Source organism: Sphingopyxis sp. LC81 (assembly GCF_000756375.1).
Taxonomy (GTDB): Bacteria; Pseudomonadota; Alphaproteobacteria; order Sphingomonadales; family Sphingomonadaceae; genus Sphingopyxis.
On sequence record NZ_JNFD01000014.1, the window covers coordinates 54416 to 109220 of the forward strand.

General features: G+C 64.9%; 62 protein-coding genes (2 of these 62 cut by a window edge). 22 read left to right on the forward strand and 40 right to left on the reverse strand.

What is annotated here, in order from left to right; genetic code table 11:
* From FG91_RS07745 to FG91_RS07755, 3 genes are all read right to left on the reverse strand, one after another.
* Nucleotides 1-386 carry the 5' portion of a hypothetical protein gene (locus FG91_RS07745; RefSeq protein ID WP_152568040.1) on the reverse strand. It extends 184 nt beyond the left edge of the window, so only the first 386 of its 570 coding nucleotides appear in the window; it begins with the start codon at nucleotides 384-386; its stop codon lies beyond the left edge, outside the window.
* Nucleotides 387-466: 80 nt separating this feature from the next.
* Nucleotides 467-1174: a response regulator transcription factor CtrA gene (gene ctrA, locus FG91_RS07750; RefSeq protein WP_037513859.1), complete on the reverse strand. Its 708-nt coding sequence runs from the start codon at nucleotides 1172-1174 to the stop codon at nucleotides 467-469.
* A 180-nt stretch (nucleotides 1175-1354) separates the two neighbouring features.
* Entirely contained in the window at nucleotides 1355-2302 is a 948-nt protein-coding gene (locus FG91_RS07755) for a LysR family transcriptional regulator (protein ID WP_037513860.1), read from the reverse strand.
* A 140-nt stretch (nucleotides 2303-2442) separates the two neighbouring features.
* On the opposite strand from FG91_RS07755, the gene FG91_RS07760 reads away from it, so the two are divergent.
* The 7 genes from FG91_RS07760 to FG91_RS07790 all read left to right on the forward strand — a co-directional run bounded on the left by FG91_RS07760 (nucleotide 2443) and on the right by FG91_RS07790 (nucleotide 6766).
* Complete coding sequence (locus FG91_RS07760) at nucleotides 2443-3138, forward strand: pirin family protein (RefSeq protein WP_037514066.1); 696 nt, start codon at nucleotides 2443-2445, stop codon at nucleotides 3136-3138.
* Between the two features lie 110 nt (nucleotides 3139-3248).
* Nucleotides 3249-3845, forward strand: a complete 597-nt coding sequence (locus FG91_RS07765) for an FMN-dependent NADH-azoreductase (protein WP_037513862.1) — start codon at nucleotides 3249-3251, stop codon at nucleotides 3843-3845.
* A 4-nt stretch (nucleotides 3846-3849) separates the two neighbouring features.
* Nucleotides 3850-4650, forward strand: coding sequence for a DODA-type extradiol aromatic ring-opening family dioxygenase (locus FG91_RS07770; RefSeq protein WP_037513863.1), 801 nt, complete (start codon nucleotides 3850-3852; stop codon nucleotides 4648-4650).
* A gap of 24 nt (nucleotides 4651-4674) precedes the next feature.
* The gene (locus tag FG91_RS07775; RefSeq protein ID WP_037513865.1) at nucleotides 4675-5358 is read left to right on the forward strand and encodes an RluA family pseudouridine synthase; all 684 of its coding nucleotides are present in this window, start codon (nucleotides 4675-4677) and stop codon (nucleotides 5356-5358) included.
* Nucleotides 5351-5752, forward strand: a complete 402-nt coding sequence (gene arfB, locus FG91_RS07780; RefSeq protein WP_037513866.1) for an alternative ribosome rescue aminoacyl-tRNA hydrolase ArfB — start codon at nucleotides 5351-5353, stop codon at nucleotides 5750-5752. The genes FG91_RS07775 and arfB overlap by 8 nt, the downstream gene beginning before the upstream one ends.
* Nucleotides 5753-5759: 7 nt before the next feature.
* On the forward strand, nucleotides 5760-6347 hold the full coding sequence (locus FG91_RS07785; RefSeq protein ID WP_037513868.1) for an SOS response-associated peptidase: 588 nt from the start codon (nucleotides 5760-5762) through the stop codon (nucleotides 6345-6347).
* An 89-nt stretch (nucleotides 6348-6436) separates the two neighbouring features.
* Nucleotides 6437-6766: a PilZ domain-containing protein gene (locus FG91_RS07790; protein WP_037513869.1), complete on the forward strand. Its 330-nt coding sequence runs from the start codon at nucleotides 6437-6439 to the stop codon at nucleotides 6764-6766.
* Between the two features lie 6 nt (nucleotides 6767-6772).
* On the opposite strand, the gene FG91_RS07795 is transcribed toward FG91_RS07790, so the two are convergent.
* Complete coding sequence (locus FG91_RS07795) at nucleotides 6773-7198, reverse strand: EVE domain-containing protein (RefSeq protein WP_037513870.1); 426 nt, start codon at nucleotides 7196-7198, stop codon at nucleotides 6773-6775.
* 133 nt (nucleotides 7199-7331) lie between these two features.
* Here FG91_RS07795 and FG91_RS07800 point away from each other — a divergent pair, with 133 nt between their 5' ends.
* Nucleotides 7332-8261, forward strand: coding sequence for an isopenicillin N synthase family dioxygenase (locus FG91_RS07800; RefSeq protein WP_037513871.1), 930 nt, complete (start codon nucleotides 7332-7334; stop codon nucleotides 8259-8261).
* 157 nt (nucleotides 8262-8418) lie between these two features.
* Here FG91_RS07800 and FG91_RS07805 read toward each other — a convergent pair whose 3' ends face one another.
* Genes FG91_RS07805 through FG91_RS07815 form a run of 3 tightly spaced genes read right to left on the reverse strand, consistent with a single transcriptional unit; the run spans nucleotide 8419 to nucleotide 10246 of the window.
* Complete coding sequence (locus tag FG91_RS07805; RefSeq protein WP_235211976.1) at nucleotides 8419-8832, reverse strand: ribose-phosphate pyrophosphokinase; 414 nt, start codon at nucleotides 8830-8832, stop codon at nucleotides 8419-8421.
* Nucleotides 8811-9626, reverse strand: coding sequence for a DUF1295 domain-containing protein (locus FG91_RS07810; RefSeq protein WP_037513872.1), 816 nt, complete (start codon nucleotides 9624-9626; stop codon nucleotides 8811-8813). The genes FG91_RS07805 and FG91_RS07810 overlap by 22 nt, the downstream gene beginning before the upstream one ends.
* Complete coding sequence (locus tag FG91_RS07815) at nucleotides 9623-10246, reverse strand: lysophospholipid acyltransferase family protein (RefSeq protein ID WP_037513873.1); 624 nt, start codon at nucleotides 10244-10246, stop codon at nucleotides 9623-9625. The genes FG91_RS07810 and FG91_RS07815 overlap by 4 nt, the downstream gene beginning before the upstream one ends.
* A 133-nt stretch (nucleotides 10247-10379) precedes the next feature.
* Between FG91_RS07815 and FG91_RS07820 the strand changes: the two genes are divergently transcribed.
* The gene (locus tag FG91_RS07820) at nucleotides 10380-11792 is read left to right on the forward strand and encodes a M20/M25/M40 family metallo-hydrolase (RefSeq protein WP_037513875.1); all 1413 of its coding nucleotides are present in this window, start codon (nucleotides 10380-10382) and stop codon (nucleotides 11790-11792) included.
* Here the strand turns inward: FG91_RS07820 and FG91_RS07825 are convergent.
* Together FG91_RS07825 and FG91_RS21710 are read right to left on the reverse strand one after the other, a co-directional pair.
* On the reverse strand, nucleotides 11789-12604 hold the full coding sequence (locus tag FG91_RS07825) for a ferredoxin--NADP reductase (protein WP_037513876.1): 816 nt from the start codon (nucleotides 12602-12604) through the stop codon (nucleotides 11789-11791). The two genes, FG91_RS07820 and FG91_RS07825, sit on opposite strands and share 4 nt — an antisense overlap.
* Nucleotides 12604-12885: a hypothetical protein gene (locus tag FG91_RS21710; protein WP_152568042.1), complete on the reverse strand. Its 282-nt coding sequence runs from the start codon at nucleotides 12883-12885 to the stop codon at nucleotides 12604-12606. The genes FG91_RS07825 and FG91_RS21710 overlap by 1 nt, the downstream gene beginning before the upstream one ends.
* 6 nt (nucleotides 12886-12891) lie before the next feature.
* On the opposite strand from FG91_RS21710, the gene FG91_RS21715 reads away from it, so the two are divergent.
* Nucleotides 12892-13614, forward strand: coding sequence for an SCO4402 family protein (locus FG91_RS21715; protein ID WP_152568043.1), 723 nt, complete (start codon nucleotides 12892-12894; stop codon nucleotides 13612-13614).
* Nucleotides 13615-13646: 32 nt separating this feature from the next.
* Here the strand turns inward: FG91_RS21715 and FG91_RS07840 are convergent, their stop codons facing one another.
* From FG91_RS07840 to FG91_RS07950, 23 genes are all read right to left on the reverse strand, one after another.
* Nucleotides 13647-14081 carry a PilZ domain-containing protein gene (locus FG91_RS07840; RefSeq protein WP_037513880.1) on the reverse strand — a complete coding sequence of 145 codons (435 nt, stop codon included), beginning with the start codon at nucleotides 14079-14081 and terminating at the stop codon, nucleotides 13647-13649.
* A 413-nt stretch (nucleotides 14082-14494) separates the two neighbouring features.
* Nucleotides 14495-15043 (reverse strand): hypothetical protein, encoded by a 549-nt coding sequence (locus FG91_RS07845; protein ID WP_037513881.1) that lies wholly within the window; start codon nucleotides 15041-15043, stop codon nucleotides 14495-14497.
* Nucleotides 15044-15313: 270 nt separating this feature from the next.
* Nucleotides 15314-15853: a hypothetical protein gene (locus tag FG91_RS20935; RefSeq protein ID WP_052187402.1), complete on the reverse strand. Its 540-nt coding sequence runs from the start codon at nucleotides 15851-15853 to the stop codon at nucleotides 15314-15316.
* A gap of 193 nt (nucleotides 15854-16046) precedes the next feature.
* On the reverse strand, nucleotides 16047-16889 hold the full coding sequence (locus FG91_RS07855) for a glycine zipper 2TM domain-containing protein (RefSeq protein WP_037513883.1): 843 nt from the start codon (nucleotides 16887-16889) through the stop codon (nucleotides 16047-16049).
* A gap of 116 nt (nucleotides 16890-17005) precedes the next feature.
* Nucleotides 17006-17494 (reverse strand): GAF domain-containing protein, encoded by a 489-nt coding sequence (locus tag FG91_RS07860; protein ID WP_037513884.1) that lies wholly within the window; start codon nucleotides 17492-17494, stop codon nucleotides 17006-17008.
* Entirely contained in the window at nucleotides 17494-19653 is a 2160-nt protein-coding gene (locus FG91_RS07865) for a prolyl oligopeptidase family serine peptidase (RefSeq protein WP_037513886.1), read from the reverse strand. The genes FG91_RS07860 and FG91_RS07865 overlap by 1 nt, the downstream gene beginning before the upstream one ends.
* 213 nt (nucleotides 19654-19866) lie before the next feature.
* The gene (gene rplQ / locus FG91_RS07870) at nucleotides 19867-20289 is read right to left on the reverse strand and encodes a 50S ribosomal protein L17 (RefSeq protein ID WP_037513887.1); all 423 of its coding nucleotides are present in this window, start codon (nucleotides 20287-20289) and stop codon (nucleotides 19867-19869) included.
* A 113-nt stretch (nucleotides 20290-20402) separates the two neighbouring features.
* Nucleotides 20403-21461, reverse strand: coding sequence for a DNA-directed RNA polymerase subunit alpha (locus FG91_RS07875; RefSeq protein WP_037513888.1), 1059 nt, complete (start codon nucleotides 21459-21461; stop codon nucleotides 20403-20405).
* Nucleotides 21462-21561: 100 nt separating this feature from the next.
* Nucleotides 21562-21951 carry a 30S ribosomal protein S11 gene (gene rpsK, locus FG91_RS07880; protein WP_003040416.1) on the reverse strand — a complete coding sequence of 130 codons (390 nt, stop codon included), beginning with the start codon at nucleotides 21949-21951 and terminating at the stop codon, nucleotides 21562-21564.
* A gap of 101 nt (nucleotides 21952-22052) precedes the next feature.
* On the reverse strand, nucleotides 22053-22421 hold the full coding sequence (gene rpsM, locus FG91_RS07885) for a 30S ribosomal protein S13 (RefSeq protein WP_037513891.1): 369 nt from the start codon (nucleotides 22419-22421) through the stop codon (nucleotides 22053-22055).
* 199 nt (nucleotides 22422-22620) lie between these two features.
* Nucleotides 22621-23412, reverse strand: coding sequence for an inositol monophosphatase family protein (locus tag FG91_RS07890; protein WP_037513892.1), 792 nt, complete (start codon nucleotides 23410-23412; stop codon nucleotides 22621-22623).
* A gap of 11 nt (nucleotides 23413-23423) precedes the next feature.
* Nucleotides 23424-24767, reverse strand: coding sequence for a TldD/PmbA family protein (locus tag FG91_RS07895; protein WP_037513895.1), 1344 nt, complete (start codon nucleotides 24765-24767; stop codon nucleotides 23424-23426).
* A gap of 51 nt (nucleotides 24768-24818) precedes the next feature.
* Nucleotides 24819-25139, reverse strand: a complete 321-nt coding sequence (locus FG91_RS07900) for a hypothetical protein (protein WP_235211977.1) — start codon at nucleotides 25137-25139, stop codon at nucleotides 24819-24821.
* A 254-nt stretch (nucleotides 25140-25393) separates the two neighbouring features.
* Nucleotides 25394-27148, reverse strand: a complete 1755-nt coding sequence (locus FG91_RS07905; protein ID WP_037513900.1) for a hypothetical protein — start codon at nucleotides 27146-27148, stop codon at nucleotides 25394-25396.
* Between the two features lie 91 nt (nucleotides 27149-27239).
* A complete protein-coding gene (locus FG91_RS07910; protein ID WP_037513902.1) occupies nucleotides 27240-27845 on the reverse strand; it encodes a hypothetical protein in 606 nt (201 codons plus the stop codon).
* Nucleotides 27846-27923: 78 nt separating this feature from the next.
* Nucleotides 27924-28439: a demethoxyubiquinone hydroxylase family protein gene (locus FG91_RS07915; RefSeq protein ID WP_052187403.1), complete on the reverse strand. Its 516-nt coding sequence runs from the start codon at nucleotides 28437-28439 to the stop codon at nucleotides 27924-27926.
* Entirely contained in the window at nucleotides 28436-28918 is a 483-nt protein-coding gene (locus FG91_RS07920; protein WP_037513904.1) for a disulfide bond formation protein B, read from the reverse strand. Before FG91_RS07920 ends, FG91_RS07915 begins: the two co-directional genes overlap by 4 nt.
* 12 nt (nucleotides 28919-28930) lie before the next feature.
* The gene (locus tag FG91_RS07925) at nucleotides 28931-30328 is read right to left on the reverse strand and encodes a S41 family peptidase (protein WP_052187404.1); all 1398 of its coding nucleotides are present in this window, start codon (nucleotides 30326-30328) and stop codon (nucleotides 28931-28933) included.
* 134 nt (nucleotides 30329-30462) lie between these two features.
* The gene (locus FG91_RS07930) at nucleotides 30463-31677 is read right to left on the reverse strand and encodes a murein hydrolase activator EnvC family protein (RefSeq protein WP_037513906.1); all 1215 of its coding nucleotides are present in this window, start codon (nucleotides 31675-31677) and stop codon (nucleotides 30463-30465) included.
* Nucleotides 31674-32102 carry a 23S rRNA (pseudouridine(1915)-N(3))-methyltransferase RlmH gene (locus FG91_RS07935; protein WP_037513908.1) on the reverse strand — a complete coding sequence of 143 codons (429 nt, stop codon included), beginning with the start codon at nucleotides 32100-32102 and terminating at the stop codon, nucleotides 31674-31676. Before FG91_RS07935 ends, FG91_RS07930 begins: the two co-directional genes overlap by 4 nt.
* Nucleotides 32103-32135: 33 nt before the next feature.
* Nucleotides 32136-32546, reverse strand: a complete 411-nt coding sequence (gene rsfS / locus FG91_RS07940; protein WP_081940474.1) for a ribosome silencing factor — start codon at nucleotides 32544-32546, stop codon at nucleotides 32136-32138.
* Nucleotides 32543-33238, reverse strand: a complete 696-nt coding sequence (locus FG91_RS07945; protein ID WP_052187405.1) for a nicotinate-nucleotide adenylyltransferase — start codon at nucleotides 33236-33238, stop codon at nucleotides 32543-32545. The genes rsfS and FG91_RS07945 overlap by 4 nt, the downstream gene beginning before the upstream one ends.
* On the reverse strand, nucleotides 33202-34488 hold the full coding sequence (locus tag FG91_RS07950; RefSeq protein WP_052187406.1) for a glutamate-5-semialdehyde dehydrogenase: 1287 nt from the start codon (nucleotides 34486-34488) through the stop codon (nucleotides 33202-33204). Before FG91_RS07950 ends, FG91_RS07945 begins: the two co-directional genes overlap by 37 nt.
* Before the next feature lie 78 nt (nucleotides 34489-34566).
* On the opposite strand from FG91_RS07950, the gene FG91_RS07955 reads away from it, so the two are divergent.
* Together FG91_RS07955 and FG91_RS07960 are read left to right on the forward strand one after the other, a co-directional pair.
* The gene (locus tag FG91_RS07955) at nucleotides 34567-35691 is read left to right on the forward strand and encodes a DUF3667 domain-containing protein (protein ID WP_037513910.1); all 1125 of its coding nucleotides are present in this window, start codon (nucleotides 34567-34569) and stop codon (nucleotides 35689-35691) included.
* Between the two features lie 57 nt (nucleotides 35692-35748).
* Nucleotides 35749-37380 carry an alkaline phosphatase D family protein gene (locus tag FG91_RS07960; RefSeq protein WP_037513912.1) on the forward strand — a complete coding sequence of 544 codons (1632 nt, stop codon included), beginning with the start codon at nucleotides 35749-35751 and terminating at the stop codon, nucleotides 37378-37380.
* Here FG91_RS07960 and FG91_RS07965 read toward each other — a convergent pair.
* Nucleotides 37365-38267, reverse strand: a complete 903-nt coding sequence (locus FG91_RS07965) for a PD40 domain-containing protein (protein WP_052187407.1) — start codon at nucleotides 38265-38267, stop codon at nucleotides 37365-37367. The genes FG91_RS07960 and FG91_RS07965 overlap by 16 nt on opposite strands.
* A gap of 116 nt (nucleotides 38268-38383) precedes the next feature.
* Between FG91_RS07965 and FG91_RS07970 the strand changes: the two genes are divergently transcribed.
* A complete protein-coding gene (locus FG91_RS07970; protein WP_037513913.1) occupies nucleotides 38384-38800 on the forward strand; it encodes an Lrp/AsnC family transcriptional regulator in 417 nt (138 codons plus the stop codon).
* On the opposite strand, the gene FG91_RS07975 is transcribed toward FG91_RS07970, so the two are convergent.
* The gene (locus FG91_RS07975) at nucleotides 38797-39165 is read right to left on the reverse strand and encodes a RidA family protein (protein ID WP_037513914.1); all 369 of its coding nucleotides are present in this window, start codon (nucleotides 39163-39165) and stop codon (nucleotides 38797-38799) included. The two genes, FG91_RS07970 and FG91_RS07975, sit on opposite strands and share 4 nt — an antisense overlap.
* 234 nt (nucleotides 39166-39399) lie before the next feature.
* Between FG91_RS07975 and FG91_RS07980 the strand changes: the two genes are divergently transcribed.
* From FG91_RS07980 to FG91_RS07990, 3 genes are read left to right on the forward strand one after another with little or no spacing between them, the layout of a single operon-like run.
* Nucleotides 39400-39726 carry an ArsR/SmtB family transcription factor gene (locus FG91_RS07980; RefSeq protein ID WP_037513915.1) on the forward strand — a complete coding sequence of 109 codons (327 nt, stop codon included), beginning with the start codon at nucleotides 39400-39402 and terminating at the stop codon, nucleotides 39724-39726.
* Nucleotides 39723-40145: an SRPBCC family protein gene (locus tag FG91_RS07985; RefSeq protein ID WP_037513916.1), complete on the forward strand. Its 423-nt coding sequence runs from the start codon at nucleotides 39723-39725 to the stop codon at nucleotides 40143-40145. Before FG91_RS07980 ends, FG91_RS07985 begins: the two co-directional genes overlap by 4 nt.
* A gap of 21 nt (nucleotides 40146-40166) precedes the next feature.
* On the forward strand, nucleotides 40167-40382 hold the full coding sequence (locus tag FG91_RS07990) for a membrane protein (protein ID WP_037513917.1): 216 nt from the start codon (nucleotides 40167-40169) through the stop codon (nucleotides 40380-40382).
* Nucleotides 40383-40385: 3 nt separating this feature from the next.
* Here FG91_RS07990 and FG91_RS07995 read toward each other — a convergent pair whose 3' ends face one another.
* A complete protein-coding gene (locus FG91_RS07995; protein WP_037513918.1) occupies nucleotides 40386-41309 on the reverse strand; it encodes a crotonase/enoyl-CoA hydratase family protein in 924 nt (307 codons plus the stop codon).
* Nucleotides 41310-41520: 211 nt separating this feature from the next.
* Here FG91_RS07995 and purC point away from each other — a divergent pair, with 211 nt between their 5' ends.
* On the forward strand, nucleotides 41521-42300 hold the full coding sequence (gene purC, locus FG91_RS08000; protein ID WP_037513919.1) for a phosphoribosylaminoimidazolesuccinocarboxamide synthase: 780 nt from the start codon (nucleotides 41521-41523) through the stop codon (nucleotides 42298-42300).
* 70 nt (nucleotides 42301-42370) lie between these two features.
* Here purC and FG91_RS08005 read toward each other — a convergent pair whose 3' ends face one another.
* The gene (locus FG91_RS08005) at nucleotides 42371-44359 is read right to left on the reverse strand and encodes a lipoxygenase family protein (protein WP_052187408.1); all 1989 of its coding nucleotides are present in this window, start codon (nucleotides 44357-44359) and stop codon (nucleotides 42371-42373) included.
* A gap of 234 nt (nucleotides 44360-44593) precedes the next feature.
* On the opposite strand from FG91_RS08005, the gene FG91_RS08010 reads away from it, so the two are divergent.
* Nucleotides 44594-45664: a GGDEF domain-containing protein gene (locus FG91_RS08010; protein ID WP_235211978.1), complete on the forward strand. Its 1071-nt coding sequence runs from the start codon at nucleotides 44594-44596 to the stop codon at nucleotides 45662-45664.
* Between the two features lie 42 nt (nucleotides 45665-45706).
* The gene (locus FG91_RS08015; RefSeq protein ID WP_037513922.1) at nucleotides 45707-48601 is read left to right on the forward strand and encodes a M16 family metallopeptidase; all 2895 of its coding nucleotides are present in this window, start codon (nucleotides 45707-45709) and stop codon (nucleotides 48599-48601) included.
* 113 nt (nucleotides 48602-48714) lie between these two features.
* Here the strand turns inward: FG91_RS08015 and FG91_RS08020 are convergent, their stop codons facing one another.
* A complete protein-coding gene (locus FG91_RS08020) occupies nucleotides 48715-49134 on the reverse strand; it encodes a hypothetical protein (protein WP_037513924.1) in 420 nt (139 codons plus the stop codon).
* A 553-nt stretch (nucleotides 49135-49687) separates the two neighbouring features.
* A complete protein-coding gene (locus FG91_RS22585; protein ID WP_081940476.1) occupies nucleotides 49688-49963 on the reverse strand; it encodes a GDCCVxC domain-containing (seleno)protein in 276 nt (91 codons plus the stop codon).
* Nucleotides 49964-50447: 484 nt separating this feature from the next.
* Between FG91_RS22585 and FG91_RS08025 the strand changes: the two genes are divergently transcribed.
* Nucleotides 50448-50861, forward strand: coding sequence for a MerR family transcriptional regulator (locus FG91_RS08025; protein ID WP_052187409.1), 414 nt, complete (start codon nucleotides 50448-50450; stop codon nucleotides 50859-50861).
* Nucleotides 50862-51334: 473 nt separating this feature from the next.
* Here FG91_RS08025 and FG91_RS21990 read toward each other — a convergent pair whose 3' ends face one another.
* Complete coding sequence (locus FG91_RS21990; RefSeq protein ID WP_161785636.1) at nucleotides 51335-51523, reverse strand: hypothetical protein; 189 nt, start codon at nucleotides 51521-51523, stop codon at nucleotides 51335-51337.
* A gap of 24 nt (nucleotides 51524-51547) precedes the next feature.
* On the opposite strand from FG91_RS21990, the gene FG91_RS08035 reads away from it, so the two are divergent.
* Together FG91_RS08035 and FG91_RS08040 are read left to right on the forward strand one after the other, a co-directional pair.
* The gene (locus FG91_RS08035; RefSeq protein ID WP_268746372.1) at nucleotides 51548-53443 is read left to right on the forward strand and encodes a TonB-dependent siderophore receptor; all 1896 of its coding nucleotides are present in this window, start codon (nucleotides 51548-51550) and stop codon (nucleotides 53441-53443) included.
* A gap of 30 nt (nucleotides 53444-53473) precedes the next feature.
* Nucleotides 53474-54541 (forward strand): PepSY-associated TM helix domain-containing protein, encoded by a 1068-nt coding sequence (locus FG91_RS08040; protein ID WP_037513931.1) that lies wholly within the window; start codon nucleotides 53474-53476, stop codon nucleotides 54539-54541.
* A 64-nt stretch (nucleotides 54542-54605) separates the two neighbouring features.
* Here FG91_RS08040 and FG91_RS08045 read toward each other — a convergent pair whose 3' ends face one another.
* Nucleotides 54606-54805 carry the 3' portion of a PepSY-associated TM helix domain-containing protein gene (locus FG91_RS08045; RefSeq protein ID WP_037513933.1) on the reverse strand. It continues 1069 nt past the right edge of the window, so the window shows 200 of its 1269 coding nt (coding positions 1070-1269); the start codon falls outside the window, past its right edge — the gene reads right to left on this strand; it ends in the stop codon at nucleotides 54606-54608.

A 54805-nucleotide genomic window follows, 5' to 3' on the forward strand; every position in this document is an offset into this window, starting at 1 on the left:
AAGGGTATCTGGACGCCCCATGACGTCGAGAAGAGCGTAACGATTGGCATACCCAAGAAAACAGCTGCGATGGCGACACCACCAGCTACCTTGAGGCGAAGTTTCAAATCCTCTTCGGCCCATTGGGCTTCGAGCGCTTGCTCTTCGGTTTCCGGCGTTTCCACCTCGCCATCGATGGGCGCGTATAGCCATGCCTCGAAGCCGCCATCGGCAAGTTGCTCACGCGCTTTTAGAAGCTCGTCGAATGGCGCAGGAGGTTTGCGTAAATCCTGTGGTCCTTCCACCGCGCCCCCTTCCCAGCAATCGAGCGGCAATTCTGCCATGACGCGCAGGATATGCGAGGATGCCCCAGTCCGCAATTGGTCGCTGGATGCTTTCGTGTCCACGAGGGCCCGCGCCCAAAAGAAAACCGGCGCGGATCGCTCCGCGCCGGGTTCCCTCGGTAAATCTTGCGAGTTGCTACGCGTCAGGCAACGCGGCGCACCTCATTGCCTTCGTCGTCGATATCGCGAAGGACATAACCGCGGCCCCAGACCGTCTCGATATAATTTTCGCCGTGGCAGGCGAGCGCGAGTTTCTTGCGCAGCTTGCAGATGAAGACGTCGATGATCTTGAGTTCGGGCTCGTCCATGCCGCCATAGAGGTGGTTGAGGAACATTTCCTTGGTGAGCGTCGTGCCCTTGCGGAGCGAGAGCAGCTCGAGCATCTGATATTCCTTGCCGGTCAGATGCACGCGCGTGGTGTCGACCTCGACCGTCTTGGTGTCGAGGTTGACCGCCAGCTTGCCCGTCTTGATGACGCTCTGGCTGTGGCCCTTCGACCGGCGGACGACCGCATGGATGCGCGCGACCAGCTCGTCGCGGTGGAACGGCTTGGTGACATAGTCGTCGGCGCCAAAGCCGAACGAGCGCACCTTCGAATCCATTTCCGAAATGCCCGACAGGATCAGCACCGGCGTCTGCACCTTGGCGGTGCGCAGCTTTTTCAGCACGTCATAGCCGTGCATGTCGGGCAGATTCAGGTCGAGCAGGATGATGTCGTAATCATAGAGCTTACCCAGGTCCAAGCCTTCCTCACCGAGATCGGTGGTATAGACATTGAAGCCCTCGGTCGTGAGCATCGTATCGATCGCTTTCGCGGTCGTCGGCTCGTCCTCGATCAGCAGTACGCGCATTGGGCACCCCTTTTTCCCACGATAATCCCGCGAACCGATCGCATGACCATCAAGGATGTCACCGACCAACCCCCGTTGCAGGACTGCCGGAACATTAACCACGAAACTAATGAAGGGAAAAGGTTAATTTTGATTTAACCCGCAGAAGTCCACGAGTCGCGGCCATTTTGCAACAGTCGCTCAGCCCGTTTTTCCTTCATGGTGAAGCGCGATATATTGATCATGCGCGCCCGTGCACGACATCTTCAGCGTGTCGACCAGATGGTCGGACAGCGCGCGCACGCGCGCCGGGCGCAGCCGCGATGGCGGCGACAAGAGGTGCAGGTGCGACTGCGGCAACGACCAGTCGGTCAGGATCGGAACCACCGCGCCCGATGCCAGTGCTTCGGCCGCGATGAAGTCGGGCAGGGCGGCGATCCCGACCCCCGCGACGACCAGCGGCACCGCGACATCGCCATTGTTCGCGAACAGCGGGCCGGTCGGCAGCACGGTTGCCTCCTCGCCCTTGCGGTGGAAATGCAGCGGCATCGCGCGCTGCCGGTGGCCGTAACCGATCAGCCGGTGGCCCGACAGTTCGAGCGGATGTTTCGGGGTGCCATGCTTCGCCAGATAGGCGGGGCTGGCGATCACCGACGCCGCCACGGGCGCGATCGTCCGCGCGAGCAGGCTCGAATCGGCGAGCGGCGAAATGCGCAGGGTCAGGTCGATGCCTTCGGCGACGGGATCGTTGCGCGCATCACTGAGCAACACCTCGACCTCGACCGCGGGGTGCCGCTCGAGAAAGACCGCGAGCGGTGGGCCGAGCACCTTGATCCCGAAGCTCATCGGCGCCGCCAGCCGGATCGGCCCCGCCAGGTCGACGCGGTCGCCGCGCGCCGCTTCGGTGGCCGCGGTTGCCGCCGCGACCATCGCGCGCGCCTCATCGAGCAGGCCCGCGCCCGCGGTCGACACCGCGACGACGCGCGAACTGCGGTGGAGCAGGGTAATGCCCAGCGACGCCTCGAGCCGCGTTACCGCCTTCGACACGCTCGCCTTCGACAGCCCCAGCGAGGCCGCCGCGGCGGTAAAGCTGCCGCCATCGGCGACGGCGACGAAACAGGCCCAGCCTTCATAGTCGGGAAGTGCCACGCAATAGCTCCTGAATGGAAACGATGGTTTTCCATCTATGCTATTTTAGAAACGATCGAAATGCCTATTTTGTCCTCAACAGCAGCGCACCGGCATCGCCGATGTGCGCAACGATTGAGAAGATACGAAAGGACAAGGCCATGATCGACATCCGCAAATTCGACAGCCTCGGCCACGCCAACCACGGCTGGCTCGACGCCCGTCATCACTTTTCGTTCGCCAACTATCACGATCCGAAGCGGATGGGCTGGGGCGCGCTGCGCGTCTGGAACGACGATGTCATCGCGGCGCAGTCGGGTTTCCCCCCGCACCCGCACCGCGACATGGAAATCATCACCTATGTCCGCACCGGCGCGATCACCCACCGCGACTCCATGGGCAACAGCGGCCGCACCGCGGCGGGCGATGTCCAGGTGATGAGCGCCGGTACCGGCGTGACGCACAGCGAATTCAACCTCGAGGATGAGGAAACGACGCTGTTCCAGATCTGGATCATGCCCGACCATGACGGCGGCAATCCCGGCTGGGGCGCGCGCCAGTTCCCCAAGGCCGACCGGTCGGGTCAGTTCGTGACGCTGGCAAGCGGGATCGAGGGCGATGAAGCCCTGCCGATCCGCGCCAACGCCCGCGTCGCCGCGGCGACGGTCAATGCCGGTGAGAGCGTCTCGTACGACCTCGAAGCCGGACGCCACGCCTATCTGGTCGCCGCCAAGGGCCGCATCCGTGTCAACGGCACGGACGCCGATCCCCGCGACGGCATCGCGCTCCGCGATGTCGGAACGATCGAGGTCGAAGCGCTCGACGACGCCGAACTGGTGCTCGTGGACAGCCTCTAACCAGCCCCCGGGCCGCCGACGTCCCCCTCCCTGACGGCGGCCCACCTGGTGCCGCGAGTTCCCCGGCTCGCGGCACCCCCTCTCCCCGAAGTGAAACAGGAGTATTTGACATGACCCATATTCTTCGCATCGATGCCAGCGCCCGCAACGAAGGTTCGACGACGCGTCCGCTCGCCGACCAGCTGGTGAACCGCCTCGTCGAACAGGGTTACGGCGCCACCGTAACGCGCCGCGACCTCAACACCGCACCGCCCGCGCTGCTCACCGAAAGCTGGATCGGCGCCAACTTCACCGACGAAGCGGCGCGCAGCGACGAACAAAAGGCCGTGCTTGCGGGCTCGGACGAACTGATCGCCGAACTCGAAGCCGCCGACACGATCGTCATCACCGCGCCGATCTATAATTTCGCGATCCCCGCATCGCTGAAAGCCTGGGTCGACCTGATCGCCCGCGCGCGCCGCACCTTCCGCTATACCGAGGCCGGTCCCGAAGGGCTGCTGACGGGCAAGCGCGCGTTCATCGTCTTTGCCTCGGGCGGCGTACCGCTGGGCAGCGAAGTCGATTTCGCGAGCGGCTACCTGAAGCATATCCTCGGCTTCGTCGGCATCACCGACGTCACGATCATCGCCGCCGACGGCCATATGATGGACGGCGACGCGGTCGCTCGCGCCACTTCGGCGATCGGCGAACTGAAGCAGGCGGCCTGAACCGATGCGCCGTCTCCCGAGCCTTTTCCTTTCGCACGGCTCGCCGATGATGGCGCTTGAGCCCAGCCCGGCGCGGACCTTCCTCGCCGGGCTGGGTGCCGGGCTCCCACGCCCGCGCGCTATCCTTATTGTGTCGGCGCATCATGACGCCGCCTATCAGGGCGGACGCGCGACCGTGACCGCATCGCCGGCGCCGCCGACGATCCACGACTTCGGCGGCTTTCCCGACGAACTCTTTGCGATGCGCTACCCCGCGCCGGGCGATCCGCTGCTCGCGGCGCGCGTCGTCGAGCTGCTCGCTGGTCACGGCCTTGCCGTCGCTGCCGACCCCGACCGCGGGCTAGACCATGGTGCATGGGTGCCGCTGACGCTGATCTACCCCGACGCCGACGTCCCCGTTGTTCAGCTCTCGATCGCCTCGAACGCCTCGCCCGAATGGCATTATGCGCTCGGCCAGGCGCTGGCCCCGCTACGCGACGAGGATGTGCTGATCGTCGGATCGGGCAGCATCACCCACAATCTGCACGCGCTGTTTTCGGCGCGCCTGCCGATCGATGCACCGGCGCCAGCATGGGTCACCGATTTCACCGACTGGATCGCCGATCGCATGGCGGCCGGCGCGGTCGACGACGTCCTCCACAGCGTCGAGCGCGCGCCGCATGGCCGCGACAATCACCCGACCCCCGACCATATTTTGCCGCTGTTCGTCGCGATGGGCGCGGGCGGGACACCGTTCAAGGCCGAACGGCTGCACCACAGCGCGACCTACGGCCTGCTCGCGATGGACGTTTACGCTTTCGACTGAGGGACAGCCCGCCTATAGCGCGCCATGCTCCTTTCAGATCGTGTTCTCTTCCTCGACGGCGAGGCCCTTGTCATCGACAAGCCTGCGGGCCTTCCCGTCGATGCGCCGCGCGACGGCAGCCTCAGCCTCGAGAACCACCTCGACCTCCTGAAGTTCGGCTTCAAACGCTGGCCGCTTCCCGTCCACCGGCTCGACCGCGACACCTCGGGCTGCCTGCTCCTCGCGCGCAATCCCAAAGCGCACGGCCGTTTCACCCGCGCATTCGAAAGCCGCGAAGTCGAAAAGCAATATCTCGCGATCGTCGACGGCGTGCCCGACGGCGACGGCGGCACGATCGACATTGCACTCGCCAAAGTTTCGACCGCCGAAGAGGGCTGGCGCATGGTCGGCGATCCGCAAGGCAAGCCCTCGGTCTCGCATTGGGAAAAGCTCGCGGTCGTCGGCGACCGCAGTCTGCTGCGCTTCCGCCCCGAAACCGGTCGCACCCACCAGCTCCGCGTCCACGCGCTCGAAGGGCTCGGTTTCCCGCTCGTCGGCGATCCCGTCTACGGCCGCGGCGGTACGAAAACGCGCACCTTGCTCCACGCCGAACGGCTGGTCGTAAAACGTGACGTCAAGCCGTCCATAATTGCCGAGGCGCCGTTCCCCGACAGCTTCATCGCCTTGGGCTTCGCGGCCCCCGAAGGCGCATCGCCGACCCGTGGCTGACATCCCCGAAAGCGCGATCAGCGAGAAGTTTCTCGCCGGCACGGGGCCGGGCGGTCAGAATGTCAACAAGGTCGCGACCGCGTGTCAGCTGCGCGTCAATGTCTATGCGCTTGGCCTCACCCCCGATGCCTATAAGCGCCTGAAAACCCTCGCGGGCAGCCGGATGACGACCGAGGGCGAACTCGTGATCCTTGCGCGCCGTTTCCGGACGCAGGAAGCGAACCGCGCCGACGCCCGGCAACGCCTGTCTGAACTGATCGACACCGCGCTCGTCCGCCCCGAACGCCGGATCAAGACCAAGCCGAGCAAGGCGGCGAAGGCGAAGCGCGTCGACAGCAAGAAAGCGCGCAGCACGGTCAAGGCCGGCCGCGGACGGATACGCGGAACCGACTAACCTCGCGATGACCAGTCTCTACCGCCTCGATGCCCCCGCCAGCACGATCGCCGCGGCGTTCGGCGCCGAGGCCGGCAACGACCCTTGGACCGGCGATTATGTCGCGCCGGGCCGTCCCGCGCCGGTGATCGTCAGCGACGGCCGCGGCGGATCGCGGCGTTATCTGCGCCCGAAACTCTGGGGCGTCCCGCCGCCGCAGGGCGACCGCCCGGTCACCGCCGTCCGCAATCTCGCCAGCCCCTTCTGGATCGGCACGCTGCGCCACGCCGAACTGCGCTGCCTGATCCCCGCGACCGCCTTTTCCTATTGGTCGGGTGCCGAAGGCGCGCGGCGCCAGCACTGGTTCTCGGTGTCGTCGCGGCCGGTGTTCGCTTTCGCCGGAATCCATCGGCAGGGCGATGACTGGCCCTGCTTCGCGGTCCTCACGACCGATGCCAACCGGCTGGTCGCGCACCATCAGCCAAAGGGCATGCCGGTGATCCTTCATCCCGAGGATTATGCCACCTGGCTGAGCGGCGAATGGCGCGCCGCCGTGGCGCTTGCGGTCCCTTTTCCCAGCCAGTTGATGGCGGTCGCCGACACCCCGCCGGTGTAGCCGATTTTCACCATATCGCTTCACTTTGAGGTAACCAACGGCGGCCTAAAAGCGGCTCGACCAGGAATGAAATAACAGGGACCGAATCCGTGTTGGGGAATCGCACCATCGAAACCAGGAAAGCGCCCACAGCCGGGCGCGGCGCCGAGCGCGCACCCGTGACCGCACGCGCGCGCTTCCGCGAACCGGGGCTGAACCCCTTCGACGTCGAACTGTTCGACCTGTCGTCGACGGGCTTCCGCATGGTCACCTTTTTCCGGCCGGACATCGGTAAGCATATCTGGGTGAACCTGCCCGGACTCCAGCCGTTGGAAGCCATCGTCCGCCGCGCCGACGGGAACAATTATGGCTGCGAGTTCGTCAACCCGCTCCACCCGTCGGTGGCAAAGCATCTGCAGGTAAAGCTGCGCGGCCAGTAAACCGGCTCAGCCCTCCGCCTTCTCGGATTTTTTCAGGATGTGCTTCCACTCGGCGGGCGTCACGCGCCCGACCGACAAGCGCGACTGGCGGATCAGATCCATGTCGGCGAGCCCCGGATCGGCCTTGATCGCCGCCAGCGTCACCGGATTGGCGAGCGCACGCACAGGCGCGACGCGTACCACGACCCATGGCGAGCCTTTTTCGGCGGTCGGATCTGGAAAGCTTTCCTCGGTGATCTCCATGATCCCGACGCATTCCTTGCCGATATTGCTGTGATAGAAGAGCGCCTCGTCGCCGACCTTCATCGCCATCAGGTTGAGTTTGGCGGTGTGGTTGCGCACCCCGTCCCACATCCCCGTGCCTTCACGCACGAGCTGGTCCCACGGATAGGCGTCGGGTTCGGATTTCATCAGCCAATATTGCTTGCTCATGGGCCGGGGCTTAGCCCAGCGATGCGCGCCGCGAAACCGCCTTTTTCCCTTTAACCGCGGGCGCACAGCGCCTAAATCGCGACTCATGATGCGCCGGGCCGGCGCCGCCCCTTATCAAATGGACTTCTCTCGCATGACTGCTGCCGTTCCCGTTATTTCCATGTCGCTCCCCGCCGACCAGTTCGCCAAGGATTTCGGCGCGTCGTTCGAACGCTTCGGTTTCGCGATGATCACCGATCACGGCATCGATCCCGCGCTGATCGACACCGCCTGGGACAAGGCGAAAGCCTTCTTCGCGCTGCCCGAGGAAACCAAGCGCGCCTATCATATCGCCGGCGGCGGCGGCGCGCGCGGCTATACGCCGTTCGGGACAGAGATCGCCAAGGGCGCGAAGGAAGTCGACCTCAAGGAATTCTGGCACGTCGGCCGCGACCTGCCCGCCGGGCACCGCCTCGCCGCGCAGCAGCCGAACAATGTCTGGCCCGCCGAGGTCGAGGGCTTCCGCACCGCTTACGACAAGCTCTTCGCCGAATTCGACCGCGTCGGCGGTCGGCTGCTGTCGGGGATCGCGCGCTACCTCGGTCTCGCGCCCGATTTCTTCGACGACACCGTCGCCGACGGCAACAGCGTGATGCGCCTGCTCCACTATCCGCCGGTCGAGGCGCCCGCAAAGGGCATCCGCGCCGAGGCGCATGAGGATATCAACACGATCACCTTGCTGCTCGGCGCCGAGGAAGCGGGCCTCGAAATTCTCGACAAGGACGGCAGCTGGCTCCCGGTCAGCCCGCCCCCTGGCGCGATGGCGGTCAATGTCGGCGACATGCTGCAACGGCTGACCAACAACAAGCTGCCCTCGACCACCCACCGCGTCCGCAACCCCGACGCTGGGCGCGCGAGCGTCGCGCGCTACTCGATGCCCTTCTTCCTCCACTTCCGTTCGGATTATCCGATCGAGACGCTCGAAAGCTGCGTCGACGCGTCGCACCCGAATTTATATCCGACGCCGATCACGGCTGACGAATATCTGCAGGAGCGGCTGCGCGAGATCGGGTTGAAGAAGTAGGCGAGTGACCGCTCCGGGATTGGGGAGCGGACGGCAAACTATCCCCGCTTCGTCATCCCGGACTTGATCCGGGATCCATAGCTGCGCCGTCGTCGTGGATCCCGGATCAAGTCCGGGATGACGATGAAAGGAAGGACGGCTTCCGGTCGAAACCTTCCTACCGCCCCTCCCAATAATCGAACGCCAACTGCTGCTGCTCGCGAATAAACCGCGCCGCCGCCGCACCTTCCCACGGGCCGTCATAGCCGAGCAGCAAAGCCGTCCCGCCGACCCACCAGCCTTGCCCTGGCAGCCGGTCGCTCTCGCGCACCACCAGCACCGCCAGATCGGGTTCGCCGTCCATCGCGCCAAGTCGGTCGACTTCTTCGAGCGTCCGGCACACCGCGCGCATCTTTGGCCGGGTGAAGCGGAAACCCAGATCGCCGAGCAGTTCGGAGTAGCTGACGCTGCGCCCTTCGCGCGCCGCCTCGATCAATATCGCGCGGATGCGCGGCGCGTCGCCGAGCGCCGACACATCGGCCGGGCTTTCCTCGCCGCCTAAGCCCCCGTCTAGCGCGCCTTTGGCGGCCACGGGACGAATCCGGAGGTGCGTGCGACATAAGCGGCATAATCGGGCCGCGTCTTGTGCAGCCCCTTTTCGAGCAAAGCCTTGCCCGACCATTTGGTGAGGGTGAAGGTCAGGAAGACCGGTCCTATCACGCTCGCGAGCGCGGGGGCCCAGCCGAGGTCGGCGGCGATCAGCCAGATGCCCCACCAGGTCAGCGCGTCGCCGAAATAATTGGGATGGCGCGTGTAGCGCCACAGGCCGGTGTCGAGCACCTTGCCCTTGTTCGCGGCGTTCTTTCGAAAGGCGTCGAGCTGCGCGTCGCCAATGCTCTCAAACGCAATACCCGCGAGCGCCGCCGCCGCGCCGATCCAGCCGATGATGCCCACGCTCGCGGCCGGGTCTCGCGCGCTCGCCCAGATGCCGATTTGCGCGGGCAGGCAGGTGATGAAGAGCAAGGGCGCTTGCGTCAGGAAGACCATGACAAGCGCGGTCTTCGCCCAGCTCCACTTTCGCTTCTCCGTCGAGAGTGCGAGGATCTTTTTGTAGCGCGGGTCCTCGCCGTGGCTCGCCCAGCGGATCGTCAGATGGATCGCGAGCCGCAGCCCCCATAGTGACGTGAGGCCGAGGAGCAGCTTGCCGTGTGCGCCCTCTGCGCCGACTTGCCACCATGTCCCCCATGCGAGCAGCACCATGCCGAACGCCCAGAAGGCGTCGATGAACGACACGTCGTGGATCAGGGTCGCGATGCCCCACAAGAGCAGGATCACGGCGAGCAATCCGCCGAAATTGACCGTCAGCAGCAAAAGGGCGTCACTCACGCGCGCATGTCTCGTTCCTCATCGCGGCCGACGATGTCATCGATCGAGCGCGCCTGCCGCTCCGGGAATCGGGCAGTATGGCTCCTATATACCTCAAAAACCTTCATCATGTCGGCGCGAAAGTCGCCCGTCGGCCAGATCAGCGGGCCGAGCCCGCCGGTCTTGGTGCCATAATCCATGAAGCCGACTACCAGCGGCACCCTGGCCGCCATCGCGATCTGATAAAAGCCGGTGCGCCATTTTGCCGCCTTTCCGCGCGTGCCCTCGGGCGCGACGGTCAGCATGAATTCGGCGCGGCGCGCGAATTCATCGACCATCTGCTGGACGACATTGCCGCCGCCGCGGCGATCGACCGGAACCCCGCCCATCTGGCGGATAAAGCCGCCGAGCGGCCAGCGGAACAGCGACAGCTTCGCCATGAAATAGGGACGGATCTCGAGGTCGGCGGTCAGCCCGAGGAAATTGACGAAATCCCAATTGCTCGTGTGCGGCGCCGCGATCAGGATGAAGCGCCGCGCCTCGGGCACCTCGCCCTCGGCTTTCCATCCGCGCATCCGGTACAGCAGAAGCAACAGGCGGCGCACCGCGCGCGCCACCAGCCCCGGCGGGTCGTCATTCATTCGTGTCACGCTTGGTCCTCTCGCTTGATGCGGATTGCGCGAAAGGCGCACGCGGCGCAAGAGGTGCGCGCATCGCGGCTTGCGGCGATGCCGTCTTTCTGCTCCCTTCATCCGCAAAACAGGGGAGAAAATGATGAAGACGCTGTCCGCGCTGCTGACGTCCGCCATGCTGCTTGCGGTGCCCGCGATCGCTGCCGAGGCGCAGCCGCGCCCCGACCAGCTCGCGTTCCGCGACCTGTACAAGGAGCTGGTCGAGACGAACACGACGCTCTCGTCGGGCAGTTGCACGCTCGCCGCCGAACGCATGGCGGCACGGCTGAAGGCGGCGGGCATCCCCGCCAGCCAGCTCACCCTCTTCGCGACTCCCGAGAATCCCAAGGAAGGCGGCCTCGTCGCCGTCTATCCGGGCACCAGCAAGACCGCGAAGCCGATCCTGCTCGTCGCGCATATCGACGTCGTCGAAGCGAAGCGCGCCGACTGGGAACGCGACCCGTTCGTCATGGTCGAGGAGAATGGCTATTTCTATGGCCGCGGCACCGCCGACGACAAGGCGCAGGCCGCGGTGTGGGTCGACACGCTGATCCGTTTCCAGCAGGCGGGTTATAAGCCCAAGCGCACGGTCAAGGTCGCGCTGACCTGCGGCGAGGAAACCAATGGTGCGTTCAACGGGGTCGAATGGCTCGCGGCGAACAAGCGCGACCTGATCGACGCCGAATTTGCGCTCAACGAAGGCGGCGGCGGCGACAGCGACGGCAAGGGCAAGGTGCTCGGCCAGTCGGTGCAGGTCGGCGAAAAGACCTTCGCCAATTTCCGCCTCGAAACCCGCAACCCCGGCGGGCACAGTTCGGCGCCGGTGCCCGACAATGCGATCTATGAGCTCGCCCGCGCGCTGACGAAAATCGACGATTATGATTTCCCGATCGAGATGACCGACACGACGCGCCGCTTCTTCGCCGAGGCCGGCGCAGCGCGCGGCGACGAGACGGGCAGGGCGATGGCTCTGCTGGCGAAGAACCCCGCCGACAAGGCGGCCGAGGCGATCGTCAACAAGGACCCATTCCTGCACAGCAATTTGCGGACGACCTGCGTCGCGACCTTGCTTGACGGCGGCCATGCACCCAACGCGCTCCCGCAGCGCGCCGGGGCGAACATCAATTGCCGCATCTTTCCGGGGCACAGCATCGAATCGATCAAGGACGAACTCGGACGCGTGATCGGCGACCCCGGCGTCACGATCACCCAGCTGCCGCCCAAGCGCCCCGCACCACCCGCGCCGCCGCTCGACCCGAAGATCATCGGCCCGATGCAGGCGCTCGTCGACAAATATTGGCCGGGGCTGAAGGTCATCCCGTCGATGGCCAACGGCTATACCGACGCGACCTTCCTCGGCGCGGCCGGCATCCCGACCTATGGCATCCCCGGCATGTGGGGCGACCCCGACGGCAATGGCGCGCACGGCCTGAACGAACGCATGGAGGTGCGCTCGGTCTACGTCGGGCGCGACTATATGTTCGATCTGGTGAAGGCTTATGCGGAGAAGCCTTAACCGACGAACGCGCGCTCGATAACGAAATCGCCGGGCGCGGCGTTCGATCCTTCCTTGAAGCCGAGCGCTTCGAAGCGCGCTTCGAGGTCGCGGATCATCGCCATGCTGCCGCACATCATGATGCGGTCGGTGGCGGGGTCGAAATGCGCCGGGCCGGTCAGCGGGTGGCCGAACAGGCTGCCGCTTTCGATCAGCGCGTCGATGCGTCCCTCGGTGCGGAAGGGCTGGCGCGTCACCGTCGGCAAATAATGGAATTGCAGCAGCGCCTGATCCTGCACCAGCGGGTCGCCCGCAAGTTGGCTTTCGAGTTCGTCGCGGAACGCGAGGTCGCTGACCTGCCGTACGCAATGCACGATCACGATCTGGTTGAAGCGCTCATAGATATCGGGGTCGCGCGCGAGGCTGAGGAAGGGCGCGAGCCCCGTCCCGGTCGACAGCATGAACAAACGCCGCCCGGGCAGCAGCGCATCGGCGACGAGCGTCCCCGTCGGCTTGCGGCCAAGATAAACCGGATCGCCCGGCTGGATCTTCTGCAGCCGCGAGGTCAGCGGACCGTCGGGCACCTTGATCGACAGGAATTCGAGCTCGTCGGCATAGGCGGGGCTCGCGATAGAATAGGCGCGCAGCAACGGGCGGCCCTCGCCGGGCAGGCCGATCATCACAAACTCGCCCGAGCGGAAGCGGAAGCTCGGCGGGCGGGTGATCGTGAAGCTGAACAGATGCTCGTTCCAATGGCGCACCGAACGCACCTCCTCGACGGTTAGCGAGGCGGAGGGGGCCAGCTTGGCGGCTTCGGCAATACGGTCACTCATCACTTTGAACTTTCCTGATGTGTCATGGTGCCAGCCGCGAGGGCCGGCATATCGAATCCCGCCGCGACCAGTCGGTGGACCGCGGCGCCCATCGCCCTGGCGATTGGGCCGACGCTTTCTCCCTCGGCCAGCAAGGCCAGCGTCGCATGGGCATTTGCGGCGTTCTCAAGCGAAAAATCGCGCCAGAGTCCAAGCAGAATTGCTTCATCCTCTGAAATCTGGAGACAGGGCAGGGGCGCAAGCAGCAATGTTTCGGCCGCATCGCCGGCAAGCAGCGCCATCGCGACGTGGAAGTCGGGCAGGGCGCTCGCGGCATCGACTGCGGCAAAGCCCCGGTGCAGAACCTGCGGCGGACATCGCCCGCGCTCGGCGGCGTGAACCCACCCGCGCATCGCCCAGAGCAGGAAGCGCCCGCCATTGCACAGGCTTTCCACCGGTCGATCGACAAAGGCGTACATCGGGACTCTTTCCAGCGCACAACATGCGGCGCCGGCGGCTTATATGTTATTGCGAGTCATTTGCAATTCAGAATTTCTGTTCGGGCAGGATTTGCTGCACGCTTGAGACAAGGCAGATTTCGACCGATCGCGGACATTGCGGTCAATTGCGATCATAGATACCCTCGCAATATGACGGATAATCACTCATTCCTGCCTTCTTCGCTTGCCAATCCGGAAAAGCGAGAAGAACTCATTCTGTATCTCAAAGAGCTTGCGGCGGAAAATCCGGAAGAACTTTGGCGCAATGAGCGCGAACAAGGGCTGGTGTCAGACATCGATCAGATTTTTCATTTCTTCTTTGACGACAATGGTTTCGATGAAGGCGCAATTGGAGAAAGTCTTTTGGCCGCGGAAGAAGCCAAGACCATCGACGAGGTGAAGGCTTTGCTGGACGCGATGCTTGTGGACCTACCCAAGGGCGATGACGCAGCATTCGTCAGCCATCATTTATGGCCACGCTTGCGCACTAAGGCGCAAGTGGCACTATCTGCTTTTGAAGCGCGGAGCTAAACGACCGTTTCCCACCCCAAAACGGCCCTTCTTCAGCGCTTGGTGCCGAAATGTCCGGGCAGGCTGGTGGCGCGCGACAGCCCCGGCCGCCAGGTCGTGAGTTGCGGCGCGGGGACGATCTGGAAATCGGCCTTGCTGTCCGCGGCGACGAGCTGATCGCCATGTGCGGCGCGCAGGCGAACGGTTTCGACCGGCTTGTCGGTTTCGATCCCGAATCGGGTGCCCGCGACCCAGCGCACCGTGCCGAGCATCGCTTCGTGGCCGGGCAGGAAGACGGTGATCCGTTCACCGATCTGGAGGATATGCGGCCCCTGGCCGCCGACGCCGGTCAGCGAAACATTACGGATGGTAACGTCGAACTGGCCCAGCCGCTGACAGGCAAGCGCCGCCTTGACCAGCCGCGACTGGCGTGGCTGGCGCTTTTCATCAGGGGCCGGTGAGGCAGGGGAAGCCTCGGGATTCGACATGCGCGACTCAACAACTGCCGTCCGATTCCCACCTCGGACGGTGATTTGATTGGTCCCGGTACGAGTTCTAAATGAGGAAGGTAAATTTTCGTATATCGTGTTTGACAATTTTCACGAATTATTCGGCCGGTGCGTAGGTCTCCTAATATCGCGACGCGCTCGGCCGCCGGCCGAAGGCACTGAAACGTCAAAGAAATTATCGTGGACTATCGCTTGGAAAGGCGAGCGTCCTTTCTGGGTCTACCGGAACGACCCGACTTTCGGGGCGGCCGGCGCGGCGCCCATGGATGCGACGGGCCTTAACTGGCGTTCCGCGGCACTCGCGCCCGAAGCGGCCGGCGCGCGTATCGGGCGCAACAAAAGGCCCGCCGGTGCCGGGACACGGGCGGGCCGATTGGTCAGGGGCGAAGGGGTTAGCCGAGGCCTGAGAAGCGGATGTCCTGGACGCGGCCATAACGCACCTCGCAAGTGAACTTGCCCTTGTCGTAATAGCCGCCACGGCCCCAGCGGTCGCCATAGCCGTCGCGCACGATGACGCGGCCCTTGACGCGGTAACCGTCGCGCTTGCGATCGATGCTGGTGACCTCGGTCACGTCGGTCCGGCCATAGCGGCGGCTGCCGCGCTCGACGGCGCCGACGCACTGGCTGACCGCGCGGCGGCTGTTCCCATAGCGATTATAGTCATAGCCATAGCCGTAGCGCGGGTCGTCATAGCGGCCGGGATAACGGTCGTCGTAACGGCCATCATAGCGGCGGTCGTATCGGTCGTAGCGGTCGTTGTCGCCGCTCGACAGGATTGCGGCGAGGCCGCCGATCACGACGGCGCCGGCGATGATTTCGCCCGCGCTGATTCCGTCGCGGTCATAACGATCGCGCGCGGCCGCGGGGGCGGCGCTCACGAGCATCGCGCCGGCGGTGGCCGCACCAATTGCGGCCTTGGTCAGGGTGGTCTTGATAGCCATGGTTCGGTCTCCTTAAGCGCAGGCGGCAGCTTCGCGGCCTGTTGGAGACGGTTTACCGGTGTGGCTGTGACAGGGCGCTGAACCCTCCGCTTATCTGGGGTTCAGACTTGGTTTTGCTGGCGTTCATAAAAAATCCTCCCTGTCGCGCAGCGATGGGGAGGGGGACCGTTCGCCGTAGGCGAATGGTGGAGGGGGAGGCGCCCTGACCCCTCCGTCAGCGCTTCGCGCTGCCACCTCCCCATGCCTTCGGCACAGGGAGGATCGAAAAGATTACCCGAAATTGACGTCGACAACGCGGCCGTTGCGGTAGCTGCAGCCAAAGCTGCTCACCTCGCCGCCGAGGCGCGAGGCGGTGCCGGTGACGTACCAGCCGCCATTGTTCGGTTCGGTGCCGGTGATGCTATCGACGCGGGCGTCGTCGCCCATCTCGCCTTCGACCGCCCAGCTGCAGGCATCGGCGGCGCGGCCTTCGGCTTCGCCGCGGCCATAGGCGCCGGGGGTGACGTCGTTCTGCGCCTCGGGTTCGTAGCGCGGCACCTCCTGCCGCTGGTCGTCGCCGCGATAGGGCGGCTCGTAACGATAATCGGGCGCGCGCTCGCGCTTGTTCTTGCTCACCGAGCTCGCGATGGCGGCGATCGTGCCGATGACGAGCAGCCCGCCGAGCACGTCGCCGGTGCTGATATTGTCGCGGTCGCGATAACCCCAGCCACCATGATGATGGCGCCCGCGCGCTTCGGCGGGCACGGCGCCGAGGCCGACCGAGGTCAGGACGATCGCCGCTGCGGTGGTGAAGCCGGTCAATTTACGCATCGAGGGACGCTCCCCTTCGGCGGGCTCAGGATGGTCCAGCCCGAATGTCACCGCCCTACGCGCGCGATGCTTTCGCGCCGCTGAACCGTGGCTGCCGCGCGGCAAGCCGAGTCCCTTTATGGAATAGGCCCGCCATCCGGGAGGACGACGGGCCTTAGGACCAGTTATAGGTGACCAGACCTGTTCCTGGGTATCAGCAGACGCAGCGCGGAGTGGCCTTGGGTCTCGGCTTCCACTTTTTCTTCGCGACATAGCGTTTCCGAACCGGTACGTTTTCATAATAGGTGCGCGTCGACGTTTCGACCCTTTCGGTCACGACGGGCGCGCCGTTAATGATCGTCGTGACGACGACGCCGGGCGAGTAATAGCCGTAACCATAGCCGTAGCCATTGTGCTGGTAAGTCGTCGCATAGCCACCGGGGTAGGTGCCGCCAGGATAATAGCCGCCCTGATAATGGCCACCCTGGTAACGGGCGCTGCGGCTCGACCACCATTCGTCGCATTTCTTCTTGTCGGCTGCGCTGCCGATCGCGCTGCCCGCCAGCGCGCCAAGCCCGCCGCCGATCAGCGTGCCCGCGGTACGGTCGCCGCGTCCGGCTATGCGGTTGCCGGCGATGCCCCCCACGAGCCCGCCGACAACCGCGCCGCCCACTGTGCCCCCCCGGCCACAGCGGCGTTCCATCTCTTCGTCGTAACGGGCGTCATACCCGCCGTGATAACGGGGGTCGTAAGCGGGCGGCGGCGGATAGCCGGCGCCGTGGCCCTCGATCGTGCCTTCATAACGGCCTTCGTAGCGGCGGCCGTCGGATGTTTCGTACGTGCCGTCCCATGTGCCGGTCCAGCGGCCCTCGGCGTCATAGGTGCCATTGACGTGGCGATAATCGACTTCGCTCGGCACGCGATCGGGATAGCCGGTGTAAACACGGGTATCGGGATCGGCGGGAACGCCATAGTCGAGCGCGGGCTGTTCGGCGCGCGTATGGCTCGCCAGCAACAACGACCCTGCGGCCATTCCCAACAACACGAACGTGCGCATGACTTACTCCCTGTTCCCTCGGCCCAGACCGATTGGTTAACAGTTTGTTAGCAAAATTGGCGCCTTTTCGCGAATCCGTTAACCGTGACTTATCTGTCCCGATTTGGGGCGGGGTTTCAGGCCGCGAGCGCGGCCGCAATGCGCGCGACGAGCGCTTCGGCGCCCGCCTGGTCGGCGGCGGTGAAGCGTTCGGGGGTGGGGCTGTCGAGGTCGAGCACGCCGACGAGGTGGTCGTTCGCGATCACCGGCACGACGAGCTCGCTGCGGCTGTCGGCGTCGCACGCGATATGGCCGGGAAAGGCGTGGACATCGTCGACGCGCTGCGTCGCGCGCAGCCGCGCGGCGGCGCCGCACACCCCTTTGTCGAGCGGAATACGGATGCACGCCGCCTTGCCCTGGAACGGGCCGAGCACGAGTTCCTGCCCGTCGAAGCGATAGAAACCGGCCCAGTTGAGGTCGGGGATCGCCTGCCAGATGAGCGCCGCGACATTCGCCATATTGGCGATGCCGTCGGGCTCGCCCGCGACGAGCGCGGCGGCGGCGTCGCCCGCCTCGGCCCAGCGTTCGGCGGGATCGGTCGCGGTGAAGGCGAGGGCATAGGACATTATTCGACGCTCAGCCCGGTCCACTTCGCCGCGAAGGCATATTTGTCGGCCGCCTCGGCGATGATCTTGTCGGTCGGCTTGCCCGACCCGTGGCCGGCGCGCGTTTCGACACGGATCAGATGCGGCTTGTCGCCCGCCTTCGCATGCTGGAGCGCGGCGGTATATTTGAAGCTGTGTCCTGGGACGACGCGGTCGTCGGTGTCGGCGGTCGTCACCAGCACGGCCGGATAGGCGGTGCCGTCCTTGATATTATGGTACGGCGAATAGGCGAGCAGATTCTTGAAATCGCCCTCCTTCGACGGATAGCCATAATCGTCGACCCAATAGCGGCCAGCGGTGAAGCGGTCGAAGCGCAGCATGTCCATCACGCCGACCGCGGGCAGCGCCGCGGCGAACAAATCGGGGCGCTGGTTGGTCACCGCGCCGACGAGCAGCCCGCCGTTCGACCCGCCCTCGATCGCGATCTGGCCCTTGCCCGCGATGCCTTCGGCGATCAGATATTCGCCCGCGGCGATGAAGTCGTCGAAGACATTCTGCTTCTTGTCGAGCCGGCCGGCGTCGTGCCACGCCTTGCCATATTCGCCGCCACCGCGCAGATTGGCGATCGCGAGGACGCCGCCCTTGTCGACCCAGGCGAGCTTGGTCGGCGAAAAGCCGGGGGTCATCGAAACGTTGAAGCCGCCATAGCCATAGAGCAGCGTCGGCGATCCCTTGCTGCGGTCGAGGCCCTTTTTCATCACGAGGAACATCGGCACTTCTGTGCCGTCCTTCGACTTGTAAAAACGCTGCTCGACGCTGAAGTCGGCGGGTTTGAAGGTCAGCTTCGGTTCCGCGAAAATCTCGCTCTTCCCCGTTGCGGTGTCGAAGCGGTAGATCGTCGTCGGCCGCGCGTAGCTCGAGAAGCTGTAGAAGGTTTCGGGATCGCTCGACTTGCCGCCGAAGCCCGTCGCGGCGCCGATGTCGGCGAGCTTGATGTTGGCGATCGGCTTGCCGTCGAGCGCGACCATCCGTGCCTCCGACTTCGCATCGCCAAGGTAGGAGAGGATCAGGCGATTGCCGACGCGCGAGGCGCCGACCAGCGTCGCCTCATTCTCGCCGACCAGCTGCGTCAGCGCGGCGGGCTTCCTGATGTCCATCGACACGATGCGTCCGCGCGGCGCGCCCTTGTTGGTGACGAAGGTAAAGTGCGGACCCTCGTTGGTCACATATTCCCAGTTGTTCGCGAAATCGTCGACGAGCGTGATCGGCTTGGCACCACGCTTGCCGAGCGGATGGAGCGTCAGGCCATAGCGTTCGTCGGTCCCTTCGGACGAGATGACGAGCAGATATTGGCCATCGTCGGTGACGACGGCACTGTTGTTGAGCTTGGGCTTGTCGGGCGTCGCGTGGATCAGCACGTCGGCGCTCTGCGGCGTGCCGAGCTTGTGGAAATAGACGCTGTGATTTTCGTTCAATGACTGGAACGCCTCGCCCTCTTCGGGCTCGGGGAAACGCGAATAATAAAAGCCGCTGCCGTCCTTCGCCCAGTCGAGCGCCGAAAATTTGACCCAGCGCACCTCGTCGGACAGATCCTGCCCGGTCGCGACATCCTTGACGCGCACGATGCGCCAGTCGGTGCCGCCGTCCTGCACCGAATAGAGGAGATGCTTGCCATCCTCCGACGGGTTCCACTCGCCGAGCGCGGTCGCGCCATCCTTTGCCCACGCGTTGGGATCGATCAGCACGCGCCCTTCGCCCTTCAGCCCTTCGCGGACATAGAGCACCGACTGTGGCTGCAGCCCGTCGTTGCGACTGTAGAAATAGCGCGTCCCGGCCTTGGTCGGCAGTCCGAAGCGCTCGTAATTGTAAAGCTCGGTCATCCGCTCCTTGAAGCTGTCGCGGCCGGGCAGCGTGTCCAGATAGGTGTCGGTGACCTTGTTCTGCGCCGCGACCCAGTCGGCGACCTTCGGATTGACGCGCACGTCGTCCTCGAGCCAGCGATAGGGGTCGGCGACGTCGACGCCGAACTGCGGATCGACCGTGTCGCCGCGCGGGGTGTCGGGATAGGTCAATGCCTTGGCCGTCGCCGATGTTGCCGCGGCATCGGCCGCCGCAGCTGCGCCCGGGAACATCGTCAGGGCAACCAGCGCCAGCGGCGTGGACAGGGCTTTACGGGACATGGCAAGGCGATCCTCATTTTCTGGGGGGAAATTATCGTGCGCCGATATGTAAGCATCGGCAAGGGGCGGGCAAGGGAGAATTAAACGGATGCCTTGGCGCAATCCCGGCAAGGAGGATGCCCGAATGCGACCGATGCCAGCCGTCGACCCCAAAGAAAAAGGGCGGCTGTCCAACCGGACGCCGCCCTTGATCTGTTAGCGAAGACGCGAAGCTCAGGCTTCGGCGAGTTCCTCGTCATACTGTTCGACCGGACCCGAATCCTGGCCCTTGGCATCGACGTCGCGGTCGACGAATTCGATGATCGCCATCGGCGCCGCGTCCGAGGCGCGGATGCCGGCCTTGATCACGCGGGTGTAGCCGCCGTTGCGGTCCTTGTAGCGCTCGGCCAGGACGTCGAACAGCTTCTTGAGCTGCGTGTCGTCGAGCAGGCGGCTGTTCGCGAGGCGACGGTTGGCAAGGCCACCGCGCTTGGCGAGCGTCACCAGCTTTTCGATATAGGGACGCAGTTCCTTCGCCTTGGCGACGGTCGTCGTGATCTGCTCATGCTTGATGAGCGAAGCCGACATGTTGCGGAACAGGGCCGTGCGATGCGCGCTCGTGCGCTGAAGCTTCCGGCCACCCGATTTATGACGCATAATTCTTTCCTTCGTTCGTTAAGGGCCCGTGTGAGGTAGCCCAGACCAGGTCGATTGCGGGCCGACCCATTCCCGGTGTGATGACGCCCCGGCGAACCGGGGCGCTATCTCGATTAGCCCAGCAGCTCTTGTTCGAGCTTCTTGGCCATTTCTTCGATGTTCTCCGGCGGCCAGCCGGGGATATCCATGCCGAGGCGCAGGCCCATCGACGACAGCACTTCCTTGATTTCGTTCAAGGACTTGCGGCCGAAGTTCGGCGTGCGGAGCATTTCGGCTTCGGTCTTCTGAACGAGATCACCGATATAGATGATGTTGTCGTTCTTGAGGCAGTTCGCCGAGCGGACCGACAGTTCGAGCTCGTCGACCTTCTTGAGAAGGAAGCGGTTGAGCTGGTTGACGTCCGACTCGTCGGCGGTGGTCGGCGAAGCCGCCATGCCGATGAGGCCGCTGTCGTTCATCGCTTCTTCGAAGTGGACGAAGACCTGGAGCTGGTCCTGGAGGATGCGCGCGGCGTAAGCGACGGCGTCTTCCGGGGTGACCGTGCCGTCGGTTTCGACGGTCAGGTTCAGCTTGTCATAGTCCAGTTCCTGGCCGATGCGGGCATTGTCGACCTTGTAGGCGACCTGGCGCACGGGCGAGTAGAGCGAGTCGACCGGGATCAGGCCGATCGGCGCATCGATCGGACGGTTGGCGGTCGCGGGGACATAACCCTTGCCGGTGTCGGCAACGAGTTCCATGTTCAGCGTCGCACCGTCGTCGAGGTGGCAGATGACGTGGTTCGGGTTCATCACCTTGATGTCACCCGACACCATGATGTCGCCGGCCTTGACGGTCGCGGGACCGGTCGCCGAAAGCTGGAGCCGCTTCGGGCCTTCGCCTTCCATCTTGAGTGCGATCTGCTTGACGTTGAGGACGATGTCGGTGACGTCTTCACGCACGCCGGCCAGGCTCGAGAATTCGTGGAGCACATTCTCGATCTTGATCGACGTGATAGCCGCACCCTGGAGCGACGAGAGCAAAACGCGGCGCAGCGCGTTGCCGAGCGTCAGGCCAAAGCCGCGCTCGAGCGGTTCGGCGACGAAGGTCGCCTTGCGCTTGCCGTCGCTGCCAGCCTTGATTTCCAGGTTGCTGGGCTTCTTCAATTCCTGCCAGTTCCGGATATTGACAGTCATGGATTTCCCTTTGCTTTGGGCGGGACGGGCGGGGGTCGGCCACCTGTCCAGCGAGGAGTTTTGTACGGGCGGCGCCCCGGCGGAGCGCGCCCGAAAGACGTCAGACGCGGCGGCGCTTGGCCGGGCGGACGCCATTGTGCGGGATCGGCGTCACGTCGCGGATCGACGTGATGTGGAACCCGACGGCCTGCAGCGCGCGGAGAGCCGATTCACGGCCCGCACCGGGGCCCTTGACTTCGACTTCCAGCGTACGGACGCCATGTTCGGCGGCCTTCTTGCCGGCGTCTTCGGCGCAAACCTGCGCCGCATAGGGGGTCGACTTGCGGCTTCCCTTGAAGCCCATCATGCCGGCGCTCGACCAGGCAATCGCATTGCCCTGTGCGTCGGTGATGGTGATCATCGTGTTGTTGAAGGTCGCGTTGACGTGGGCGACGCCCGACGAGATGTTTTTGCGTTCGCGCCGACGAAGACGCTGCGGTTCACGAGCCATGATGTATTCCTAACCTAATCCTGAATGGCCGGTGGCGGGCGATGCGCCGCTGCCCCGGCAGGGGAAATAAGGAAGCGCGCCCGGATGGACGCGCTCAAACCTTATTTCTTCTTACCGGCGATCGCCTTGGCCTTGCCCTTGCGGGTGCGCGCATTGGTGTGCGTGCGCTGGCCACGGACCGGAAGGCCCTTGCGATGACGCAGGCCGCGATAGCAGGCGAGGTCCATCAGGCGCTTGATGTTCATCGCCGTGTTGCGGCGAAGATCACCCTCGACCGTGTGGTCGGCGTCGAGCGTTTCGCGGATCTGCAGGATTTCGGCATCCGAAAGATCCTGAACGCGACGCGTGTGGTCGATGCCCAGCTTGTTGGCGATGTCGACAGCGCTCTTGCGACCGATGCCGTGGATGTAGGTGAGCGCGATGATTACGCGCTTGTTGGTGGGCAAGTTGACGCCCGCAATACGTGCCATTGGTAACTTTCTCCTGCTCCACAGGGCCGTAGGCAATCGGCCCCATCTCAAAGCGTCTGATTTTCCAACGCAAAAAACGGACCACGATGCGCGCATGGCGCTTCGCCGTCCGGTCAGGCTGTCGGAATGGACGCGCAACTAAGGTGAGTCGGGCCGATTGTCAAGCGAAGTGCGGTGGTTTGAGGCTGTGGATTACCGCTCAGGACGGCGATGTAAGGGCGACCGCGCGATCGTGCAAGCGGTCGACGACGGCGGCATGGATTCCCGGCGCGCAGGCAATGACGCCGAAGGCTTGCGCGCGCGGCGTGTTGAAACGCAAGGGCGCGCCGAACGCGTCGGTAACCGTCGCGCCCGCCTCGCTGGCGATCAGCGCCGCGGCGGCGACGTCCCATTCGAACCCCCAGCGTAGCGTCGCGACCAGATCGGCGCGGTCGTCGGCGACGAGCGCCATGCGCAGCGCGATGCTGTTCGGCTTGGTGACGATGACCAGGTCGCTGTCGACCTTGGGCAGCGCGTCGGCGGGGACGCGCGAACCCGCAAACTGTGTGCGCCGGCTGGCGTGCAATGTTTCGCCGTTGAGCAGCGCGCCCTGCCCCTTTTGCGCCACCCATAATTCGTCGAGCGCGGGGGCATAGAGGATACCGAACTCGGGGGTGCCGTCGATCACGAGCGCAACCGACACGCACCAGCCCGGCCGGCCGCGGATGAAGTCGCGGGTGCCGTCGATCGGGTCGACGCACCACATTGCGCGGCACGACAGGCGGGCTTCATTGTCGGCGGTCTCTTCGGACAGCCACCCCGCCTCGGGCACCATCGCGCCGAGCACCGCCTTCAGCCGCGCATCGACCGCCAGATCGACGTCGCTGACCGGATTGTCATGCGACTTGTTCCAGACATTGACCGCTTGTCCCTCGCCGCGCCAGCGTGCCATCGCCATGTCGCCGACTTCGCGCGTCGCGGCGATCGCGGCTTCGAGGTTGCGGCCGGGCATCGGCGCGGGGCCTAGCTCGACGCGACGGTCATGCCGTCGATGCGCAGCGTCGGCGCGTTGGTGCCATGGCGGAATTCGAGGTCGTTCGCGGGGATCAGCGCGGCGAACATGTCGATCAGATTGCCCGCGATCGTGAATTCGGCGATCGGTCCGGCGATCGCGCCATCCTTGATCAGGAAACCCGACGCGCCGCGGCTGTAATCGCCGGTCACGGGGTTGACGCCATGGCCGATCAGTTCGGTGATATAGACGCCATCGGCGATGCCCGCCATCAGCGCCGCGGGCGTTACACTGCCCGCCGCAAGGTGCAGGTTGCTCGCGCCGACCCCCGAAGCGCCGCCGCCGCGGCTCGCATGGCCGGTCGGGGTCAGGCCGAGCTGCTTCGCCGATGCCGTGTCGAGCAGCCAGCCGGTGATCTTGCCATCGGTGACGATATCGCGCGCCGCGGTCGGCAGGCCCTCGCCGTCGAAGGCGCGACTGCGTAGGCCGCGCGCGCGGTGCGGCTCGTCGCGGATGATAATGCTGTTGTCGAACAGCGCCCGATCTTCCTTGCCGAGCAGGAAGCTGGTGCCGCGCGCGATCGCGGGTCCGGCGATCGCGCCGAGCAGATGGCCGACGATGCCGCCGCTGACGCGCGGATCGAGCAGTACGGGCAGCTTGCCGTTCGGCGCCTTGCCGGGGTTCAGCCGCGCGACGGCGCGCGTACCGGCGCGGTTGCCGATGTCCGCGGCGCTTTCGAGGTCCGACAGATGGTGCGCGCTGTGCCAGCCATAGTCGCGCTGCATGTTCGCGCCTTCGCCCGCGATGACGCTCGCCGACAGGCTGTGGCCGCTCGACCCGTAACCGCCGGCAAAGCCGTGGCTGGTGGCGAGCGCGAAGCGCGTGCGGCTGTGGCTCGCGCTGCCGCCCTCGCTGTTGGTGACGCCGGCGACGGCGCGTGCGGCTTCCTCGACCGCAAGGGCCGCTTCGCGCAGCGCGGCGGGGTCGGCTTCGCTATCATCGTCGAGGTCGAAATCGGGGATCGGCCCCTTGAACAGCAATTCTTCGGGCGCGAGCCCGGCATAGGGATCCTCGGGTGCCTCGCGTGCCATCGCGACGCAGCGTTCGACCAGCTTGGCGAGTTCGCCCGCGTCCATGTCGGCGGTCGACACGCTCGCGCTGCGCTGGCCGACGAAGACGCGGAGTGAAATATCCTGCCCCTCCGACCGCTCGACATCCTCGAGCGCGCCGAGCCGCATCGAGACCGAAGTCGCGGCGTTGCAGTAATAAAGTGCGTCGGCGGCGTCTGCGCCGGCCTTGGTCGCGGCGTCGCACAGCATCTGTGCGCGGTCGAGGGCTTCGGAAACGGTCAGCATCCCCGCGCCCTATACGGCGCGCGGGCCAGCGTCAAACCCGGCCAGGACGGCTCATTTGATGATCGCGGCGATCGCGTCGGTGGCGGCCATCGCGCCGCTGGTCCACAAGAAGGGCAGCGTGATGGCTGCGACCCACAGGCGGCGGACGTCGCGCCGGAAGCGCGCGTGCAGGCCCCAACTCGCGAGCGCCTGACGGCTGAGGCGATACCAGTGCCGTTCGGTCGAGCGCGCGACGGGTAGCGCGAGCGCGAGCAGCATGACGAGCGCGACGACAATGAATGCGGACGGCGCCCCGGCGGAGACCGCGCTCATCACGAGCCAGATCTGCAAGGCGGCAAAAGCGAGGAGGGCGGCGGCGGCATGCCACGTCATTCGGCGACCCAGACTCCGTGCCGGCGGCACGCTAACGGTCGTGCGCCTCCACAGGCGCGGTCCAAATGCTGATGCCATATTACAGCCCCCTAGGCTGGCGATTCCCAGAACCGCACGTTTTGCCCCAAAAATTCCCAAGTCAAGACAGCTTGCCAGTGATTCGTTAATTTTTGCACTCGGTTCGGCGCGGATTTGCAACCAAATCGCGCCGGACTGCAAAAATGCCGGAAAATTAAGGCTTTCGCGTCGTTCGACTATATGATCGCGCCTTCGCGGTAGCGGGGGGACAATTCCGTGATGATGTCCTCGACCGAAACGAGCCGCCATTCCGCGCCGCGAAGATCCATAGGGATTTGCGTCGCGTGAAAGAAGCGGACGCGCAATTGGGCCTCATAGCCCGAATTCTGGTCGAAGGGGGGAATGTATCCGCCCGAGACATGGGTGGTGCGAGTAAGAGCGATGCGGCTTAGTACGAGCAGCCGGTCGAAGCCTTCTTTGCGTGCGGTTTGCGCCGCCCCCAGCAAAGCGAGTTCCTCGACGGCCGCTTTGGGCGCAAGCGCGTGGGTATAGCGGATCGTCCATGTGTCGCTGTCGCCCTCGCGATTGCGCGACAGCCCCGTATCGCTAAGGAAATAGCCATCGCCCGCGGGCTTGAGCACGGGGACGACCTTCGGGGTCTCGGGCTTTGGAAGCATTTCCATAAATTCGTCGAACGACAGGTCGAGTGCCGCGCTGCGCTCCTGCGCATTTCGCAGCTCGATCGCAGCGATCGCGCGTTCGACATCCGCCTTGTCATCGGGCCCCATCTGGGGAGTCAGGCGCAATACGTCGATGGCGATCGGCAATTCGACGAGGCGTTTTTTCCTCATCTCGGCGTGCGATTGCTCGATCGGCTTGATCGCGATCATCGGACGATAGGCAATGGCCGCGGCCCATAGATTCAGCTCGTCCCGCGCCTTGCGTGCGTGTGGCTGGCGTCGGGCATGGGCTTCGACATCCTTTTTCCGAGGTGGTCGTCCATCGGTCCGCGGGGGTGGCGGGGCCATGATCTCGTCGAGTTCCACCCCGGCAAGGGTGATCAACGCTTTCGCTTCCTCGCTATTGCCAGCGACGTTTTCGGCATAGGCCCACGCACCATAAAAGCCTGTTCGAACGCCGATTTCCTTTAGTTCCGCTTCGGCGGCGTCGGTGAGGGTCCAGCCGCCGCGTTGTTTGGGCAGGTCGAAACTGACCGCAGGGGCGATGTCGCGGGCGGCCTGATACTGCCCGGACAGAAAATTCATCCAGAAAAGACCGATGCTCTTTTCGGGAGCGAGGGCAATTCGCGAGCGCAGTTCTACCACTTGGGCCGGGAGGCTGTGATCCATGTCCAGCGTCAGTCGCGTTGCAAGATCGGCAATTGATTGCGACCATCGTCGTTGATTACGGAATTTCGCGATCGCGGCGATCGCCTCTTCTTTACGGCCCAGTTTGCTCAAGGCGTAGGCGCGGACCGCCTGATTGCCGATTCCTATGCTCCGCGCGAAATAGGGGTCATTGTTCGCCGCGCCCAATGCATCGCTGTCGTCGGCAAGTTTGAGCGCGGCTTCGGCATTCCCTGCCGCAATCTTTTGTACTGCCTGGCCTTGCAACAGGCTGGCGCGGCGTAGCCAAAAATTATCGACCAGCCGCGAATCGACGAGCGCACGGCTACAGGCGGAGACGCCGGTCTCCCCAAAAATCCGCATCCCGCCGCGGCGCAGGTCCGCCGAACGCGTCGTGGCACCGAAGAGGAAGGATTCGCGCGCGATGCCGTCCGATTTACCCTTGGGTGCGGCATAGCCATCGCAAATACGGAAATCATTGTCGCTGGCGCTACCGTCTTGGCCGACGGGTAACGGCGGGGCGGTCTTCGCCGCACTCATCCCTGCGCCGGGAACCTTCGCCAGCTTGTCGTTTTCAACCGCAAGGGCTGGACAAGCGGCCAAGCCCATCGCGAGCGGCAGCAGCGCCGAAAAACAGAACTTCATGATATCCCCCCGGACTTTTCCCCAACCTGTTGGCTATTGGACCGTCACCGGTCGATCAATGGGAAAAGCATCCAGGGCCGGAACTTGCCCTTCAGTTCTGCGGCGGGGGAGGCAACGGCGCGGCGTCAGCTTCGTCGGGGGCGGGCTGCGCGGGCGCCTGGCCGTTCGCCTGACGCTCGAGTTCCTCGGCCGCTTTCTGCCGTTCGGCGAGCGCGCGTTCCTCGGCGACGACCGCGGCTTCAACTTCGTCCGCCGCGGCGTCGATGCCCGCGATGCGCTTGGCGCGTTCGTCGGCGATCATCGTCTGCCAGTCAGTCTTGTTCGCAGCCTGGCGTTCGGCCTTCGCCCCCGCGACGAGTGCCTGCGTACAGCCGGTGAAGCCGCCGAGGCCGGTTGGCGAGCAGCTGTCGGTGCCAAAGCGGCCGACGCGTTCGAGCGCGACCACCTTGTTCGCCCACGCCTCATTGCGCACGTCGAGTGGATTGCCGCGCAGCATTTGGGGAACGCGATAGCGTTCGGTTTCGGGCAGGCGGTTACAGACGACGATTTCGTCAGGGCTCGACTGTTCGCACTTGTCGTCGCCATAGATGATGACCTGGTTGATCTTTTCGGCATCGACCGTCTGCTGCTGCGCCGCCACGGGCATGGCGGCAGCACTGCCGGCGAGGATCAGCGCGAACAGGGGGAGGCGGGTCATCGTATCTTCCTTTGTCGTTTCAGGCGGCATGGCAGCCGCTACCTGCATCCGCCGTGAACGGCGCCGGCGGCTATTCTATCAGATACGTTTCGACAGCGCGATGGCTGCACGGCAGCCCGCGCGGATCGCGAAGCTGAGGATCGGGTAACCGGGGGCGCTTTCTGCCCCTGCCGCCAATGCGGCTTCCTTGTGCTCCAGCTCCTCGGCGCGGAAGTCGGCGACCGCGGCGCTGAGCTCGGGGTCGCTGTCGCCGAGTTCATCCAGCTGGTCGCTGTAATGCCGATCGATCTCGGTCTCGACCGCGGCGGTGCACGCCATCGCGGCGCGCGGACCCATCGCGGCGGTGACGGCGCCCAGCGCGAAACCCGCGACGTTCCAGAAGGGCTGGAGCGCGGTCGGGCGCACACCGCGCTTGGCGATCATGGCATCGAAGAATTTGCGGTGCCGCTCTTCCTGCTCGGCCATATGCGCGATTTCGCGCGCCATCGGGTGGCGGTCGCCCATCACCGCCAGCTGGCCGGCATAGATGCGCGTCGCGCCATATTCGCCCGCCTGGTCGACGCGGATCATCGATGCCGTGCGCTTGTTCCTCATGCCGCCGATGTGGTCTTCCGGCGCAGCAAGGTCAAGACGAGCGCTGCGGCGCCGAGCGAGAAGATCGCGTTGAATCCCGCGAGCGAGATGCCGAAGAGCGTCCATTGCGCGGTGTCGCAGCGGATCAGCGGCGCGTTCATTATCGAATCGAGCGACACTGGACCGGCGCCGCCGGTTGCGCAGGTGGTGATGCCTTCCCAGAAGCCATATTCGACCCCGGCGTGAAAGATACCGATCGCCCCGCTGATTGCGATCGCGACGGCGGCGAGCAGGGTGAGAGCGCGCATCGCCTTGTCATTGCGGCGGAGGAGCAGCGCGAGCAGTGCGAGCACGATCGCCGCCTGATGCGGCCAGCGCTGCCAGTAACACATCTCGCACGGGTGGAGGCCAAAGCCATATTGCGACACGAGCGCGCCGCCATAGAGCAGCAGCGGCGCGAGAAACGCGACGACGGGTGCGGAAAGCCGCGAGTTCAGCATGTCCCGCGCCCCTTAGTTGCGCGCGGTCGGCTTGGCAGGCTTGACCGGCGGCTTGCCGCCCTGCGCCATGCGCGGCGCGACCGGGCCGATGCGGCCGATCGTCTGCAGCGCATAATGGAGCTGGAAATCCTCGATGCCCTTCGCCTTCAGGTCGGCGGCGGTCGCGGTGAAGCGCGGATCGGCCTTTTCGTCCTTTTCGAGCAGGCCGTTGTCGACCTTCTTTTCGTTGACCAGGTGGCGGCGCAGGTCGCTTTCGCGGAACTTCGGCCGCGACGCATAGTCGGGATCCGAAATCTGCGGCACGCGGATATCGGGCTCGATCCCGCCTTCCTGCACGCTGCGCCCCGACGGCGTGTAGTAACGCGCGGTGGTCAGGCGCAGCGCGGTGGTGTCGGTCAGCGGCAGCACGGTCTGCACCGATCCCTTGCCAAAGCTGCGTTCGCCCATCACGACCGCACGGTGCTGGTCCTGCAGCGCGCCCGCGACGATTTCGGAGGCCGAGGCCGATCCCGAGTCGATCAGCACGACGACCGGCGCGCCGCTGGCGAGGTCGCCGGGTTCGGCGAAATAGCGTTCGATATCGCCCTTCTTGCGGCCGCGCTGCGAAACAATCTCGCCGCGTTCGAGGAACAGGTCGCTGATCCCGACGGCTTCGTCGAGCAGCCCGCCGGGGTTCGAACGGAGGTCGAGGATCCAGCCGCGCGGTTTCTTGCCGAGCGATTTTTCGACCGCCATCATCGCGGCCTTGAGGTCGGTCGTCGCGTCGGCCGAGAAGCTGGTGACGGTGAGCACGCCGACGTCGCCGCTGACTTCCCACTTCACGGGCTTCAGGTCGATGATCTCGCGCGTCAGCGTCATTTCGATCGGCTTGTCCTGGCCTTCGCGGACGACGGTGATCCCGATCTCGGTGCCCGGACGTCCGCGCATCTGTTCGACCGCCTCGTCGAGCGTCAGGCCGAAGATCAGTTCCTTGTTGATGTGGGTGATATAATCGCCCGCCTTGATTCCCGCCTTGTCGGCCGGGGTGTCGGCGGTCGGCGCGATCACCTTTACGACGCCGTCTTCCATCGTCACCGACAGGCCGAGCCCGCCATATTCGCCGTCGGTCTGGGTGCGCAGGTTCGAAAAGCCGCGCGCGTCGAGATAGCCTGAATGCGGGTCGAGGCTGGCGAGCATGCCGTTGATCGCGCCTTCGATCAGCTTCGAATCGTCGACCGGTTCGACATAGTTGGATTTGACCTCGAGATAGACGTCCATGAAGCGCGAAATTTCTTCCTGCGTCTTCGAATCGACGGTCGCCATCGCGCCGGTCGCGAGCGGAACGAGCGCCAGCGTCGAGAGCGCGGCGGCGCCCTGCCACAAGGCGAAGCGGCGCTTCGGGGACACGGCGGTCTTGGTCGATTCGGTCATGGGCGTCTTTCAGTCACGCGAGAGCAATCCCGCCTTATAATCCCCGGCCCGCCATCCTCCTACGCAAATCTGCGGGCGTCAAGCGGTGCATCCCTATGCGAGACAGCGGCCGAACGGGCGATTAACGGCGCCGCTCAACCGATCATCGCGACGATATCGACCGGACGGCCGGCGCGGCGGAGCTCGACGGTGATGCGGCTGTCATCGGAACCGGCGCGGCCGATCGGTGCCCCCGGATCGAGCGTGTCGCCGACCCCGACCGACAATGCGATCATGCCGGTGAGCAACGACACCCAGCCGCCGCCATGGTCGATGATGACGATCTTGCCATAGCCGCGATAATCGCCGGCAAAGCCGACGCGGCCGGGGGCGGGGGCGACGACTTGGCCGCCCGGGCGCGCCGCGATCGTCACGCCGCGCGATCGGACGCCGCTTTCGTTGACTTCGCCCAGCCCCGCGACGATGCGCCCGACGACGGGCAGACGATAGGCGCCTTGCGCCAATTCGGCTTCGGCCGCGGCGGGCGGCGCGGCACTGGCGACGCTGCCTGCAGGATTGCGCGGGCGCGGCACCGGGCCGGCGAGCTGCGCCAGTTCGGCGCGCACCGCGCTGTCGGCTTCGAGCGAGTCCATCAGATCGACGATGTCGCGCGCCTTTTCGCCGAGCCCGAGCGCGCGGTCGGCCTCGAGCTGCGCGCTGCTCATCAGCTCGCGCGAGCGGAGTCGCCCTTCATTTTCGAGCCGTGTCAGCGCGTCGCGGCGCTGCGCGAGCTGCGTCTTGCTGGTCGAAAGCGCCTTCAATGCGATTGCTTGCTGCTGCCGTACCGTCTGCAGCGCGCCGAGTTCGCGGCGCGCCCCGGCGGTGCGGCGCTCGATCACCGGCATCGCGGCGTCGATCACCGCGCGCGCGTGCACCATGTCGGTCAGCGATCCCGGCTGCGCGAGCACGCTGACCGGCGGCTGGCGGCTCAACTGCTGGAGCGAGGCGGCAAGTTCGAGCAACGGCTGCTGTTGCTGCGCCAGCCGCGCGCGCTGACCCGCGAGACGGCGGCTGACGAGCGCGACCCGGGCTTCGCCGGCGCTGATGTCGGCCTCGGCCGATTGGATGCGCGCGGCGAGCGCCGCGCTGCGCTTCTTCAGCCGGTCGGCCTCGCTGCTCGCCGCCACCGCCTGTTTTTCGAGCAATGCGCTGCGCGCCATCGCCGCCGCCGACTGCTGCTTGGCATCGATCAGCTGCGTGCGCTCGCGCGCCGCGATCGCCTGCGGATCGAAGATGTCGCTCGGCGCCAGCGCGAGCGCCGTGCCGCCGAAGACGGCGGTAATCGCCAAGACGGCGAACGCGCGTCTCACTGGCGGCCTTCGCGGTGATAGGGATGGTTCGCGACGATGCTCGTCGCGCGCCACAATTGTTCGGCGAGCATCGCGCGCGCCATCAAATGCGGCCAGGTCGCGCGGCCGAAGGCGATGACCTTGTCGGCGCCCTCGCGCTCCTCGGGGGTGAAGCCGTCGGCGGCGCCGAGGCAGAAGCGCGCCTCGCGCACCCCTCCGTCGCGCCATTTTTCGAGCAATTTGGCGAATTCGAGCGACGACATCTGGTCGCCGCCCTCGTCGAGCAAGATGGTGCGGCTATTCTCCGCCGCGGCGGGCATGCGGCCGCCCGTATCGGGAAGCTCCGAAATCTTCTGCGCCCAGGTCACGCGCTTCATATAGCGCTCGACCAGCTCGGCCTCGGGCCCGCGCCCGATGCGCCCGCGCGCGATGATGTGCAGCAACATGAGCGTCCGCCTAGCCGGTAGGCGGGGCGGACGTCAATTTGCCGCGGTAACCGGCGGCGCGTCGCCGAACGACCACATGCGCTCGAGGTTGTAGAAGCTACGCACCTCTGGGCGGAACAGGTGGACGATGACATCGCCCGCATCGATCAGCACCCAATCGGCATTGGGCAGCCCTTCGACGCGGACCAGCCGGCCCGCTTCCTGCTTGATCCGCTGTGCCAGTTTCTCGGCGATCGCCGAGACATGGCGCGTCGACCGGCCGCTCGCGATCACCATGTGATCGGCGATGCTGCTTTTGCCGGCAAGCGGGATGGAGATGGTTTCCTGGGCCTGGTCCTCATCCAGCTGGTGGAGGATCAGAGCGTGGAGCGCGTCCACGTTATCGCCAGAAGGCTTTGGGGCGGATGCGGCGCCACTGGCGGCATCCTGGTTGGCGGAGATCAAATGCGTCCTTTCCTAGTCGGGTCCACAAGGCGCGAACGGGTCAGCGGGTCGCGCAAAGCGCGGCCTTCATAGCGTTCGAACCAGCGGGGGTTGGCCTGCCGTATCGCAGTTGCGGATCGCACATCGGGCGAAAATCGCAGGAACACGAGGGCGGGCGGTCTCCAGTCCATCCAATGTAATTTCTGGTCCACGGGCCGGACGAAGCGCCGAAGCCAACCCATCGCACGCCTTGCATGGGCGCGGTCATTATAGCCCGGACGCGCGATAACCGCAATCGGCATGAGTCGGGCAATCCCCCGCCAGTCGCGCCATTGGGGCAGTTGGACCAGATTATCGGCCCCCATGATCCAGATGAACTGGCGGTTCGGGTAACGCCGGACGAGCTTTTTGAGCGTATCGATCGTGTATCGCGTGCCGAGTTCAGCCTCGATTCCCGTTGCGCGAATCGGCGACCGCCGCGCTATGCGCTGCGCCGAGCCGAGGCGCGCGGAGAGCGAGGCCATCCCCGCCTTGGGCTTCAGCGGATTGCCCGGCGAGACGAGCCACCACAGCTCGTCAAGGCCGAGCGCGTCGATCGCGTTCAGGCTGATCGCGCGATGCCCGCCATGCGCGGGGTTGAAGCTGCCGCCGAGGAGGCCGGTGGGGATCCGGCGCGTCAGGGCCGGACCTGTCCCGAACCGCGTACCAGCCATTTATACGTCGTGAGCCCTTCGAGCGCGACGGGGCCGCGGGCGTGGAGTCGCCCCGTGGCGATGCCGATTTCGGCGCCGAGGCCGAATTCGCCGCCGTCGGCGAACTGCGTCGAGGCATTGTGCATGACGATCGCGCTGTCGACGCCGGTCAGGAAGCGCTCAGCCGCGGCGGCATCCTCGGTGACGATCGCGTCGGTGTGGCGGCTCGAATGCGCGTCGATATGCGCGAGCGCGCCGGCGAGGCCGTCGACCATGGCGACCGACACGATCGCGTCGAGATATTCGGTGTCCCAGTCGCCCGCCGATGCCGCGTCGACATGCGGGCTCAGCGCCACGACGCCCTTGTCGCCGCGTACCTCGCAGCCCGCCTTTACGAGTGCGTCGACGATCGCGAGCGGCGCGGGATAGGCGCGGTCGATCAGGATCGTCTCGGTCGCGCCGCAGACGCCGGTGCGGCGCATCTTGGCATTGACCGCAAGCTCGACGGCTTTCGCCGGGTCGGCGGCGCCGTCGATGTAGAGGTGGTTGATCCCGTCGAGGTGCGCGAGCACGGGCACGCGCGCCTCGTCCTGCACGCGCGCGACGAGGCCCTTGCCGCCGCGCGGGATGATGATGTCGATCAGCCCCTGCGCGCGAAGCATCGCGCCCACCGCGGCGCGGTCCTGCGTCGGCACCAGTTGCACCGCGTCGGCGGGCAGGCCGGTCTCGACGAGACCCGCCGCGAACGCCGCGTGGATCGCGCGGTTCGAATGCGCCGCCTCGCTGCCGCCGCGCAGGATCACGGCGTTGCCCGACATCAGCCCGAGCGCCGCCGCATCGGCGGTCACATTGGGACGGCTTTCATAGATGATGCCGACGACGCCGAGCGGCACGCGCACGCGGCTCAGCACCAGCCCGTTGGGGCGCGTTACGCGGTCGATCTCGGCGCCCGACGGATCGGGAAGCGCTGCGACATCGTCGATCGCGTCGGCGATCGATGCGAGGCGGCCTTCGTCGAGCCGCAGCCGATCGAGCATCGCGGCAGACAGGCCGTTCTTCTGTCCCGCCGCCATGTCCTCCGCGTTGGCCGCAAGGATATCCGCCGACCGCGCACGAATCTGCGCCGCCGCAGCAACCAGCCCGGCCGCCTTGTCCGCCGTCGGCGCCAGCGCGAGCGCCTTCGACGCGGCGCGCGCGCGCGCGCCCATGTCGGCGATCAGGGCGGCGGCGTCGCCGGGCAGGGGCGGCGCGGTGAGGGCTTCGGCGTTCATGGCGCCGCCCTATCACGCTTTGCTCCGGGGACGAAAGTCCCGTTGCGCCGCACCTCGCACCTCTTTAGGCAGGGCGCCATGAGCGGGGACATTGAAGGCATCGGGGCGGCGGTGACCGCCGGGTTGGCAGGGCATGCGGTCGAACCGCGGCATGGGGGCACGGGCGCGCCGCATGCCGGCGCGCGCTGCCTCAATTGCGGCACCAGCCTAACTGGCTCGCATTGCCATTATTGTGGGCAGCGCGCCGACGTGCATCGCAGTTTTGGCGCAATCGGGCACGATCTCGTCCACGCGATCTTCCATTTCGAGGGCAAGGTCTGGAACACGCTGCCGCTGCTCAGCTGGCGGCCGGGCGACCTGACGCGGCGCTATATCCACGGCGAACGCGCACGCTTTGTCTCGCCGCTCGCGCTGTTCCTGTTCGCGGTGTTTCTGACCTATGCGGTGCTCGCCATCGTCGGCAGCGGTGGCGGGGTCGGCGAGGGGATCGCGAAGGCAGCGGCCGAGCAGACGCGCTCGAACGCGCTCAAGGAAAGTTTCGAGGAGGAGGTCAAACGCGTCGACGCGAGCCTCGCGGCCAGGGACCTGAAGGCAGCCGAACGCCGCCTGCTCGTCGAAGAGCGCGAAACGCTCCAGAAAAGCGCCGACTATCTCGGCGTTGCGCGCAGCATGAGCAAGGAAGAGCGTGCCAAGGGGCCGCCGGTGCTCGACGATCCGGGCAAGCAGATGATGACCAGCGTCGAATTCGTTTCACGCACCAATTTCAATACCGGGGTGCCGTTCATCGACGAGGGCCTTGAAAAGGCGAACGCGAACCCCGCGCTCATATTATACAAACTACAGGCAAACGCCTATAAATTCGCTTGGGCGCTGATCCCGCTGTCGCTGCCCTTCATGTGGCTGCTGTTTCCGTTCAGCCGCCGCTTTCATACTTACGACCATTTCGTCTTCGTGACTTACTCGATCAGCTTCATGTTGCTCCTGTTCGTCGTCGTGCGCCTGTTCAACCTGACGATATTCGGCGACGTCGCGACCGCGTTCGCGATGCTCTATGTGCCCTTCCATATGTACCGCCAGCTTCGCGGCGCCTATCGTTCGTCGCGCTTCGGGGCTTTCGTGCGCACGAGCCTGCTGCTCTTTTTCAGCCTCTTTTCGGTCATCACCTTCATGCTGCTGCTGCTCGCGCTCGGAGTGATGGGATAGCACCCGAATCGTCACAAAGGCGGGGCAAAGACCCGGCCAAAGAGGAGGAGATTCGCGATGCATCATCATTGGGGCGAGATCGACCGGCGTCATCTTATCAAGCTGGGCACCGTCGGGCTGGCGGCGCTGTCGCTGCCGGGCGCGGCGCGCGCAATGATGGCGCAGGGCTTTACCCATGGCGTCGCGAGCGGCGAGCCGGGCCCCCATTCGGTGCTGCTGTGGACGCGCTATGCCGCGGCGAATGATGCGACGCTAACAGCCGAACTCTCCGAGACCGAGGATTTCTCCAAAGTCGTCGCGGGCGGCAGCGTCGTCGCGGCGGGCGAGCGCGATCATACGGCAAAGCTGATCGTAGACGGGCTGAAACCCGGCCGCTGGTATCATTATCGCTTTATCGCTCCCGACGGCACCAAGTCGGTGACCGGCCGCACGCGCACCTTGCCGCAGGGGTCGACCAAGGCGTTCAATCTGGCGCTCTTCTCCTGCTCGAACATGCCGTTCGGCTGGTTCAATGCCTATGGCCATGCGGCGGCGCGCGGGGACATCGACCTCGTCGCGCATGTCGGCGACTATCTCTACGAATATAAGGCCGGCGACTATCCCTCGGCGAAGCAGGCGCTTCCGGGGCGCGAGATCCAGCCCGCGCACGAGATCGTCGCGCTTGCCGATTACCGGCTGCGCTATGCCGCGTATCGCGCCGATCCCGACCTGCAGAAGCTGCACCAGCAGTTTCCCATGATCGCCCAGTGGGACGATCATGAATTCGCGAATGACGTGTGGAAGGGCGGCGCCGAAAATCACAATGAGGGCGAAGGCGATTGGGCGGCGCGCATGGCAGCCGCTGAACGCGCCTATCGCGAGTGGATGCCCGTCGCCGACACGCGCTGGCGCCAATATCAGGTCGGCGACCTCGCGACGATCTTCCTCCCCGAAACGCGGGTGACGGCGCGCGACCGGCAGTTCGAGGTCGACGAGATCATCGCCGGTGGGGGCGACGCCGCGGCAAAGCTCAAGCAGTTCGCCGAAACCGGCTACCGCGAGCCCGTGCGCCAGATGCTCGGCGCGGCGCAGGAAAAATGGCTGTTCGACGGGCTCGCCGCCTCGACCAGGGCGGGAACGCGCTGGCAGGTCTGCGCGCAGCAGGTCGTGATGGGCACGCTCTTCACGCCGCCCGAGACGCGCGATTGGTTCGCGGGCGAACAACCCGACTATATCCGCCGCCGCGTCGAGGCGGGGCAGCTTGCGGCCAAGGCGGGCCTACCGCTCAACCTCGACGCGTGGGACGGCTATCCCGCCGCGCGCAGCCGCCTGCTCGCCGCGGCGCAGCGCGCCGATGCCGACCTCGTCACGCTGACCGGCGACACGCACAATGCCTGGGCCTTCGACCTCGCCGAGGACGGCCGGCCGGCGGGAATCGAGATCGCGGGACAGAGCGTCACCTCGCCGGGGTATGAAAGCTATATCAAGGGCGTGACCGACGAGGCGCGCGTCTCGGCGCTGCGCCGCTCGTCGCCGCAGCTCAAATGGGCAAATACCGCCGATCGCGGCTATGTGACCGTGCAATTCTCCCCCGAACGGATGACCGCGAACTGGCACAGCGTCGAAACGATCCGCGCGCGTTCGCTTGCGCTGAAGAATACGCACAGCATGACCGCGGAGCGCGGGCGCCGCGTCTATAACGCCGCCTGATCGCCGCACCTCGGCGGCCACGACCGGTCGGGTTCGGGCACAAGGTCGATCAGGAACATCTCGCCCGAACGCTCGCCGTGCCGCTGCGCGAAGAGCAGCCGGTCGCCCTTTGGCGACAGCAGCGGGCCGACCTGGAACTGGGCGGGATCGGCGGGGATGCGCCCGGCTTCGACCCAGCGGTCGCCCTCGCGGCGATAGCGGTAGAGATGCGACCGGTCCCCGCGATCGGACACGGTGATCATCGTCCGGCCGTCGCGTGAAATCTCCGCCTCATACTCGTAACCGCCCGCGCTGACCGGCGGGCCGAGATTGGCGACCGTCCATTCGCCGGGCCGGACTTCGGTCGCGACATAGATGTCGCCGCCGCCAGCGCTGCCCTTGCGGCTCGACCCGAAATAGAGCCGGCCCGCGGGATCGGTGCGCGGCAGCAGCTCGGCGGCGGGTGAGTTGACCGGTTCGGGCAGGCGCTGCGGCTCGCCCCAGCCGCCATCCGCGGTACGCTCGACGTACCAGATGTCGAAATCCTCCTTCGCCGGCGCGTGCCGCGACGAGATATAATAGAGCCGCTTGCCGTCGGGCGTGACGAACGGGTCGGCTTCGATCGCCGGCAGCGGCATCGCGAAGGACGGCGGCACGGGTTTGCGCCATGCGCCATTCTCGCATTGCGACTGCATCAGCCGGTAGCGCTGGAAATCCTTGTCGGCCGCGAGGTAGATCATCGTCCGCCCGTCAGGGGTGAAGGTCGGCGAGGATTCATAACCGGGGCCCGAGATGGCGGCAGGGGTCCATAGCTTCGCGCTGCCCGGCACCGGCGTATCCGCCGCCGCAGTGCATCCCGCAAGCATCCCGAGGGAGAAGAGCGCTGGCGCGCGGTTGGCAAACATCATGGACTTTCTCTCCGGCAAGACGCTAGCAGATGCGCGGTGAATTTTGCCGGGCCCGAGGCGGTTGGCCAGCGTCCGATCGGCGGTGGCGGCGCCAAAAGGGCGGCGGGGGAGAGGATATGGACGCGATCGACCGGCAAATCGTGGCGATGCTGCGTGACAATGCCCGCCTGCCATTGAAAACGCTCGCCGCGACCGTTGGCCTCGCGCGCAGTTCGGTGCGCGAACGATTGTCGAAGTTGGAGGCCGCGGGGACGATCGGCGGTTATCACGCGCGCATCGTCGACGAAGGCGGGATTGCGGCGATCCTGCAACTGCGGCTGGCGCGCACGCCCTCGCCCGACATTGTCGCGGCGGTGACCGGCATGGCGGAGGTCGCGCGCTGCTATTCGCTGAGCGGCGAGATCGACCTGCTCGTCGAGATCGAGGCGGCGGATGCGGCCGGGCTCAACATCGTGCGCGACCGGATCGCGCTGATCGCGGGGGTCGAGGACACAACCACCGCGCTGATCTTGAAACGCGACAAGGATCGCTAGGCGGCGGCGATCGCCTCGATTTCGAGCAGCCAGGCTTCGTCATAGATATCGGCGATGATAATCGTCAGTGCGGGCGAGTGGCCGCCCAGCACTTCGTGCCGTATCTTGTAGTTCGCCGCGCGATACTGGCGATCCGATAGGAAAACGGTGACCTTGACCAGATCCTGCAAGGTCATCCCGCCCGCAAGAAGCTGCTTTTCGATATTGCGCCAGACGAGCCGGCATTGATCCTCGATGTCCGTGGGCACCTCGTCCTTCTCGTCGACCGGAATCTGGCCGCTGACGAACAGCCAGCGCGTCGGTGCCTCGACAAGATGTGCCTGCGCATAGGAAACGCCGGTGGGATTGATCGCACGATTGGGCATGGCGGGCCTCGCAATGGCAATGGATGGGACAGTGATTCCTGCCAGCACCCCGGCGCAGACGAAGCGGCGCGAAGGGTGGACGGAAGGCGTGCACGGAGGATTCATTCCCGCATCTAGCCAGAAGGCAAACGCCGGCTCCAGCGTCCGATGGGCGGTGGTGCCGTCACGATGGCGGCGCTTGACATCCATAACTATGTGGTTATGAGAAAATGCATAGCCAGTGAGTTATGGATTATGACGCAACCCTCACCCGATCTTCTCTTCAAGGCGCTCGCCGATCCCAGCCGGCGCGCGCTGTTCGAACGGCTTTGCCTGGACGGCGAGCAGACGGTCGGCGCGCTGACCGCGGGCGCGGGCATTTCGCAGCCCGCGGTGTCGAAGCATCTCGGCATCCTCAAGCAGGCGGGTCTCGTGCTCGATCGGCACGAGGGCCGTCAGACGCACTATAGCGCGCAGCAGCGCGCGCTCGCGCCGCTGGTCGACTGGACCGGGCGCATGAACCGCTTCTGGGAGGCGCGGTTCGACGATCTCGAAAATTTGCTCAAAAGGATGGATCAATGACCGATACCGACGTGCGCACCGTAACCGTCGAGCGCGAAATTCCGCACCCACCCGAAAAGATCTGGCGCGCGCTTACGACGCAGCATCTGATCGAGGAATGGCTGATGAAGAACGACTTCGGTTTGGGCCTCGGTCATCGCTTCCAGCTGCGCGGCGACTGGGGCAATGTCGATTGCGAGATTCTCGACGTCGAACCGGGGCGGAGCCTCTCCTACACCTGGAATTATGCGCATGACGATCCGGCCTACCGGCTCGACAGCACCGTGACCTTCACGCTCGAACCGACGCCCGCCGGCACGCTGCTGCGCATGGAACAGGTCGGTTTCCGTCCCGACCAGAAGCAGGCTTTCGGCGGCGCCAAGGGCGGCTGGAAGATCCACCTCGAAAATCTCGAGAAGCTCGTTGCGGGTCTCGATTGAACTTCAAACAGGGAGAAGGATATGAACTGGAGTCTATGGATCCGGCAGTTTCACCGCTGGGTGTCGATCCTCTTTTCGGCGATCGTGCTCGCGATTTTCGTCATGCTCGGGGCGGGGCAGGAGCCCGCCCAATGGGTTTACTACCTGCCGTTGCCGCCGCTCTTCCTGCTGATATTCTCCGGCCTCTACATGTTCTTCAGGCCCTATTTCAGGAAGCGCGGCGGCGTGGCGGGCTGACACTCAGTTGTACGGCGGCGTGTCCTCGAACTCGGCGAACCAGGGGTAATCGTTCGCGACGCTGACGGCGAAGTTCGCGGGGCGCTTTTCGAGGAAGCTCGACACGCCCTCGGCGGCATCGGCGCTGCGCCCGCGCGCGAAGATCGCGCGGCTGTCCCAGCGATGCGCGCTCATCGGGTGCGGCGCGCCGAGCATTCGCCACAGCATATGGCGGGTGAGCGCGACCGATACCGGCGCGCTATGCTCGGTCAGCTCGCGCGCCTTGGCAATCGCGGCATCGACGAGTTCGCCGGGCTTGTGCACCGATTGCACCAGTCCCTTTTCATGCGCTTCCGCGGCGTCGATCAGGCGCCCCGAATAACACCAGTCGACCGCATTCTGGATGCCGACGAGGCGCGGCAGGAACCAGCTCGACGCGGCCTCTGGCACGATCCCGCGCCGCGCGAAGACGAAGCCGTAGCGTGCGGTTTCGCTCGCGAGGCGGGCGTCCATCGACAAGGTCATCGTCGCGCCGATTCCGACCGCGGCGCCGTTGATCGCGCCGAGCACGGGCTTCTTGCAGTCGAAGATGCGCATCGACACGCGGCCGCCCGAATCGCGGATCAGCGGGTGCGACCAGTCGATCGTGCCGTCTTCGGCGACCGGGCTCGCCGCCATGCCGTCGGGCAAGAGCGCCGCCTTGTCGGTGCGCTTGTCGTAATCGAAGGTCGCGGCGCCCTGGCCGAGGTCGGCGCCGGCGCAATAGGCGCGGTCGCCCGATCCGGTGAAGATCACCGCGCGCACACCGTCGTCGGCGTCGCATTCGTCGAGCGCGGCGACGATCTCGAGCATCATCTCGGTGGTGAAGGCGTTCATCCGGTCGGGCCGGTGCAGCGTCAGCAGCGCGATGCCTTCATGCTTGTCGAGGCGAATCTGGTCGAAGCTCATCCATCTCTCTCCTTGGTTTTGGGGCAGCGTCGCAAGCGCGGCGGAGGAGTGCAAGCTCTAGTTGACGTAAACGTAAATCATCGGGCGCGATGGCGGGGATGACGCGCCCGACCTTTGTCGCTATAGGCGCCCCATCGCCCCGGCGGCGCGCCTCCGTCTGAGTCGCTTTGCCGGGGTCATTCATTTGGTTCCGACAGAAAGTTTGCACGCCATGTCCCGTCGCCGCCAGATTTACGAAGGCAAAGCGAAGATCCTGTACGAAGGCCCCGAACCGGGCACGCTGATCCAGTATTTCAAGGATGACGCGACCGCGTTCAACGCCCAGAAAAAGGGCACGATCAGCGGCAAGGGCGTGCTCAACAACCGGATTTCGGAGCATGTCTTCACGCTGCTCGGCAATATCGGCGTGCCGCACCATTTTATCCGCCGCCTCAACATGCGCGAGCAGCTGATCCGCCAGGTCGAGATCGTGCCGATCGAAGTGATCGTGCGCAATGTCGCCGCGGGCACGCTGTCGAAGCGGCTGGGGATCGAAGAGGGGACGCAGCTTCCCCGCACCTTGATCGAATATTGCTACAAGGACGACGCGCTCGGCGATCCGCTCGTTGCCGAAGAGCATATCGCCTGCTTCAACTGGTGCAGCCAGGACGAGCTTCACGACATTCAGGACATGGCGATCCGCATCAACGACTTCATGAGCGGAATGTTCGCCGCGGTCGGCATCCGCCTCGTCGACTTCAAGCTCGAGTTCGGGCGTCTTTATGAAGGCGATTTTAGCCGGATCATCCTCGCCGACGAGATCAGCCCCGACGGCTGCCGGCTGTGGGACATGACGACGAACGAAAAACTCGACAAGGACCGCTTCCGCCGCGACCTCGGCGGCGAAGTCGAAGCCTATCAGGAAGTCGCGCGCCGGCTCGGCCTGCTGCCCGAGGGCGGCGAGAATGCGGTGCTCGACCTCGAAAGCCACCGGAAGAAAAAGGGTAGCTGATCCCAGCGTACCGCGGACCAGTCGCACGATACACGAACCCCGGCTTTTGCCGGGGTTCGCATTTCTGGCGTCAGATATTGATGCTTGTCGGGATCAAACTCGGCTGCAGATAGGGATAAGGCTGCATCCGTTCGCTGTTGCGCTGGACGATCTCGGCCTCGACGCCCTGCAATGCCGCCTGGAACCACGCAAGCGGGCCTTCGGCCCCCGTCACGCGCGGGTCCTGAAACCACAAGGGATAGGGAAAGGCGTTGCTGCGATAGTCGCCGAGCGGGCGGTAATGCACCGATCCCAGCAGTTCGAGCACGTTCAATTGTTCGAGCGCGAGCGCCATCGGCGGCATCATCGCGAGCCAGCCCGCCTTGTCATGCCCGCGCTGTCCGTTCGGCGCCGCCTGCCAGCCCGCGCCGGTAACTGCCGGTGCGAACGCCATGATGTCCTTTTGCGGGAAGTTGACCGCGGCATGCTGCGCGCTCGCGGTGAACATCACCATCGTGCAGATTTCGGCGAGCTGCGCGCGCGTCGTCACCGGGCCGAAGCCCTTGATCTTCGCTTCGCCCGCAAGGCATGCCGCCCACGCGCTAAGCTCTGTATCGGCGACGACATCGGCGTCGTGCGCATAATAAAGGTCGACATACTGCCGCGCCCATTCGTGGATCGCGTCCCACACGAGCAGCGCATCGTCGCGGTACGGATATTCGGCGAGCGCCGAATCGATCCCGACCCCGCGTGCGGAAAAGTCGGCGTGCGGCATCTTGGCATAGAAATCGAACGCCAGCCGCGCATCGACCGCGGCGAGCTGGCTCGACGTGATCGTGCCCGCGAAAATATGGTCGATCGGGCCGCCCGCGGCGATGAGCGAGGTCGCCGCCTGTTCGTTGATGAACAAAGTCCCTTCAAAGTGCGGGACGAGGAGCGCCCAGATCGGGTGGATTTCGGCCAAGTGGCGGTGCGTCGCGACAGCGAAGGCCTCGATCACCAGATGCGTGCGCGCAAGGTGCGCGAACAGCTCATGATAATTGCCGTCGGCGACCTGCACGACGAACTTTGCCATTTCCCAGCCCCAGATCTTGTCGGCGACGGGCGAGGGGGTGAAGATCGGATAGTCGATCGGATTCTGCCCACACTGGATCGCAACGGGGATCAGCGACGACCCACCCGGCGGCACCGCGAAGAGCGCCATCGGCTGCCACGCATATTTGGCGAGAGAGCCATAGGTGCCGGGGTCGAGCACTTCGAGCGGCTTGTAGTCGAGCAGGAACAGGCGCCCATCTGCGAGCGCGGCGTCCAGCGTGTCGCCATTCACCACCGCGCTATATTTTGCGGCGCTCAGCGGGAAATTGGCGGGCAGCGTATCGCCGACCGCGGTGATCAGCATGCAGTTCGGGCCCTGCACGCGCAGCCGCGCAAACTCGCTGTCGTCCTGGAACATATAGCTGACGCCCGGAACGGGCAGCGTCGCGAAAAGCGCGCGATACGCCTCGATACTGCGCGGGGTTTTTCCGCCGAGTCCGTCGGCGTCCTCGACCTTCATCAGCTCTTCGAGCCGGTCCTTATAACCCTGAAGCAGCGCAACATGCGCGTCGCGCTCGGCGGCGGCGACGGCGTTTTCGACATCGCCGATCATCCGTTCGAAAATATTGCCGCCGGTGTGCACGCCATGTTCGGCAGCGATCTTCGCCGCCGAGGCCTCGATCGCGTTGCATTCGGCGAGTGCCGCCTCATATTCGGCGCGCGGGCTATCGAGTTCGCCCTTATCGACGCCGCTCAGCTTCACCGTCAGCGCGTTGCGCACGATGCCCAGCCCGACGCCGATCAGGATCACGAACCACGCGATCGTCGGTTCGTCATTCTTGGGCACATTCGTCGCGAGCGGCACGCCGGGCAAGGTCGGGACGTCGGTCGTCCATGTATAAACGGCCTGCGTCGCGGTCAGCTGCGCCGCGCGTGCGGCCTGCTCGGCGGGCGTGTCATCCTGCGGCAGCGTGGGATCGGCCGAGGGCATTGGCGCGGCCGGTGCGGGACTGGATGTGGTCAGCTGCGGCGTCGGATAAGACATGGCGTGGCTCCTTTCGGGCGCGAAACAAGTGGCCGGGCTTGTCCATGAACATGGTTAATATTTCGCAAGCCATGCGCCTGCGCGGCGCTGTTAGGTAAGTGATAAGACAAGCTTTCATTCCTTAACCCCTGCTTTACTCGCGCTTGCTATCCCGCCGTTATGACGGGGGTCTATCACTGGCTGCGCAGGCGTTTTTTTCCGCCGATTCCGGACGCGATTCGGGACGACGTCGCCTTGCTGCGCGCCAATCGCGTCGAAACGCTGACCCCGATGCTTTTCCTGATGCTGGCGGCGACGACGCCTACCGCCATCTATGCCGGGGTGCAGACGGTCCACCCGATCGTCCGCATCGGTTTCCCGATCACGCTCGCGCTCATCGGCGTGCTCGGCTTCGTCTTCCTGATGCACAATCGCGGCCGGCGGATGAGCCTGCGCCGCGCACGGCGGATGATCAAAGAATCGATGTGGCTGTCGGGGACGACGGGCGCGATGTGCAGCGCCTGGACGGTGATCAACTGGCTCGCCGCGCCGCCGTCGACGCACAGCTATTATGCGATGATTATGGCGATGGGCTCGCTCGCGACCGCTTATTGTCTGTCGTCGATCCGCCTCGCGACCTTCATCAACCTGATCATCGGGCTGGTGCCGATTTCGTTCCTGATGCTGACGTCTGGCAACCCGCCCGAAATCGCCGCGGGCACCAGCCTCGTCGTCGCGACGATCTTCCTCTTGCGCATGATCCTGCAACAGCACGACCAGTTGATCGACCTGCTCCAGCTTCAGCATCAGATGCGTGACTTGGCGCACACTGATCCGCTGACCGGCCTCGCCAACCGCCGCGAATTCGACATGCGGCTCGACGAAGAGATTGCGAAAGGCGACGCGGCCAACCCGTTCGCGATCGCGCTGCTCGACCTCAACGGCTTCAAACCGATCAACGACCAGCACGGCCATGCGATCGGCGATGGCGTCTTGTGCGAGCTCGCCGAACGCCTGCGCCGCGCGTGCGGCGACCATGCCGTGGTTGCGCGGCAGGGCGGCGACGAGTTCGCGATCCTCGTGCCCGCCGGGTCGATCCTGCTCAAAACCTCGCTCGCAGACCATGTCCTCGCCGCGCTCGCCGCGCCCTACCGCATCGGCGGCCGCTCGATCGGCGTCGGTGCGGGCGTCGGCACCGCCAGCTGGCCCGAGCATGGCGACAGCGCGCGCAAATTGCTCGAGGTCGCCGACCGCGCGCTCTACGCCGCGAAAGCCGCCGACCGCGAGAAGACGTCGTCCGTCGAAAGCATCGGCCGGGTCGCGTAACACTGGCTTGACCGCCGGAAGGGCGGTGGCCACATCGGACGTATGACCAAATCCTTTGTCCGGCGCGTCTCGACCGCGCTGTCGCCCCTCGTTTTCCTCATCGCCAGCACTGCCCCGGTCTATGCCAGAGAAGCGCCCGCAAAGGTTGCGGCACCCGCGGCGGTCAATCCGCAGAGCGAAGCCGCCAAGGCGTGGAATTTCGCGGCGAGCGATGTGCCGGTCGATCCGAACATCGTCTTCGGCGTGCTGCCCAACGGGATGAAATATGCGCTGCTGAAAAACAGCACGCCCAAGGACAGCGTCGTGCTGCGCATGCGCTTCGCGGTCGGCAGCTTTGCCGAGGCCGAAGACCAGCGCGGCCTTGCGCATTTCCTCGAACATATGGCGTTCAACGGATCGACCAATGTGCCGGAGGGCGAGATGATCAAGCTGCTCGAACGCAAGGGGCTGGCGTTCGGCGCTGATACCAACGCGTCGACCGGCTTTGATGAGACGGTCTACAAGCTCGACCTGCCCAATGCATCGGACGATCTGATCGACACCGGGCTGATGCTGATGCGCGAAACGGGGGGCAATCTCACCATCGATCCCGCCGCGGTCGACCGTGAGCGCGGGATCATCCTGTCCGAACGCCGCGCGCGCGACACCTATCAGCTGCGCAGCCTGATCGACCAGCTCGACTTCCAGATGAAGGGGATGAATGTCGCGACCCGCATCCCGGTCGGCACCGAGGAGGTGATCAGGACCGCGCCCGCATCGCGGCTGCGTGACCTCTATGACCGTTATTACCGTCCCGAACGCGCAACGCTGGTTATGGTCGGCGATTTCGACCCTGCGGCGGTCGAGGCGAAGATCAAGGCGCGCTTTGCAGACTGGAAGGGCATCGGTCCCGCCGGCGCCGACCCCGAAATCGGCAATGTCGACTACAAGCGCGCGGCCGCGGCCGACGATTTCGTCGATCCGGCGATCCAGGATTCGGTGACGATCGCGAGCTTCAAGCCGTGGGTGGACGAGCCCGACACCAAGGCGAAACGCGCGCGCAAGCTCGCCGAGAATGTCGGCGAGGCGATCGTCAGCCGCCGGCTCGCCAAGATCGCGCTGAACGAGGATTCGCCGATCCTGACCGGCTATTTCAGCGATGCCGAGGGCTGGAAGAAATTCGACCAGATCACCGTTGGCGCGGTCGCCAAGGAAGGCGCGTGGAAGGAGGCGCTCGCGCTCGCCGAACAGGAGCAGCGTCGCGCCGTCGAACATGGCTTCACGCAAACCGAAGTCGACGAACAGCTCGCGAACCGCCGCACCGCGCTCAGGAACGCCGTTGCCGGAGTGACGACGCGGCGCAGCGAAGGGCTTGCCGACGCGCTGATCCTGGCTGCCGATGGCGATTTCGTCCTTGTCCGGCCCGAAACCTCGCAAGCGCTGTTCGAGGCCGCGGCGCCGTCGCTGACCGCCGCGGCGGTCACTGCGGCGTTCCAGAAGCGCATGGAAGGGTTCAGCGCCCCCCTCGCGCGCGTCACGGCGAAGAAGCCGATCGAGGGCGGCGCGGACGCGATCCTTGCCAGCTTGCGTGCCTCGACGCAGGTCACCGTCGCGGCGCCGGTCGAGGCCGCGAATGCCGTCTTCGCGTACGACAATTTCGGCACCCCCGGAAAAATCGTCAGCGACGAGCGTGTCGACGATCTCGGCATCCGGCGCATCCGCTTTGCCAACAATGTGATGCTCAACATCAAGACGACCGATTTCCAGAAGGACAAGGTCATGCTGTCGCTGCGCGTCGACGGCGGCAACCTGCTCGCGACGCGCGATGATCCGACCAGGGTGTCGCTCGCCGGTTCACTGATGTTGGGTGGCCTCGAGGCGCACAGCCTCGACGATCTGCGTTCGATCCTCGCGGGCAAGACGATCAGCCCGGTGTTCGGCAACTCCACCGACGCGTTTGGCGGATCGGCGCTGACCTCGCCCGAGGATTTCGCGCTGCAGGCCAAGCTCATGGCGGCGTTCCTGACGCATCCCGGTTACCGCCCCGACGGGCTTGCGTTGATCCGCCGTGTGCTGCCGCAGCAATATGCCGCGAACGACGCGACCCCGGCGGCGGTGCTCGGCCGCGACGTCGGCGGTATCCTCGCCAACAATGATCCGCGCTCGCAGACGCCGCCGCTCGAAAAGCTGATGGCGCTCGACTGGGCGCAGCTGAAACCTGTCGTCGCCGACAGCTTTGCGCATGGCGCGATCGAGATCGGCGTCGTCGGCGATATCGGCGAACAGTCGGCGATCGATGCGATCGCGGCGACGTTCGGGGCGTTGCCCGAACGCCGCGCCGCCTCCGACCCGCGCACCGACGCGCGCATCCGTCAATATGCGACCGATCGCAGCGAACGCACGCTGATCCACAAGGGGCCGGCCGAACAGGCCGAGCTGCGCGTCTATTGGCCGGCGCGCGACGACAGCGACCTCGCCGAGGCGATGCAGCTCACCCTGCTGTCGCGCGCGATGCAGCTGATGCTGACCGAGGAGCTGCGCGAAAAGCTCGGCGAAAGCTACAGCCCCGCCGCCGCCGCGAGCCTGTCCGACGAATTCCCCGGCTACGGCCATCTCTTCGCCGCGAGCAACGTCGATTACAAGGATCTCGCGACCACCCGCGCGGCGATCTTCGCAATCGCCAAGGAACTGCGCGACAAGCCCGTCGATCCTGACCTGCTCGACCGCGCGCGGAGGCCGCTCGTCGAGGCGATGGTGAAATCGCGGCGTGAGAACAGCTATTGGCTGAACTATGTCGCCGAAGCCGCGAGCCACGCCGATCACCTCGACCGCAGCCGCAAGGGAATCGGCGCGGTCGAGGCGGCGACGCCGGCCGAGTTGCAGGCGCTCGCGAAGCGCTACCTCGTCGACGACAAGGCACTGGTGATCAAGGCGGTGAGCGACAAGGCGGGGAAGTAGCTGTGCAGTCCTTAGATCGTCATTGCGAGGAGCCGAAGGCGACGCGGCAATCCAGGAGCGGCGCAAGGTAGCTCTGGATTGCTTCGCTACGCTCGCAATGACGAGCTTAGGGTCTAAACCCGCCCCGGCGCACGGGCACGAATGAAATTCTCGAGCGCCACGAACAGCATCTCGCGTGCGTCGCCGCCGAGCATCTCGGCGGTCAGCCAGTCGAAATGGACGCGGTCGCGGCGCGCGGCGGCGCCGACGATCGCGGCGAGCAGCGCCTCGTCGAAGCTGACGCGCGGGCAGCAGGGCGGGGCGACGGCAAAGGGATCGGGCCAGACATGGCCGATCGCCTCGACCACCAGCCGATAGCGCCGCGCCGCGAGGATATTGCCCCAGCGGCGTTCGAGTTCGGGCATCGGGTCGCGTTCGCTGCGACGGCAAAGAATGCAGTAACGAAGGGCCAGGACCGCCTGCGCCGCTTCGACCGGCAAATCGCACACCAGCGGCTGCTCGGTCAATTGGCGGATCAGCTCGCTGCTTTGCATGAGGTTCTTCTCTCCCGGCCCGTGCGGTCCGTCCGTTCTCCTTTTCGAAAAAGATGCCGGCCGCTTTAAGCGCAGCTTTAAGTTGCAGCGGCCGGCAGGAGGGGACTGCCTGACCTTGCTATTGAGAATTATTCGCAAATACAAGCAAAAAAAGAGGCGCCCGAAAGCGCCCCTGAAAACCGCGGTTTTTGTCCCGTCTCGTCATTCCCGCGTTCGCGGGCACACCGATGTTATAATTCGTTGGAAGTAGTCATTTGACCACTCATGCCGGTCGGAGCGTTGACAGCAGTCGCTTGACCCTTGCCTTTCTGACCTGCCCGGCAAGTGTTTGAAAACGGATGTCCATAATTGTGACGGGCAGTTCGCCGAAATGTCCGGGAGCGGAAATGATCCAAAGCGTCCTGTAACGGAGCGGGTTGCTACTGGAGACTTGCCGTACAGCCAGTCATACCTCGAACGGATTCTGACAGCAATGCCAGTGAGGCAGTTGGGCCGAACAGGGGGGACCGTTCCTCGGTCCGGTTTGGCACTTTGTTCGCGAGCGGGAGAATACCTACCTTCTCTCAGTATCCTGCCGATTTGACCGGCATTTCCGGGCAGCGTCAGTGGGGGAGCAACAGGCGGAGGAACCACCGCCGCTCTTGGTTTCTTGAATCGGGGGGCAGGGCACGTCTGCATAAGAGCAGAAAACGCAGCAGTCTCCCGGCAATGGGCGCAACATGACGCCGCAATGTTTGCAATCATAGAAAAACTGACAGGCATTGGTTGGCATTGTTTCAGTCGATGCCTTGCCGCATTTCGGACAAGCGATGGTGGAGGCGGTCTGCATCAGAGGCCGCCCAGTGCACGCTGCAGCGGCTGTTCAATGAAATCCCACAGCAGAGAGACTGTGACTAGCGTGGACGCAACGAGTAGCGCCGCCAGAGTTGCCTTTGTCGATGCAGAGGCTGTGCAGTCGGATCTGACAGAACAGGCGCGGTGCCTCCGTATGTAGACGATCCATCCAACCATCACGACAACGAGGGCAAGAGCGGCGAGCGGCCATCTGTAGGGTACAAAAACAGCCAGGCCGCCTGAACCGATTCCGATGCTGGCCAGCGCAAAAGGCAGCACGCAACAGGCGGACGCAGAAATCAGGGCGGCGAGGCCACCTATCGTTCCAGCGGCGGCAACTGTTCCAGCAACGACAACTCGACGTTCCGTTCCGACCGGCCGCGCGGACGAGTGTGTATGGCGTTCAGGCAAGTCTCGTCTCCTGGTCGATTCGCCCCTATGTGCCATCTGTAGTGGCTACAGAAGCAAGAGGTTTGACCATGGCGGGTCTGATGATAGGCGAACTTGCTCGCCGTACAGGCGTTCATATCGAGACCATCCGTTATTTCGAAAAGGTCGGGATGCTTCTCAAGCCTGATCGAACCGGCGGCGGGCGCAGGGTCTATGCAGAGTCGCACGTTCGCGCACTCAACTTCATCAAGCGGGCACGAGAGCTTGGGTTTTCTCCTGACGAAGTTCGCGCCATCCTCTCCCTCGGCGGCCCGCAAGCAGCTTGCTGCGATGAGGTCCGACAGATCGCAATTCATCATCTGGATCAGGTCCGACGTAAGATGCTGGCCTTGGCGCGGATTGAGAGCCTGCTTACGTCAACCGTAGAGCATTGCTCGGGCGACCATGTGCCGGACTGCCCGATCATCGAAATGATGGAAAGCGCCGCACCCCAACGCGCCTGATCATGTCGGATCGTTTCGGGTTGGCTCGCCAAGTGGCTCTCGACGCTACCGATGCTGCCATGCCGGTTCTTCGCATTCAAGCGATTTCGGATCACTCCAACGCACCGGTGATCCGACAACGCAGTCTCGTGGGGATACGCCGCGAGTATGGGTTCAACTCGGCACACCTTCTTTCCGAGTCGGCGATATTCACATTGATCACCCTAAAAATGCCGCTTGGTGCATCTCGTCAATAGCTGTTCACGTGGGGTTTCCGCGTCATCCTATAGCGCGACTTCGGTCTGGATTGTCGCATACTCGACCTCGAACGTGCGCGCGAGCATCTAAGCGTCGGCGGCGCGACTCGGCCGGTGGGTTGAGGGGGCAGCCCGGAGGTGCGGTCGAAATCCACTCCAAGGCATTGCATAATAAATAGTTGCAAATGCGTCGCAATACTATATGGCGCGGCCAACGACCGTTGGGGGAGCACCATTTCAATGCGCAACTTTGTTCACCTGTGCAGGCAAACACCTATCAGCGGCATTGCTGCGGCTGGCGTCATTGCCGCTCTGACGACTGCCTGCCCGGCAAGCGCGCAAAGCGGAGATAGCGAGCAAAGCGGCGATGGGGATATCGTCGTAACGGCTGATCGCCGCGACAGCTTCGGTGCGGACTTTGTCCAAGCGGGCACATTCCGCGATGCGCGGCTGCGCGATACACCGCTCACGGTTGCAGTCATGACCAAGGAACTGCTCGATGCACAACAGGCCCGATCGGTCATCGACGCCGTCCGCAACACGCCGGGCGTGACCCAGGCGCAGATCAATACAAGCATCTACAGCAATCTCGCCATTCGCGGCATTACGCTGAGCAATTTTGCCAATGTCCGGTGGAACGGCGTGCTGCCGGTCGTTAATCTGGTCGAGCAGCCGATCGAAAGCAAGGACCGGATCGAGGTGCTGAAGGGGGCGGCCGGCCTCTATTACGGTTTCGCCACCCCGTCGGGGATCGTCAATCTCGTAACCGAGCGTCCGGCAGACATGCCAATCACGCGTGTTGCCGTCCGGGGTGACAGTAATGGATCGGTCGGTGCCGATATCGATGTCAGCCGCCGTTTCGGCGATGCCGGCCTCCGGGTCAATGCGGGGAGTTCGCTGGTCGAGACCGGCGTCAGGCGGACCAGCGGTGAACGGCATTTCGTTACCGGCGCGTTCGACTGGCAGCCGCTCTCTGGCCTCGAAGTGCTGCTCGACGCTGAATATATATACAAGACGATCTCCGAGCCGACCGAATTCAGCCTGCGGGCGGTCAACGGCGTCATCACTTTGCCGCCGCTGCAATCGCCATCGAAAAATCTTGGCGGCGAATGGATGCAGGCACGCGGACACGAAACGAACCTGCTCGCCCGGGTCAACTATGCCTTCGCACCAAGCTGGCGATTGTCTGTCGCGATCGGTCAGTCCTATCTCAGCCGCGACCGCGCCTATTCGTCGTTCGGCAATTATGACCTGACGACGGGCAACGGTAGGGTGTCCGTCGCCCAGACGAGCGGCAACGACTATCGGAACGTCGTCTATCGCGCCGACGTGTCCGGCATCTTCCATACCGGACCGATCGAGCATAATTTGCTGGTCGGCGTTGCCTATCAGACCCGCGACAGCAACGTCCCGACCGCGGTGCGCACCAGCTTCGCCCAAAACCTCTATAATCCGGTGCAGATTCCACAGCAGCCGCGCGCGCCGCGCATCATCCCCAACCCGTCGCGCACCGAGGATCTGGGTGTCTATATCTTCGACCGCGCGTCGCTCGGAGAGTGGCTTCAGGCGACGGTGGGCTATCGTAAGGCCGACTATCGTGACGTGAGCCGCACCAGCGATTACCAGATCAAACCCGATACCTGGTCTTACGGTCTGATGGTGAAACCGGCTGCCTGGGCGAGCCTTTACGCCAACTATATCGAAGGGCTGGAGCCGGGGCCGATCGCGCAGCAGATCGCCAACAATGCCGGTGAAATCCTCCCCGCCGCGATCAGCAAGCAGAAAGAGGCCGGGGTCAAGATCGAACCTTTGCAGGGGCTGCTGCTCACCGGGGCCTATTTCCACATCAAGCGTCCATCAGCCTATCTCAACAGCGCGAACTTCTTCGTGCAGGACGGCGAGGCCGTATACGAAGGTGCGGAATTCAGCGCAGTCGGCGAAGTGACGCCAAACCTTTCCATCGCCGCGAGCGCGATGACGCTCGATGCCGCCCAGCAATCGGGCGCGGCGAATGTCGTCGGCAAGCGGGTCGAAAATGTTGCGAAACTGTCCGGCTCGCTGTTCGTCGAATATCGCGTGCCGCAGCTGCCCGGGTTGCGAGTGTCGGGCGGCATGTTCCACGTCGGACGCCGTGCAGTTAACGCGTTGAACCAGGGGTTCGCGCCGGGGTATACGACATTCGATCTAGGGGCGAGCTATAGCTTCGAGATGCTCGGCAAGCCCGCGACGCTCAGGGCCTATGGCGAGAATATCACCGGCAAGCGTTATTGGGCATCTACCGGATCGAGTCTCCTGCAACAGGGGCTCCCGGAATCCGTGAAGCTCGCTTTCTCAATCCAGTTGTGACGCGGGCTGGCAGCAAGGCGGGATGACGCCATGCGGATGATCGATCTTCTGCATCGCTGGACTGGCGGGCTGATCGGGCTGCTGCTGGCGCTGATCGGCCTGTCAGGCGCGCTGCTGGCTCATGCCGACAGCCTGCTCACCCCGGTCGGCCAGGCTCCATCTCGGAACATGGCGCTGCCGGATGTCGTGGCTGAGGCGCTGCGCGACCCGGCTCCGGCGGTGGACTATATCATCTTCGCTTCGACGGACCTGCCGCTCCATCGCATTATCTATAGCGATGGGTCGGGACGCTATGTCGATACTGGCGGCGTGATTGTTGACCATTGGCAAAGCCAATGGGAGCGTCCCGAATTGTGGTTGTTCGATTTCCACCGCCATCTCTTCATGGGCAAGGGCGGGGAGACCGTCACGGGGATCGCGGCGCTGATCGGAATAGCTTTTGTCGTCAGCGGTGCGCTCCTCTGGTGGCAGCGGCGGTACATGTTCGCGCCTCGGTTATGGCCGGTCCGAATGACCGAGCCGGCGATCCTGCGTCACCATCGAGATCTCGGCGTTCTGCTCGCTCCGCTGCTCATCCTCTCGTTCGTGACGGGAGCCATGATGGCGCTGAAACCGGTCGGACTGGCATTGGTCAGCCCGTGGTCGTCGGCGAGCGAGATCGCCGCGGCGACCGCCGGTCCGACGACCATTTCCCGGCTGCTCGCCGCGCCGCCGGATTGGCATGCAATGGTGTCCGAAGCTCGGCGACGTTTCCCGGACGCCGAAATTCGGTTGATCGGATTTCCCGCAAGGCCTGGCGATCCCATCCTGATTCGTATGCGCCGGCCCGGGGAGTGGCTCCCCAACGGCCGCACCAGTCTCTGGTTCGCGTCGGAGGGCGGCCATCTGGTCAAAGCGCTGGATGCGGACACCCTGCCGGCGGGTGCGAAGATACTCGACAGGGTCTATCCCCTGCATGCGGCCAAGGTGGGCGGGTTCTTCCTGCGACTGGCGATGACGATCTCGGGTCTGGGCCTGACGTTGCTTGGCTCGCTTGCGGTCTGGAGCTTCTGGATTAAGCGCGCAAAACGATCGAACCAACACTTGCGAAGCTCATAAGACACGGGCGAGGTGGAAAATCCCGACCGCCAGACAAGCCATATGAAACCAGCTTGGGGGGCGTTCAAGCGGGGCGAGTGGCAGCCATCTGGTGCGCTTTGCCATTTCGCGCGATCCGCGCCGAGCGCTTGCGCATCCAGATAAGGACCCCGCTGACCGAAAGCAGGGTAACCATCAATCCGATCAGGCTGACCGCAATTCGCCAGGGCCAACCCCATATGGCAGCCATATGCATGGCCGAGATCCACTCGGTCAGCGTATTGG

Coding starts and splice junctions, on each gene's coding strand:
- ctrA (WP_037513859.1), bottom strand. CDS start 1,174: ATGCGCGTACTGCTGATCGAGGACGAGCCGACGACCGCGAAAGCGATC.
- FG91_RS07760 (WP_037514066.1), top strand. CDS start 2,443: ATGATCGACATCCGCAAATTCGACAGCCTCGGCCACGCCAACCACGGC.
- FG91_RS07765 (WP_037513862.1), top strand. CDS start 3,249: ATGACCCATATTCTTCGCATCGATGCCAGCGCCCGCAACGAAGGTTCG.
- FG91_RS07770 (WP_037513863.1), top strand. CDS start 3,850: ATGCGCCGTCTCCCGAGCCTTTTCCTTTCGCACGGCTCGCCGATGATG.
- FG91_RS07775 (WP_037513865.1), top strand. CDS start 4,675: ATGCTCCTTTCAGATCGTGTTCTCTTCCTCGACGGCGAGGCCCTTGTC.
- FG91_RS07785 (WP_037513868.1), top strand. CDS start 5,760: ATGACCAGTCTCTACCGCCTCGATGCCCCCGCCAGCACGATCGCCGCG.
- FG91_RS07795 (WP_037513870.1), bottom strand. CDS start 7,198: ATGAGCAAGCAATATTGGCTGATGAAATCCGAACCCGACGCCTATCCG.
- FG91_RS07800 (WP_037513871.1), top strand. CDS start 7,332: ATGACTGCTGCCGTTCCCGTTATTTCCATGTCGCTCCCCGCCGACCAG.
- FG91_RS07815 (WP_037513873.1), bottom strand. CDS start 10,246: ATGAATGACGACCCGCCGGGGCTGGTGGCGCGCGCGGTGCGCCGCCTG.
- FG91_RS07820 (WP_037513875.1), top strand. CDS start 10,380: ATGAAGACGCTGTCCGCGCTGCTGACGTCCGCCATGCTGCTTGCGGTG.
- FG91_RS07825 (WP_037513876.1), bottom strand. CDS start 12,604: ATGAGTGACCGTATTGCCGAAGCCGCCAAGCTGGCCCCCTCCGCCTCG.
- FG91_RS21710 (WP_152568042.1), bottom strand. CDS start 12,885: ATGGCGCTGCTTGCCGGCGATGCGGCCGAAACATTGCTGCTTGCGCCC.
- FG91_RS07840 (WP_037513880.1), bottom strand. CDS start 14,081: ATGTCGAATCCCGAGGCTTCCCCTGCCTCACCGGCCCCTGATGAAAAG.
- FG91_RS07845 (WP_037513881.1), bottom strand. CDS start 15,043: ATGGCTATCAAGACCACCCTGACCAAGGCCGCAATTGGTGCGGCCACC.
- FG91_RS20935 (WP_052187402.1), bottom strand. CDS start 15,853: ATGCGTAAATTGACCGGCTTCACCACCGCAGCGGCGATCGTCCTGACC.
- FG91_RS07855 (WP_037513883.1), bottom strand. CDS start 16,889: ATGCGCACGTTCGTGTTGTTGGGAATGGCCGCAGGGTCGTTGTTGCTG.
- FG91_RS07860 (WP_037513884.1), bottom strand. CDS start 17,494: ATGTCCTATGCCCTCGCCTTCACCGCGACCGATCCCGCCGAACGCTGG.
- FG91_RS07865 (WP_037513886.1), bottom strand. CDS start 19,653: ATGTCCCGTAAAGCCCTGTCCACGCCGCTGGCGCTGGTTGCCCTGACG.
- rplQ (WP_037513887.1), bottom strand. CDS start 20,289: ATGCGTCATAAATCGGGTGGCCGGAAGCTTCAGCGCACGAGCGCGCAT.
- FG91_RS07875 (WP_037513888.1), bottom strand. CDS start 21,461: ATGACTGTCAATATCCGGAACTGGCAGGAATTGAAGAAGCCCAGCAAC.
- rpsK (WP_003040416.1), bottom strand. CDS start 21,951: ATGGCTCGTGAACCGCAGCGTCTTCGTCGGCGCGAACGCAAAAACATC.
- rpsM (WP_037513891.1), bottom strand. CDS start 22,421: ATGGCACGTATTGCGGGCGTCAACTTGCCCACCAACAAGCGCGTAATC.
- FG91_RS07890 (WP_037513892.1), bottom strand. CDS start 23,412: ATGCCCGGCCGCAACCTCGAAGCCGCGATCGCCGCGACGCGCGAAGTC.
- FG91_RS07895 (WP_037513895.1), bottom strand. CDS start 24,767: ATGCTGACCGTTTCCGAAGCCCTCGACCGCGCACAGATGCTGTGCGAC.
- FG91_RS07900 (WP_235211977.1), bottom strand. CDS start 25,139: ATGACGTGGCATGCCGCCGCCGCCCTCCTCGCTTTTGCCGCCTTGCAG.
- FG91_RS07905 (WP_037513900.1), bottom strand. CDS start 27,148: ATGAAGTTCTGTTTTTCGGCGCTGCTGCCGCTCGCGATGGGCTTGGCC.
- FG91_RS07910 (WP_037513902.1), bottom strand. CDS start 27,845: ATGACCCGCCTCCCCCTGTTCGCGCTGATCCTCGCCGGCAGTGCTGCC.
- FG91_RS07915 (WP_052187403.1), bottom strand. CDS start 28,439: ATGAGGAACAAGCGCACGGCATCGATGATCCGCGTCGACCAGGCGGGC.
- FG91_RS07920 (WP_037513904.1), bottom strand. CDS start 28,918: ATGCTGAACTCGCGGCTTTCCGCACCCGTCGTCGCGTTTCTCGCGCCG.
- FG91_RS07925 (WP_052187404.1), bottom strand. CDS start 30,328: ATGACCGAATCGACCAAGACCGCCGTGTCCCCGAAGCGCCGCTTCGCC.
- FG91_RS07935 (WP_037513908.1), bottom strand. CDS start 32,102: ATGTTGCTGCACATCATCGCGCGCGGGCGCATCGGGCGCGGGCCCGAG.
- FG91_RS07945 (WP_052187405.1), bottom strand. CDS start 33,238: ATGGCTGGTACGCGGTTCGGGACAGGTCCGGCCCTGACGCGCCGGATC.
- FG91_RS07950 (WP_052187406.1), bottom strand. CDS start 34,488: ATGAACGCCGAAGCCCTCACCGCGCCGCCCCTGCCCGGCGACGCCGCC.
- FG91_RS07955 (WP_037513910.1), top strand. CDS start 34,567: ATGAGCGGGGACATTGAAGGCATCGGGGCGGCGGTGACCGCCGGGTTG.
- FG91_RS07960 (WP_037513912.1), top strand. CDS start 35,749: ATGCATCATCATTGGGGCGAGATCGACCGGCGTCATCTTATCAAGCTG.
- FG91_RS07965 (WP_052187407.1), bottom strand. CDS start 38,267: ATGATGTTTGCCAACCGCGCGCCAGCGCTCTTCTCCCTCGGGATGCTT.
- FG91_RS07970 (WP_037513913.1), top strand. CDS start 38,384: ATGGACGCGATCGACCGGCAAATCGTGGCGATGCTGCGTGACAATGCC.
- FG91_RS07975 (WP_037513914.1), bottom strand. CDS start 39,165: ATGCCCAATCGTGCGATCAATCCCACCGGCGTTTCCTATGCGCAGGCA.
- FG91_RS07980 (WP_037513915.1), top strand. CDS start 39,400: ATGACGCAACCCTCACCCGATCTTCTCTTCAAGGCGCTCGCCGATCCC.
- FG91_RS07985 (WP_037513916.1), top strand. CDS start 39,723: ATGACCGATACCGACGTGCGCACCGTAACCGTCGAGCGCGAAATTCCG.
- FG91_RS07990 (WP_037513917.1), top strand. CDS start 40,167: ATGAACTGGAGTCTATGGATCCGGCAGTTTCACCGCTGGGTGTCGATC.
- FG91_RS07995 (WP_037513918.1), bottom strand. CDS start 41,309: ATGAGCTTCGACCAGATTCGCCTCGACAAGCATGAAGGCATCGCGCTG.
- purC (WP_037513919.1), top strand. CDS start 41,521: ATGTCCCGTCGCCGCCAGATTTACGAAGGCAAAGCGAAGATCCTGTAC.
- FG91_RS08005 (WP_052187408.1), bottom strand. CDS start 44,359: ATGTCTTATCCGACGCCGCAGCTGACCACATCCAGTCCCGCACCGGCC.
- FG91_RS08015 (WP_037513922.1), top strand. CDS start 45,707: ATGACCAAATCCTTTGTCCGGCGCGTCTCGACCGCGCTGTCGCCCCTC.
- FG91_RS08020 (WP_037513924.1), bottom strand. CDS start 49,134: ATGCAAAGCAGCGAGCTGATCCGCCAATTGACCGAGCAGCCGCTGGTG.
- FG91_RS22585 (WP_081940476.1), bottom strand. CDS start 49,963: ATGCAGACCGCCTCCACCATCGCTTGTCCGAAATGCGGCAAGGCATCG.
- FG91_RS08025 (WP_052187409.1), top strand. CDS start 50,448: ATGGCGGGTCTGATGATAGGCGAACTTGCTCGCCGTACAGGCGTTCAT.
- FG91_RS08040 (WP_037513931.1), top strand. CDS start 53,474: ATGCGGATGATCGATCTTCTGCATCGCTGGACTGGCGGGCTGATCGGG.